This is a genomic window from Brevibacillus sp. NRS-1366 (genome assembly GCF_050467985.1).
Genome location: NZ_JBITPN010000023.1, coordinates 57,672 through 115,342, shown reverse-complemented (window position 1 = coordinate 115,342; position 57,671 = coordinate 57,672). Strand labels below are relative to the sequence as shown.

The 57,671-nt window shown below is 49.7% G+C and carries 56 protein-coding genes, 1 pseudogene and 1 other annotated feature (2 of these 58 cut by a window edge); of the genes and pseudogenes, 45 read left to right on the top strand and 12 right to left on the bottom strand.

The window, feature by feature from the left end; genetic code table 11:
• The 18 genes from ACIFQN_RS21280 to ACIFQN_RS21195 all read left to right on the top strand — a co-directional run.
• Positions 1-421, top strand: the 3' portion of a protein-coding gene (locus ACIFQN_RS21280; protein ID WP_429835039.1) for an IclR family transcriptional regulator. 344 nt of this gene lie to the left of the window's left edge; the window shows 421 of its 765 coding nt (coding positions 345-765); the start codon falls outside the window, past its left edge; its stop codon occupies positions 419-421.
• Positions 422-667: 246 nt separating this feature from the next.
• Positions 668-856 (top strand): hypothetical protein, encoded by a 189-nt coding sequence (locus tag ACIFQN_RS21275; protein WP_429835038.1) that lies wholly within the window; start codon positions 668-670, stop codon positions 854-856.
• Positions 856-1,395, top strand: coding sequence for a 3-hydroxyanthranilate 3,4-dioxygenase (locus ACIFQN_RS21270; RefSeq protein WP_429835037.1), 540 nt, complete (start codon positions 856-858; stop codon positions 1,393-1,395). Before ACIFQN_RS21275 ends, ACIFQN_RS21270 begins: the two co-directional genes overlap by 1 nt.
• A complete protein-coding gene (locus tag ACIFQN_RS21265; RefSeq protein ID WP_429835036.1) occupies positions 1,380-2,378 on the top strand; it encodes an amidohydrolase family protein in 999 nt (332 codons plus the stop codon). The genes ACIFQN_RS21270 and ACIFQN_RS21265 overlap by 16 nt, the downstream gene beginning before the upstream one ends.
• Positions 2,375-2,854, top strand: a complete 480-nt coding sequence (locus ACIFQN_RS21260) for a RidA family protein (protein ID WP_429835035.1) — start codon at positions 2,375-2,377, stop codon at positions 2,852-2,854. The genes ACIFQN_RS21265 and ACIFQN_RS21260 overlap by 4 nt, the downstream gene beginning before the upstream one ends.
• Before the next feature lie 14 nt (positions 2,855-2,868).
• Positions 2,869-4,320, top strand: coding sequence for an aldehyde dehydrogenase (locus ACIFQN_RS21255; protein ID WP_429835034.1), 1,452 nt, complete (start codon positions 2,869-2,871; stop codon positions 4,318-4,320).
• A gap of 31 nt (positions 4,321-4,351) precedes the next feature.
• The gene (locus ACIFQN_RS21250; protein ID WP_429835033.1) at positions 4,352-5,131 is read left to right on the top strand and encodes a 2-keto-4-pentenoate hydratase; all 780 of its coding nucleotides are present in this window, start codon (positions 4,352-4,354) and stop codon (positions 5,129-5,131) included.
• 14 nt (positions 5,132-5,145) lie between these two features.
• Positions 5,146-6,048 (top strand): acetaldehyde dehydrogenase (acetylating), encoded by a 903-nt coding sequence (locus ACIFQN_RS21245; protein ID WP_429835032.1) that lies wholly within the window; start codon positions 5,146-5,148, stop codon positions 6,046-6,048.
• A complete protein-coding gene (gene dmpG / locus ACIFQN_RS21240) occupies positions 6,032-7,060 on the top strand; it encodes a 4-hydroxy-2-oxovalerate aldolase (RefSeq protein WP_429835031.1) in 1,029 nt (342 codons plus the stop codon). Before ACIFQN_RS21245 ends, dmpG begins: the two co-directional genes overlap by 17 nt.
• A gap of 3 nt (positions 7,061-7,063) precedes the next feature.
• On the top strand, positions 7,064-7,855 hold the full coding sequence (locus ACIFQN_RS21235) for a 2-keto-4-pentenoate hydratase (RefSeq protein ID WP_429835030.1): 792 nt from the start codon (positions 7,064-7,066) through the stop codon (positions 7,853-7,855).
• Entirely contained in the window at positions 7,843-8,091 is a 249-nt protein-coding gene (locus tag ACIFQN_RS21230) for a 4-oxalocrotonate tautomerase (RefSeq protein ID WP_429835102.1), read from the top strand. Before ACIFQN_RS21235 ends, ACIFQN_RS21230 begins: the two co-directional genes overlap by 13 nt.
• Positions 8,092-8,117: 26 nt before the next feature.
• Complete coding sequence (kynU, locus tag ACIFQN_RS21225) at positions 8,118-9,401, top strand: kynureninase (protein WP_429835029.1); 1,284 nt, start codon at positions 8,118-8,120, stop codon at positions 9,399-9,401.
• 56 nt (positions 9,402-9,457) lie between these two features.
• Entirely contained in the window at positions 9,458-10,861 is a 1,404-nt protein-coding gene (locus tag ACIFQN_RS21220) for an amino acid permease (protein ID WP_429835101.1), read from the top strand.
• 55 nt (positions 10,862-10,916) lie between these two features.
• Positions 10,917-11,234 (top strand): hypothetical protein, encoded by a 318-nt coding sequence (locus ACIFQN_RS21215; RefSeq protein WP_429835028.1) that lies wholly within the window; start codon positions 10,917-10,919, stop codon positions 11,232-11,234.
• A gap of 243 nt (positions 11,235-11,477) precedes the next feature.
• Complete coding sequence (locus ACIFQN_RS21210; protein WP_429835027.1) at positions 11,478-13,013, top strand: spore germination protein; 1,536 nt, start codon at positions 11,478-11,480, stop codon at positions 13,011-13,013.
• A complete protein-coding gene (locus ACIFQN_RS21205; protein WP_429835026.1) occupies positions 13,010-14,170 on the top strand; it encodes a GerAB/ArcD/ProY family transporter in 1,161 nt (386 codons plus the stop codon). The genes ACIFQN_RS21210 and ACIFQN_RS21205 overlap by 4 nt, the downstream gene beginning before the upstream one ends.
• Complete coding sequence (locus tag ACIFQN_RS21200; protein ID WP_429835025.1) at positions 14,163-15,323, top strand: Ger(x)C family spore germination protein; 1,161 nt, start codon at positions 14,163-14,165, stop codon at positions 15,321-15,323. Before ACIFQN_RS21205 ends, ACIFQN_RS21200 begins: the two co-directional genes overlap by 8 nt.
• Before the next feature lie 12 nt (positions 15,324-15,335).
• Entirely contained in the window at positions 15,336-16,487 is a 1,152-nt protein-coding gene (locus ACIFQN_RS21195; RefSeq protein ID WP_429835024.1) for a GerAB/ArcD/ProY family transporter, read from the top strand.
• A 37-nt stretch (positions 16,488-16,524) separates the two neighbouring features.
• Here the strand turns inward: ACIFQN_RS21195 and sspI are convergent, their stop codons facing one another.
• Complete coding sequence (gene sspI, locus ACIFQN_RS21190) at positions 16,525-16,761, bottom strand: small acid-soluble spore protein SspI (RefSeq protein WP_429835023.1); 237 nt, start codon at positions 16,759-16,761, stop codon at positions 16,525-16,527.
• Positions 16,762-16,966: 205 nt separating this feature from the next.
• Here sspI and ACIFQN_RS21185 point away from each other — a divergent pair, with 205 nt between their 5' ends.
• Together ACIFQN_RS21185 and ACIFQN_RS21180 are read left to right on the top strand one after the other, a co-directional pair.
• Positions 16,967-17,620: a potassium channel family protein gene (locus ACIFQN_RS21185; protein WP_429835022.1), complete on the top strand. Its 654-nt coding sequence runs from the start codon at positions 16,967-16,969 to the stop codon at positions 17,618-17,620.
• 2 nt (positions 17,621-17,622) lie between these two features.
• Positions 17,623-18,450, top strand: a complete 828-nt coding sequence (locus ACIFQN_RS21180; RefSeq protein WP_429835021.1) for a TrmH family RNA methyltransferase — start codon at positions 17,623-17,625, stop codon at positions 18,448-18,450.
• On the opposite strand, the gene ACIFQN_RS21175 is transcribed toward ACIFQN_RS21180, so the two are convergent.
• Positions 18,447-19,163: a DUF2225 domain-containing protein gene (locus tag ACIFQN_RS21175; RefSeq protein ID WP_429835020.1), complete on the bottom strand. Its 717-nt coding sequence runs from the start codon at positions 19,161-19,163 to the stop codon at positions 18,447-18,449. The two genes, ACIFQN_RS21180 and ACIFQN_RS21175, sit on opposite strands and share 4 nt — an antisense overlap.
• A 120-nt stretch (positions 19,164-19,283) precedes the next feature.
• Positions 19,284-19,568, top strand: a binding site (T-box leader).
• A 57-nt stretch (positions 19,569-19,625) separates the two neighbouring features.
• On the opposite strand from ACIFQN_RS21175, the gene pheS reads away from it, so the two are divergent.
• From pheS to larB, 5 genes are all read left to right on the top strand, one after another.
• Positions 19,626-20,660 (top strand): phenylalanine--tRNA ligase subunit alpha, encoded by a 1,035-nt coding sequence (pheS, locus tag ACIFQN_RS21170; RefSeq protein ID WP_429835019.1) that lies wholly within the window; start codon positions 19,626-19,628, stop codon positions 20,658-20,660.
• A 15-nt stretch (positions 20,661-20,675) separates the two neighbouring features.
• A complete protein-coding gene (pheT, locus tag ACIFQN_RS21165; protein ID WP_429835018.1) occupies positions 20,676-23,099 on the top strand; it encodes a phenylalanine--tRNA ligase subunit beta in 2,424 nt (807 codons plus the stop codon).
• An 81-nt stretch (positions 23,100-23,180) separates the two neighbouring features.
• Positions 23,181-23,459, top strand: coding sequence for a cell division protein ZapA (gene zapA / locus ACIFQN_RS21160; RefSeq protein WP_429835017.1), 279 nt, complete (start codon positions 23,181-23,183; stop codon positions 23,457-23,459).
• 68 nt (positions 23,460-23,527) lie between these two features.
• Positions 23,528-24,394, top strand: a complete 867-nt coding sequence (gene larE, locus ACIFQN_RS21155; RefSeq protein WP_429835016.1) for an ATP-dependent sacrificial sulfur transferase LarE — start codon at positions 23,528-23,530, stop codon at positions 24,392-24,394.
• The gene (gene larB / locus ACIFQN_RS21150; RefSeq protein ID WP_429835014.1) at positions 24,387-25,133 is read left to right on the top strand and encodes a nickel pincer cofactor biosynthesis protein LarB; all 747 of its coding nucleotides are present in this window, start codon (positions 24,387-24,389) and stop codon (positions 25,131-25,133) included. The genes larE and larB overlap by 8 nt, the downstream gene beginning before the upstream one ends.
• Before the next feature lie 54 nt (positions 25,134-25,187).
• On the opposite strand, the gene ACIFQN_RS21145 is transcribed toward larB, so the two are convergent.
• Entirely contained in the window at positions 25,188-25,562 is a 375-nt protein-coding gene (locus tag ACIFQN_RS21145; RefSeq protein WP_429835013.1) for a phage holin family protein, read from the bottom strand.
• A gap of 199 nt (positions 25,563-25,761) precedes the next feature.
• Here ACIFQN_RS21145 and ACIFQN_RS21140 point away from each other — a divergent pair, with 199 nt between their 5' ends.
• The 7 genes from ACIFQN_RS21140 to ACIFQN_RS21110 all read left to right on the top strand — a co-directional run bounded on the left by ACIFQN_RS21140 (position 25,762) and on the right by ACIFQN_RS21110 (position 32,449).
• Entirely contained in the window at positions 25,762-28,119 is a 2,358-nt protein-coding gene (locus ACIFQN_RS21140; RefSeq protein WP_429835012.1) for an endonuclease MutS2, read from the top strand.
• Between the two features lie 23 nt (positions 28,120-28,142).
• The gene (locus ACIFQN_RS21135) at positions 28,143-28,553 is read left to right on the top strand and encodes a DUF350 domain-containing protein (protein WP_429835011.1); all 411 of its coding nucleotides are present in this window, start codon (positions 28,143-28,145) and stop codon (positions 28,551-28,553) included.
• Positions 28,554-28,596: 43 nt separating this feature from the next.
• The gene (locus tag ACIFQN_RS21130; protein ID WP_429835010.1) at positions 28,597-28,929 is read left to right on the top strand and encodes a 2Fe-2S iron-sulfur cluster-binding protein; all 333 of its coding nucleotides are present in this window, start codon (positions 28,597-28,599) and stop codon (positions 28,927-28,929) included.
• A gap of 312 nt (positions 28,930-29,241) precedes the next feature.
• On the top strand, positions 29,242-30,540 hold the full coding sequence (locus tag ACIFQN_RS21125) for a nucleotide sugar dehydrogenase (RefSeq protein ID WP_429835009.1): 1,299 nt from the start codon (positions 29,242-29,244) through the stop codon (positions 30,538-30,540).
• Positions 30,541-30,800: 260 nt separating this feature from the next.
• Entirely contained in the window at positions 30,801-31,388 is a 588-nt protein-coding gene (locus ACIFQN_RS21120; RefSeq protein ID WP_429835008.1) for a sigma-70 family RNA polymerase sigma factor, read from the top strand.
• Positions 31,367-32,146 (top strand): DUF4179 domain-containing protein, encoded by a 780-nt coding sequence (locus ACIFQN_RS21115; protein WP_429835007.1) that lies wholly within the window; start codon positions 31,367-31,369, stop codon positions 32,144-32,146. The genes ACIFQN_RS21120 and ACIFQN_RS21115 overlap by 22 nt, the downstream gene beginning before the upstream one ends.
• Positions 32,147-32,248: 102 nt before the next feature.
• Positions 32,249-32,449, top strand: coding sequence for a cold-shock protein (locus tag ACIFQN_RS21110; protein ID WP_429835006.1), 201 nt, complete (start codon positions 32,249-32,251; stop codon positions 32,447-32,449).
• A gap of 157 nt (positions 32,450-32,606) precedes the next feature.
• Here ACIFQN_RS21110 and ACIFQN_RS21105 read toward each other — a convergent pair whose 3' ends face one another.
• Positions 32,607-33,077, bottom strand: coding sequence for a DinB family protein (locus tag ACIFQN_RS21105; RefSeq protein WP_429835005.1), 471 nt, complete (start codon positions 33,075-33,077; stop codon positions 32,607-32,609).
• 204 nt (positions 33,078-33,281) lie between these two features.
• On the opposite strand from ACIFQN_RS21105, the pseudogene ACIFQN_RS21100 reads away from it, so the two are divergent.
• A pseudogene (locus ACIFQN_RS21100) lies at positions 33,282-33,470 on the top strand (hypothetical protein); the annotation flags it as partial.
• An 86-nt stretch (positions 33,471-33,556) separates the two neighbouring features.
• On the opposite strand, the gene ACIFQN_RS21095 reads toward ACIFQN_RS21100, so the two are convergent.
• On the bottom strand, positions 33,557-34,384 hold the full coding sequence (locus tag ACIFQN_RS21095) for a M55 family metallopeptidase (protein ID WP_429835004.1): 828 nt from the start codon (positions 34,382-34,384) through the stop codon (positions 33,557-33,559).
• Between the two features lie 154 nt (positions 34,385-34,538).
• Positions 34,539-35,672, bottom strand: coding sequence for a glycosyltransferase (locus ACIFQN_RS21090; RefSeq protein ID WP_429835003.1), 1,134 nt, complete (start codon positions 35,670-35,672; stop codon positions 34,539-34,541).
• Positions 35,673-35,799: 127 nt separating this feature from the next.
• Here ACIFQN_RS21090 and ACIFQN_RS21085 point away from each other — a divergent pair, with 127 nt between their 5' ends.
• A complete protein-coding gene (locus tag ACIFQN_RS21085; RefSeq protein WP_429835002.1) occupies positions 35,800-37,155 on the top strand; it encodes a glycosyltransferase family 4 protein in 1,356 nt (451 codons plus the stop codon).
• Positions 37,156-37,222: 67 nt separating this feature from the next.
• Positions 37,223-38,380, top strand: a complete 1,158-nt coding sequence (locus tag ACIFQN_RS21080; RefSeq protein ID WP_429835001.1) for an MFS transporter — start codon at positions 37,223-37,225, stop codon at positions 38,378-38,380.
• Between the two features lie 66 nt (positions 38,381-38,446).
• Here ACIFQN_RS21080 and ACIFQN_RS21075 read toward each other — a convergent pair whose 3' ends face one another.
• The 3 genes from ACIFQN_RS21075 to ACIFQN_RS21065 are packed head-to-tail and all read right to left on the bottom strand — an operon-like array spanning position 38,447 to position 42,153.
• On the bottom strand, positions 38,447-39,265 hold the full coding sequence (locus tag ACIFQN_RS21075) for a hypothetical protein (RefSeq protein ID WP_429835000.1): 819 nt from the start codon (positions 39,263-39,265) through the stop codon (positions 38,447-38,449).
• Positions 39,258-40,886, bottom strand: coding sequence for a hypothetical protein (locus tag ACIFQN_RS21070; RefSeq protein ID WP_429834999.1), 1,629 nt, complete (start codon positions 40,884-40,886; stop codon positions 39,258-39,260). Before ACIFQN_RS21070 ends, ACIFQN_RS21075 begins: the two co-directional genes overlap by 8 nt.
• 4 nt (positions 40,887-40,890) lie before the next feature.
• Positions 40,891-42,153, bottom strand: a complete 1,263-nt coding sequence (locus ACIFQN_RS21065; RefSeq protein WP_429834998.1) for an O-antigen ligase family protein — start codon at positions 42,151-42,153, stop codon at positions 40,891-40,893.
• A gap of 229 nt (positions 42,154-42,382) precedes the next feature.
• Between ACIFQN_RS21065 and murJ the strand changes: the two genes are divergently transcribed.
• Entirely contained in the window at positions 42,383-43,909 is a 1,527-nt protein-coding gene (gene murJ, locus ACIFQN_RS21060; RefSeq protein WP_429834997.1) for a murein biosynthesis integral membrane protein MurJ, read from the top strand.
• On the opposite strand, the gene ACIFQN_RS21055 is transcribed toward murJ, so the two are convergent.
• Complete coding sequence (locus ACIFQN_RS21055; RefSeq protein ID WP_429834996.1) at positions 43,884-45,260, bottom strand: phenylacetate--CoA ligase family protein; 1,377 nt, start codon at positions 45,258-45,260, stop codon at positions 43,884-43,886. The two genes, murJ and ACIFQN_RS21055, sit on opposite strands and share 26 nt — an antisense overlap.
• Positions 45,261-45,447: 187 nt before the next feature.
• Here ACIFQN_RS21055 and ACIFQN_RS21050 point away from each other — a divergent pair, with 187 nt between their 5' ends.
• Complete coding sequence (locus ACIFQN_RS21050; RefSeq protein ID WP_429834995.1) at positions 45,448-47,085, top strand: putative polysaccharide biosynthesis protein; 1,638 nt, start codon at positions 45,448-45,450, stop codon at positions 47,083-47,085.
• Between the two features lie 72 nt (positions 47,086-47,157).
• Here ACIFQN_RS21050 and ACIFQN_RS21045 read toward each other — a convergent pair whose 3' ends face one another.
• Positions 47,158-48,006 (bottom strand): class I SAM-dependent methyltransferase, encoded by an 849-nt coding sequence (locus tag ACIFQN_RS21045; RefSeq protein ID WP_429834994.1) that lies wholly within the window; start codon positions 48,004-48,006, stop codon positions 47,158-47,160.
• A 21-nt stretch (positions 48,007-48,027) separates the two neighbouring features.
• On the bottom strand, positions 48,028-49,131 hold the full coding sequence (csaB, locus tag ACIFQN_RS21040; protein ID WP_429834993.1) for a polysaccharide pyruvyl transferase CsaB: 1,104 nt from the start codon (positions 49,129-49,131) through the stop codon (positions 48,028-48,030).
• 378 nt (positions 49,132-49,509) lie between these two features.
• Between csaB and ACIFQN_RS21035 the strand changes: the two genes are divergently transcribed.
• The 8 genes from ACIFQN_RS21035 to ACIFQN_RS21000 all read left to right on the top strand — a co-directional run.
• Positions 49,510-50,433, top strand: coding sequence for a 50S ribosomal protein L11 methyltransferase (locus ACIFQN_RS21035; RefSeq protein ID WP_429834992.1), 924 nt, complete (start codon positions 49,510-49,512; stop codon positions 50,431-50,433).
• Positions 50,434-50,559: 126 nt separating this feature from the next.
• Positions 50,560-51,735: a thiolase family protein gene (locus ACIFQN_RS21030; protein WP_429834991.1), complete on the top strand. Its 1,176-nt coding sequence runs from the start codon at positions 50,560-50,562 to the stop codon at positions 51,733-51,735.
• A gap of 108 nt (positions 51,736-51,843) precedes the next feature.
• On the top strand, positions 51,844-52,836 hold the full coding sequence (locus tag ACIFQN_RS21025) for an LCP family protein (RefSeq protein WP_429834990.1): 993 nt from the start codon (positions 51,844-51,846) through the stop codon (positions 52,834-52,836).
• Positions 52,837-53,023: 187 nt separating this feature from the next.
• Positions 53,024-54,724 (top strand): long-chain-fatty-acid--CoA ligase, encoded by a 1,701-nt coding sequence (locus ACIFQN_RS21020; RefSeq protein WP_429834989.1) that lies wholly within the window; start codon positions 53,024-53,026, stop codon positions 54,722-54,724.
• A 155-nt stretch (positions 54,725-54,879) separates the two neighbouring features.
• Positions 54,880-55,470, top strand: coding sequence for a TetR/AcrR family transcriptional regulator (locus tag ACIFQN_RS21015; protein WP_429834988.1), 591 nt, complete (start codon positions 54,880-54,882; stop codon positions 55,468-55,470).
• 109 nt (positions 55,471-55,579) lie between these two features.
• Positions 55,580-56,353, top strand: a complete 774-nt coding sequence (locus ACIFQN_RS21010) for an enoyl-CoA hydratase (protein WP_429834987.1) — start codon at positions 55,580-55,582, stop codon at positions 56,351-56,353.
• A 51-nt stretch (positions 56,354-56,404) separates the two neighbouring features.
• On the top strand, positions 56,405-57,172 hold the full coding sequence (locus ACIFQN_RS21005) for an electron transfer flavoprotein subunit beta/FixA family protein (protein ID WP_429834986.1): 768 nt from the start codon (positions 56,405-56,407) through the stop codon (positions 57,170-57,172).
• Between the two features lie 20 nt (positions 57,173-57,192).
• A protein-coding gene (locus ACIFQN_RS21000; RefSeq protein ID WP_429834985.1) for an electron transfer flavoprotein subunit alpha/FixB family protein crosses the window boundary here: on the top strand, positions 57,193-57,671 show its beginning. Its footprint extends 481 nt past the window's final position; 479 of the gene's 960 nt are visible here — the first part of the coding sequence; its start codon is at positions 57,193-57,195; its stop codon lies beyond the right edge, outside the window.

Genomic DNA, 57,671 nt, shown 5'->3' with positions numbered 1-57,671 from the left:
GGAAAAAGTAGAAGGACCCGGATCGCTTCGCATGTACTCGATGCTGGGAAAACGTGCACCGCTGTACTGCACCGGAGTTGGGAAGGCGATATTTGCCTTTTTGGACGAGGAAACGGTGGAGCGTGTATTGAACGAAGTCGAATTGAAAGCGTTTACTCCCTTAACTTTGATTGACCCGGAAGCCATCAAAGAGGAGCTTAAAAAAATTCGGGAGCAAGGGTACGCGATCGACGATGAAGAGATCGAAATCGGATTGAAATGTGTGGCAGCACCTATTTTTAACCATGAGGGCAAAGTAATCGCTTCTATTAGTTGCGCTGGTCCCAAGCATCGATTCTCCGATGAAAAAATGACAACGTTCATCAGCGAAGTGAAACTTGCGGCACAAGCGGTTTCCAAACGGTTTGGTTATCGAGGCTGATGGACGCAAAAAAAAGACTTCACCCCCTGTAGGGAACGGTTTTCAAGCGGCCAACCCGAAAACACCACGGAGGGAAGTCAGGATACTACCATTCGCCGACCATGCCCAAACTACCTGCAACAGATTAAAAAGAAATTTTATATTTCGCTGACCTGAACCTCGCCAATCCTTACATCACCGAATTTTACCCGGAGGAAATGCGTTCTACCGGCATCGGCTGGTCACTTTAGAATCGGTCGGATCGGTGTGATTCTCGGTACCACTTTGGGCGGATTTTTGTTATCGCTAAGTCTGCCCCTGCAAAGTAACTTCCTCGTTTTCGCCGTTCCGTGCTTGCTGGGAGCAGTAGCGCTCACCTTCATTCAAGAGAAATACGGAAGCTTTGATTCGAAAAAAATGGAAACCGACGAACGGTTAAAGGAGAGTGTCGTCTAATGAGCACCATCGTGAGCCCAATTAATATCTGGAAATTTATTGATGAGAACAAGGACAGTCTGAAACCGCCTGTCAACAATAAAGTCGTATGGAAAGATGCAGAGCTGATGATGATGGTACTGGGCGGTCCGAACAAGCGTCGGGATTTCCACGTAGACCCTTCGGAAGAGATTTTTTATCAGCTAAAAGGCGATTGCTATGTGGAAATCATTAATGCAGAAGGCAAGCGGGAAGTCATCACGGTTCGCGAAGGCGAGATGTTCCTTTTACCTGCAAACGTACCACACTCCCCTCACCGTGTAGCAGATACGATTGGACTTGTCATTGAGCGCAATCGGGATCACGGCGAGCTGGAGGATTTCGTCTGGTTCTGCGATCAATGCGATCACGAAATGCACCGCACACGAGTTCAATTGACAGACATCGAATTACAAGTGAAAGAAGCGATCCACACGTTTAACAGCAGTAGCGATTTGCGCACCTGCAAAAATTGCGGACATGTAATGGCAGAGGAAGTGAAAGAATGGCAACCAGAGTAGATTTTCATACACACATCATTCCGGCTGATTTGCCTGATTTTTCTAAAAAGTATGGAGGCGATCGTTGGCCTGTTCTTCAACCAACCTGCTCCTGCGGTGCCAATATCATGGTAGGCGGAAAGCTGTTCCGTGAAATTACGGATCAGTGCTGGGACCCGAAAAAGCGGATCGAGGACATGATAGCGGAAGGTGTAGATATCCAGGTCCTCTCACCGATTCCTGTGACTTTTTCGTACTGGGCGCCTGCTGCAGCGGCTGAAGCGATGGCTCGTCTGCAAAATGACTTTATCGCAGATACTGTGCGCATGTATCCTGATCGCTTTATTGGACTTGGAACCGTTCCGCTCCAGGACGTGGAGAGCTCTATTCGGGAAATGGATCGCTGCATGCACGGGCTTGGGTTGAAAGGAATCGAGATCGGTTCGAACATCAATGGTTTAAATTTGGACGATCCAGCTTTCCTTCCGTTTTTCGAAATGTGCGAGAAGTGGGACGTGCCATTGTTCGTCCATCCGTGGGAGACGCTTGGCCGGGAGCGAATGCCCCGTCACAACTTCATGTATACCGTCGGGATGCCGAGCGAAACAGCACTTGCGGCAGCGAGTCTGGTCGGCGGTGGCGTGATGGAGAAGTTTCCGGGGTTGAAAGTGTGCTTTGCACATGGCGGAGGTTCATTCCCTTACATTTTGCCTCGTCTCGATCAAGGCTGGAAAGTTTGGCCCCACCTGCGTGTGACGGAACATCCGCCTAGCCACTATGCGAAAAACTTTTACTTCGATTCGCTGAATTACGAGCCGCATAACATCAAGCTTTTGATTGAGCGATTCGGTCATGAAAAGATCGTGATGGGTACGGATTACCCGTTTTTGCTCCGCGAGCTTCCACCAGGAAAAGTCATCTATGATACTCCTGGACTAACAGAAGAGCAGAAGAGCGCGATGCTTGGAGGCAATGCCCTGGAATTCCTGAAAGTTCCGCGATGAAAGGAGACTTTGGTGTGGCAGAACAATTACAAACACCTGAACAAAATTTGGAAGCACTTGGGCTAGCGCTCCCAGAGCTTCGCACCCCTGTTGGCAACTATGTAGCCAGTGTACGTACTGGCAATCTCCTGTTTACAGCAGGACAGGGTGTCGATCAGTACAAAGGGAAGCTGGGGCGTGATCTCACGCTTGAGGAGGGGTATTTGGCTTCCCGTCAATCGATGCTCAATCTGCTTGCAGCAGTAAAAGCAGAAATTGGTGATCTCGGCAAAGTGAAGAAAATTGTCAAAATTTTGGGATTTGTCAATTCGACAGAAGATTTTACGGATCAACCAAAAGTCATGAACGGAGCTTCCGATTTATTGGTTGCTGTTTTCAAAGAGAAGGGTAAGCATGGTCGTTCTGCGGTTGGGATGGCACAGCTCCCGAATAATACAGCAGTAGAAATAGAGATGGTTCTGGAGATCGAGGAGTAGGCAGGAGGGGAAACATGAACAGCATTCAACTAAAAGATGCCAAACTGTTTATCAATGGAGAATATGTAGACGCGATGTCTGGCGATACGTTTGACACGATCAATCCGGCTACGAACGAAAAGCTCGCATCGGTAGCCTGCGCTGATGAGCGTGATACCAACAAAACGATTGAGATCGCGCAGGCCACTTTTGAAAGCGGAGTTTGGAGTAAGAAGTCAGTGGAAGAGCGCTCTGAAATCTTGTGCCGCATGTCTGATCTGGTTCTTGCGCGTGTAGACGAGCTGGCGACTCTGGAGACGATGGATGTGGGCAAGCCGATCAAGGAAAGCCTCGGCTTTGACATTCCGCGTGCGGCCCAAAACCTGCGCTTCTTTGCCGAGATGGCCAAATATGTGAATCATGAAAACTACGACAAAGGAAACTACATGTCGTACGCCAAATACGCACCAGCAGGCGTTACCAGCCTGATCATTCCGTGGAACCTGCCATTTATGCAGATGACCTGGAAAGCATCAGCTGCATTGGCTGCAGGGAATACGGTCGTCGTGAAGCCGGCTTCCTACACACCGCTTTCTGCTCTCATGCTGGGGGAAATCGCCAATGAAGCCGGTATGCCTCCAGGTGTTCTGAATATTTTGACTGGTCCTGGAGGGACTGTTGGGACCGCGATGACCACCCATCCGCACGTACGACGCATTTCGTTTGTAGGAGAGACGACCACAGGCAAAACGATTATGCGGAATGCGGCTTCGGAATTAATACCAGTATCGCTTGAGCTGGGCGGAAAGTCCGCGAATATCGTCTTTGAGGATGCCGATCTGGATGAAGCAGTAAAAGGCTCGGTGGAAGCCATTTTCCGCAATCAGGGAGAAATTTGCCTGGCGGGTTCGCGGCTGTTGGTGCAGGAGTCGGTGTATGAGAAATTCCTCGAAAAGTTTGTGGCCGCTGTACAAAAGATCAAGGTTGGAGATCCGCTGGATGAGGCGACAGACATGGGCGCACTCGTGTCAAAAAGCCATCTGGAGACGGTCGAGCAGTATGTGGAAATCGGGTTGTCCGAGGGAGCGAAGCTGGCGTATGGCGGATCGCGTGTAGCAGGGCTGGATAGGGGCAATTACTACGAGCCGACCGTTCTGTATGACGTCGATAACAAAATGAGGGTGGCCCAGGAGGAGATTTTTGGTCCGGTGCTGGTGGTCATCCCGTTCAAAACAGAAGAGGATGCCATCCGAATCGCCAATGACTCTATTTACGGTCTTGCTGGCGTGGTATGGACAAACGATTTGCGACGTGCCCATCGCGTAGCGGCAGGCATCCATTCCGGCTTGCTCTGGGTTAACTGCTGGTATGTGCGTGATCTGCGTACCCCATTTGGCGGCTCAAAAGCAAGCGGAATTGGTCGCGAAGGCGGTCGTCACAGCTTTGAGTTTTATACAGAAGCCAAAACAGTGACGATGAAGCTGTAATTGCAGCACGGAAGCGAAAGGTGGACATGACATGGAACACATAATCGAAACCATTGCACAAGAGCTGTTGGCGGCAGAAATGAGCCGCCAGCCAGTGGCGCCTATTACGGAGCGCTACGAAGGATTGGAAGCGGCGGATGCTTATCGCATTCAGCTCAAAGTTTTAGAGAAAAAGCTGGACAGCGGCAGAGCGATCATCGGTAAAAAAGTAGGCTTGACCAGTTTGGCCATGCAGCGGATGCTGGGTGTCGACGAGCCTGACTACGGGCATTTGCTGGATGACATGGTAGTGAAAAACAACGGCATTGTACATGTCGACAGACTATTGCTGCCCAAGGTGGAAGCGGAGATCGGTTTCGTACTCGGGGCCGATCTGGTTGGCCCAAATATCAACTACCTGGATGTGTTGATGGCAACCGAATACGTGGTGCCGACGCTCGAGATCATTGACAGTCGCATCGCTGACTGGAAAATAAAGCTGGTCGATACAGTAGCAGACAACGGTTCTTCAGCACTTGTTGTCGTTGGCGATCAGCGGACCCGCTTGGAGGGTCTCGATCTGAGAAGCGTAGGGATGGCATTGTACAAAAATGAAGAAGAAGTTGGTACAGGGGCCGGAGCAGCGGCATTGGGTCATCCAGCGCATGCGGTAGCCTGGCTGGCGAACAAGCTGCATGAATTTGGGATCGGTCTGAAAGCAGGCGAATTGATTTTGCCAGGTGCTCTAAGCGCTGCCGTAGCAGTCGGAGAGGGAGATTCTGTCACAGCCAGTTTCGGGTCATTGGGGTCCGTTTCCGTGACGTTTCGGTAGAGAGGAGACTTACTGTGAAGAAAATCAAGGCTGCCATCTTAGGATCAGGGAACATCGGAACCGATCTGATGTACAAGTTAGAGAGAAGCAGCGTAATCGAGATCGCAGCCGTTATCGGGATTGATCCGGATTCTGATGGCTTGCAGCGGGCAAAAGACAAGGGATATCCTGTGTTTGCAAACGGGATCGATGCGATTGTCAACCAGCCGGATCTGGCAGAAATCGTATTTGATGCTACCTCTGCGAAAGCCCACGTTCGCCATGCAAAAGTGTTAAAAGAACTGGGCATAAGAGCCATCGATCTGACCCTGGCGGCACGTGGTCCATTTGTCTGTCCGGTCGTTAACCTCAAGGAGCAGTTGGAGAAGGAAACGACCAATGTGAACATGATTACATGCGGTGGGCAGGCTACCATCCCAATTGTGTATGCGATTAATCGAGTAGCGAATGTCAGCTACGCAGAAATTGTTGCAACGATTGCAAGTAAAAGTGCTGGACCTGGCACGCGTGCGAACATTGATGAGTTTACGATGACGACTCGCCAGGCGCTGGAACAGGTGGGTGGAGCAGATCAAGGCAAAGCAATCATCATCCTGAACCCTGCCGAGCCGCCAATCCTGATGCGGGACACCATTTATTGTGAAGTGACACAGATGGATGAAGCCGCTATCCGCAGGTCCATTTTGGACATCGCCCAGCAGGTTCGCGAGTATGTACCCGGCTATCACCTCAAGCAGGAGCCGCTGTTCGAAGAGAACCGGGTGACAGTGTTCCTCGAAATAGAGGGAGCGGGAGATTACTTCCCTCCATATGCAGGCAATTTAGACATCATGACGGCTGCGGCTATGCGAGTGGGAGAAGAAGTCGCTCGTCATCTATTGGATGGGAGAGGAGTAAGCCTTGGAACGGAAAAGTGATCAACCAATCAAAATTACAGAGGTTTGCTTACGCGACGGCAGTCACGTCGTAGCTCACCAATTCACTACGCAGCAAGTGCAGTCTATTGCAAAAGGCCTCGATGATGCAGGTGTGCACTACATTGAAGTCAGTCACGGAGACGGATTAGGCGGCTCGACCATTCAATATGGACGCTCCCGTGTTAATGAAATGGAATTGATTGAAGCGGCAGTCGCAGCTTGCACGCAGGCAAAGGTAGCTGTGCTCCTGATTCCGGGAGTCGGAACCGTTCACGAATTGAAACAAGCGAGGAGGCTGGGAGCAGGACTCGTCAGGGTAGCGACGCACGTGACAGAGGCTGATGTTTCAGCCCAGCACATCCATATGGCGCGCGAGCTCGGTATGGAAGTCTGTGGCTTCCTGATGATGGCACACTCAGCGCCAGTCGAAAAGCTGGTGGAGCAGGCCAAACTGATGCAAAGCTATGGAGCAGAAGCTGTTTACGTAACGGATTCGGCTGGAGCCTTGCTGCCGGATCAAGTGCGCGAGCGTATCCGTGCGCTGCGTCAGGGTCTCGATATCGAAATCGGGTTTCATGCCCATAACAATTTATCCGTAGCCGTTGCCAATACGCTCGTAGCGATTGATGAGGGTGCAACCCGAATTGATGGCAGCATGCGTTGTCTGGGGGCGGGAGCCGGCAATGCGCAGACAGAGGTATTGATTGCTGTCCTGGATCGAATGGACATACAGCTCGGTATCGACCTCTACAAAATGATGGATGTCGCTGAAGACATCGTAGGTCCGATCCTGCCACAGGCGCAGGAAATCAACAAAGGCAGTCTTGTCATGGGCTATGCCGGAGTATATTCCAGCTTCCTTCTCCATGCAGAGCGTGCAGGCAAACGTTTCGGGATTGATTCCAGAGACATTTTGCTAGAAGTAGGCAGACGGAAAGCGGTCGGTGGACAAGAAGACATGATTATCGACGTGGCAGCCGAGCTGGCCCAGGTCCAAAGAGCGGGGGTATGACAGATGGCGATAACACAGGAAGTACAAAAGGAACTGGTCGACTTTTTGCTTTCAGCTGAGAGGGATCGTCGCGAGGTGGAGAAGATCACCTCTCGTTATCCTGATCTCCCGATTGAGGCAGCGTATGAGATTCAACGTCAGTTGATTGAGCGCAAGGAGCAGGATGGAGAGCGCTGCATCGGCTTGAAGCTGGGGCTGACCAGCAGAGCCAAGCAACAAATGATGGGCGTGCACGAGGCTATTTACGGGTACTTGACTGACGGGATGCTCGCTCTCGAATGGGAGCCGCTGGCTTACAGCCGTTTTATTCATCCAAAGGCTGAGCCGGAGATCGCATTTATGATGGGAGACGATTTGCTAGGGACAAATGTTACTGCTGAGGATGTACTGCGAGCAACCAAATATGTTGCACCAGCAATTGAGATCATCGACAGCCGTTACGAGAACTTCCGCTTTACGCTGCCTGATGTCGTTGCAGACAACTGCTCCTCCTCTGCCTTTGTCGTGGGGAGCAAATGGGTAGCGCCAGATGAGTTCGACCTCGCATTAACCGGCGTTGTCATGACCAAAAACGGGATCATTCAGACGACGGGCTCAGGAGCTGCCGTACTCGGTCATCCAGCGGCTTCCATGGCGTGGGCGGTAAATAAACTGGGGGAAAAAGGTCTGGGGCTGAAAAAAGGCCAGATCGTTCTGAGCGGGGCCATTACAGAAGCGATCGCTTTTGAGCCAGGGGATGTTGTTCAAGTAACCGTCGATGGAATGGGCAGTGTTTCCTTTGGCTGCCAAGGGTAAAAAGGCAACGCATCGGTAAATGTTGTTATGGAAGAGGTGCTAGTATGCCAATTGTTCAAGTTTCCATCTTGGAAGGCAGAGAAAAAGAGCAGATCAAACAATTGATTGAGGGCGTTACCAGTGCAATCACGGCCAGCTTGGAGGTCAAGCCTGAGCAAGTGCGCGTACTGGTAACAGAGATTCCCCTCTCCCACTGGGGTGTGGGGGGAATCACCAAAGAAGAGCAAACCCGTTAAGTCACGGAATCTCCAAGGAGATAACTATGTCTCAATCATTCATTCCACTTACCAAAAGCTACGCCGAGCAGCTGGATGCGCAGGACGAACTGGCAAAATACCGTGAAGAGTTTTACTTGTTGCCGAGCATGTATCTGGATGGAAACTCGCTAGGTCTGATGTCCAAGCGAGCCGAAAAAAGCTTGTTTGAAATGATGCAGTCTTGGAAAGAGCTCGGTATCGAAGGATGGACAACAGGGAAGCATCCATGGTTTTTCCTTTCTGAGAAACTAGGAGAGATGAGTGCATCTCTCGTCGGGGCCACTCCAGAGGAGGTGATTGTAACAGGCTCTACTACGATCAATTTGCATCAAATGGCAGCCACTTTTTATCAGCCAGAAGGGAAACGAACGAAAATCATCGCGACGGATCTTGACTTTCCGACCGATATTTACGCGCTGCAAAGTCAAATCAAGCTCCATGGGCTGGATCCTGAAGAGCATTTGATTCGCGTCGCCAGCCGAGATGGCCGCCTGATAGAAGAGGAAGACATCATTGCTGCGATGTCGGATGAAGTGGCACTCGTCGTGCTTCCAACCGTACTCTACCGTAGCGGTCAACTGCTGGATATCGAGCGTTTGACCATGGCTGCACATGAAAGAGGGATTTTAATCGGTTTTGACGGTTGCCATTCAGTAGGGGCGATCCCGCATTATTTCAGTAAATGGGAAGTGGATTTTGCTTACTGGTGCAACTACAAATACGTAAATGCTGGTCCAGGAGGAGTAGGCAGCATTTATGTGAATCGCAAACATTTCGGAAGAACTCCGGGGTTGGCGGGGTGGTACAGCTCCAAGAAAGATAAGCAATTTGACATGGAACACACACTGGATGTTTGCGAGACGGCAGGTGCTTACCAGACAGGGACTCCGCATATGTTCAGTCTTGCGCCTTTGGTCGGCTCGCTGGAAATGTTCCAAGAGGTGTCCGTGGAAAAGCTCCGTGAGAAGTCGCTGAACCTGACTCGCTACATGATGGATTTGATCGAGGCCGAGCTGGCAGGGATGGGATTTGTGATTGCGAATCCGCAGGAGGATGAGCGTCGTGGTGGTCATGTGAGTCTGGAACACGAAGAAGCAGTACGTATTTGCAAGGCATTAAAAGAAGCTGGAATCATTCCTGACTTCCGCGCTCCTAACATCATTCGGTTGGCTCCGGTTGCGTTCTACACGACATACACCGAGGTATGGGAAAGTGTGCAAATATTAAAAACCATTATGCAAGAAAAGCGCTACGAAAAATTTGAAAACAAGCGTGGGGTTGTAGCCTAATCGCTTGACCAAAGGAGCGAGTGCATGTGTCCAATAATAACAATTTTCAAGACATTATGGAGAGGGAGAAGGGACTGCAGCGCGGGTTAACTACCCGCCAGCTCGCCATGATCGCAATCGGCGGTGCCATTGGTACTGGATTGTTTCTCGGTAGCGGGATGGCGATCGGCTTTGCAGGACCCAGTGTAATCGTCAGCTACCTCATCGGTGCGGTTATCGCGCTTTTGTTGATGGGTTGTCTAGCGGAAATGACGGTTGCCCATCCGACGACAGGCTCGTTTGGAGCTCACGCGGAGAGGTACATTAACCCGTGGGCAGGTTTTTCCGTCCGTTATGCTTATTGGTTCAGTCTGGTGTGTGCAGTAGGTACAGAAGTATCCGCGATGTCCGTCTATATGAAATATTGGTTCCCGGATGTACCCGGTTTAGTCTGGATCGTCATTTTCTCGGCAGTACTTCTTTTTGTAAACGCTACTAGTGTGAATTTGTTCGGAATTGTTGAGTACTGGTTCTCCATGATAAAAGTAGCAGCTATCATTTTGTTTATTGTATTTGGAGCTTATGTCGTATTTGGTACTTCAAACGCTGAGGTTGGTCCCCAGAACTTTACAAATAATGGAGGCTTCTTCCCGAATGGCGTGTGGGGCATGTGGATCGCCATCTTCATCTCCTTGTTCAGCTACCTCAGTATTGAAATGATTGCGGTCAGTGCTGGAGAGGCGAAAGAACCGGAAAAGGCTGTTCCGATGGCTTTGAAAACCGCAGTTGTTCGTCTGGTGCTGTTCTACATTCTGACGCTCGCTTTGATGCTGATGATTGTCCCTTGGCAAAATGCCGGCGGCGACGCAAGTCCATTTGTCAAAGTTTTCGGAATTATCAATATTCCTGGCGCGGCCGGGATCATGAACTTCGTCGTATTGACCGCGGCCTTATCTGCAATGAACAGTCAGTTGTACATTTCTACACGGATGGTGTTTTCTCTGTCACGCGCAGGATTCGCGCCAGCCAAGCTCGGTGACTTGAGCAAAAAAGGCGTTCCTGTCAAAGCATTGGCGCTGTCCACCATCGGAATCGCTATTGCGACCGTCATTAATATCGTAGCCCCTGATCAATCCTTTGTCGTAATGATTTCTCTCTCCAGCTTTGGTGCGATGTTTGCATGGTTCATGGTTTTCGTTACCCATCTGTTCTTCCGACGCAAATGGGAGCAAATGGGCGGACGCAAACTGCCAGTGAGAATGATTGGCTTTCCGTATTTGACGATTTTGGGAGCAGTTCTTTTGGCTTGCGTGGTTCTCTCGACCTGGTTCCAACCAGAGTTTAAAGATACTCTGACCATGGGCTTCCCGCTTTTGATTGTCATTACAATTGCGTACTTTATTTGGAAAAAGGCAAATCCGGGAGCCTATGAAGCATCTGCTAATTTGGCAAATCAGGACAAAAAAGACATTCAATCGTAACATTCAGACTTTCACATAGGCTTTTTCCAATTAGAAATCAAGGGGGATTGAGCTGATGAAAAAACGGAAACAGCGAGTATTCAGTACGTTTCTCATAACCACTCTCGCACTTGGTGCACTTGTGCCAATCACATCAGTCGATGCATCGACGGGTGCGAAGACAGATACCTATGTGGCTCCACGCACAGGTCTCAATGTCACAGCACCGGATGCGCCAACGCCGTATCCAAAAGAGGAGCACAAGCTATTGCCGGGTGAGCCTGCTCCCGGTACGTGGGGATATGATGTAAAGACGGGTATTTTTACTCATCCGATGGCGACTCCTGATAACGAGGGGCCGCAACCTTTCAACGTTCGGAGAGTGGGACCGTAATCTGGTATGGGCATTCTCCAACCATGGTATTTATGTCCTGTCCACCCCTCTTCTTGGCGAACCGGGTAGCGGGGTACCCAAAAACAAGCTTTAGGCAATAAAAAAATACAGGTCCGGCTTTTTGCTGGATCTGTTTTTTTTGCTTTTATGCGGCACGTGATAAAAAGGGATTTCATTTCCTTTCTTGGGTACACTATCCGTACCTGTAAGCTGCGCAGACTAAGGAACCAAGGGGGGAGAGCGTTGAGCCGATTTTGGAGGGCGTGGCAAAAACGAAAGGAAACCCTTCAGGAGAACGGATTGAATAACCATGCCAATAAAAGCATGGAAAGTGTATCAGATATAGATCTTTCGACAAATATTGATGAGAACATTATGTTAATCGAGCATCAGTTGGGAAAATGCGATGACTTGGTCGTCCGGCGTTTTCCGGACAAGGCAAACGTGGATTGCGCCATCGTGTTTCTAGATGGAATGGTCGATCGGAATGTCATCAGCGAGTTCATCATCACCTATATGACCAATCCCCAAATTTCTTATGACCGTCCTGCCACAAATGAGCTAGAGTCGACTGACGGTTTACGCCAGGTCATTCGCAATATCCTGTCAGGAACAGCTGTTCTCATACGCGATGGAGAAAAAAAGGCATACCTGAACAATACGCGAGGATGGGATCGCCGAAGTGTGGAGGAACCGCAAACAGAGTCAGTCGTTCGCGGCCCACGAGACGGTTTTTGTGAGACCCTTTGTGTCAACTCTGCCCTCATCCGATTTCGTCTGAAGGACCCCAATCTCAGGGTACGCCACCTCGTTGTGGGGCAGCGGACACAGACCGACATCTACGTGATGTACATCGAGGGATTGGCCCACCCGCCCATGGTAAAAGAAGTGTTGTCACGAATTGAGAACATCAATGTAGACTCCATTTTGGAAAGTGGTTACATTGAGCAAATGATCCAAGACCGCAAATGGTCACCTTTTCCCCAGATTCAGAATACAGAAAGACCGGATAAGGTCGTTGCTAATCTGCTGGAGGGAAAGGTCGGCATACTGGTCGATGGGACGCCGTTTGGATTGATAGCCCCGGCTGTTTTTTCCCAGTTTTACCAAAGTCCAGAGGATTATTACGAACGGTTTTACATTGCGACACTTATCCGCCTTATCCGGATTATCAGTATCTCAATTGCGCTATTGCTGCCATCACTGTACATCGCATTTAGCGCTTTTCATCCGGAGATGATCCCCTCTCGTCTCGTGATCGCCATGGCTGCAGGAAGATCAACAGTGCCGTTCCCCTCGCTGGTGGAGGCTTTATTCATGGAACTCGCCATCGAGATTTTGCGGGAAGCGAGTGTTCGGCTGCCTGGCCCGATCGGACCCACTATCGGAATCGTAGGGGCATTGGTAGTGGGGGAAGCGGCCGTATCAGCAGGTCTGGTCAGTCCAGTCATGGTCATCATCGTGGCAGTGACTACGATCGGTTCATTTGCCTCCCCGAGCTACAGCGCAGCCATTGCAATTCGAATGCTGCGTTTTCCGGTGATGCTTCTAGCGGGAATGTTTGGGTTATATGGGATCATGCTTTTTTTAATCGTTATCTTGATTCATTTATCGTCGATCAAGTCATTCGGTGTACCGTATATGTCGCCACTAAGTCCGCTCAACATGAAGGGGATGAGGGATTTGGTTATTCGCGCCCCCCATCATTTAATGAAATCACGTCCTACCATGTTCCATATACATGATGAGATACGTATGAGAGAGGATGAGAAATCGTGAGAAAGCAGGACGTTAGTAGCCAACAACAAACGTTTTCCTTGTGGCAACTGACGTCTTTGATTACGAGTACGCTAATTGGCGTAGGTGTTTTGACCCTACCACGGACAACGACTTCCGTCTTGCTTGAAGCAGGCTGGATGTCTCCTGTTTTCGGTTCCGTTTTCGCGTTTTTGTCCATTTGGATGATCGCTACGCTGAGTAAACGTTTTCCCGGAATGACGTTCATTGAATATAGCCCGATTGTGTGGGGAACAAAAAAAAATCCCAAAATGGGCAAATGGCTGAGTCTGCCCTGGATCATCGGCTACCTTAGCTTCTTGTATTCCACAACCGCCATCGTCGCCCGCGTTTTTGGAGAAGTCGTGGTCACATCCGTCCTGCTCGAAACCCCGCTGGAGGTCATTATCATTTCGATGTTTCTTCTGGCGTTCATCTTATGCTTGCACGAGGTGGAAGTGGTAGCCCGTGTCAATGAGCTTCTTTTCCCGTTGATCCTGTTTCCAATCCTGTTTATCGCCCTCGCTTCCTTCCAGAAGGCGGAATGGAACAATATTTTACCGCTTTTTCGAGTATCGGGAAGTTCTCTTCTCGAAGGTACCTATGAAGCGATCTATTCTTTTTCCGGTTACGAAATCATGCTGATCTACTTCGCTTACGCACACGAAAATAATAGCAAAGCAAGGTCAGGGTTTTACGGGATTGGTATTGCGATGGTTGTGTATACCTTGATCGTGGTAGCAGGCATTGTGGTGTTCGGATACGAAGAGTTGCAGCGGGTTACCTGGCCAACGCTGGAGCTGGTAAAGACTACGCAGGTTCCGGGACTCATCCTGGAGCGACTGGAATCCGCTTTCCTGGCAGTATGGGTTACCGCCGTGTTCACTACGGTGGCTAATGCCTATTACGCGGTCATGTATGGTTTGCGCCAGTTGTTCAATAAAGGAATTGTGTTTCAAAGGGTTATTTCCGCTATCATGTTTATCCCTCTTTACTTTATTGCCCTATGGCCGCAAAACATTGTGGATATTTTTCGCGTGAGCTCTTATTTGGGAATGATCAGCATCATCCTCAATCTGGGAGTCCCTACCCTCTATTTGATAGTAATCTTCATGAGGGGCTTTGGACAAAAAGAAAAGGAGAGGAATGCAGATGGCTAGAGTATGGTTTCGATCGACAGTTCTGCTCGTTTGTCTTTCCCTCCTGACGGGGTGCTGGGACAGAAGGGAGCTGGAGGAACGCACCTCCATACTTGCCATCGCCATCGACATGGTGGAGGGTAGAAGTGATTTGTACAAGCTGACCGTGCAAATTCCCATCCCCATCAAGATTGCGGGGAGCAGCGGAAAAGGGGGAGGGGGAAATGCCGATGCGGTGAAAATCATGAGCGTGACAGGCAGGACTATTCTCGATGCCAACAATAATTTACAGCTGCGCTTGAACCAGAAGCTGTTTTTAGGTCATACCCGAGTCCTGGCTATCAGTGAAAAGGTAGCGAGAAAAGGAATTGGCGACATCATGGACAGCTTTCGGAGGGAGCCGCAAATTCGGCGTCTGATGTGGCCGATTGTCGTCGAAGGAGAGGCTGCAACCTTACTGAAGTTCAAGCCTCAACTGGCACAAATTCCCGTCGTATTCCTGATGGACTTGATCGAGAACGGGGCCAAAATGGGAACCATCCCCGATCAAACCTTGGGAGATTATTTCAACCAGACTTCTAACAAAACGATGCAGCCATACCTCAATTACGTACAAGCGAGTGCAACGGAGGTCCGCTGGAAAGGAGTGGCTGTATTTCGCGGACATAAAATGGTGGGGGCACTCAATGATATCCAGACATGGTCGCTTCTGCAGCTGCGAAATAAGGAACGCGGAGGAGATGTCATTATCCCTTTGCCCAATACGGATAACGGATTCGTCACTTTCCGCCCCCATTTCGTAAAAAAGAAGCTAGAGCTTAAAGGAAGCCATATAGCAGGGCAGAAAAATCATGGCGGACATGCTGCCACCTTTGTCTGTGAGCTTCAGGGGGATATCGTGGAAGTCACAACCAATCTCCATCTGCCCCCTGAAAAATTCATCACACAAATGCAGGGATTGATCAAAAAGGAAATGGAGGGTAGGGCCAGAAAGCTGTTCCGGCAGTTGCAAAAGGATTACAACAGCGACCTTCTGAAGCTCGGACTTGCTCTTAGAGCTCACCACTACCGAGATTACTGGGAAAAGCACGACTGGGAAAAGGATTTCAAAAATTTCCCAAGTGATGTTGTCTATACGATCAAAATTCGTCGCTTAGGTATGGAAATGCAATAGGAGCGCGATGAAATGGGAAAACAAACGGGATACATCAGCACATGGCAATTAATCTCTATTATGATCAGCTCGATGATCGGGGTGGGGATCCTGACTATGCCCCGTACAGCTACCATGACTTTGCATGAGATGGGATGGCTGGGACCGTTTGTAGGTGGAGTGATTGCTATGTTTCCGCTGCTGGCGATCGTCTACTTAAGCAAGCAATACCCGGGGCTCACCTTTGTCGAATACAGTCCTCTCGTTCTTGGCGGGCGTCGTAATCCCGGGTTAGGAAGAATGCTCAGCTACCCCTTGATGCTTTTGTTCCTCTCGTTTCAATTTATGAATACGGGAACAGTTGCGCGTGGATTCGGGGAGGTAATCGTCACGGCAGTGCTGTTGGAAACACCGCTTGAGGTGATTCTGATTACTTTGTTCCTGATTGTTTTGTACCTTTGTATGTTCGATCCGGAAGTGTTGGCCCGGGTCAACGAGCTCTTGTTTCCGATCATGTTCATTCCCGCCTTCCTCATCCCGTATGCGACATTCAACTCCGATAGCTGGCACAATTTGTTGCCGCTGCACATTGACTCGTGGAAGGAGGTAATTGGGACGGGGGTGAGTACTTTTACGCAGTATACGGGGTATGAGCTGATGATGATTTATTTCGGATTGGCGATGCCGGGCGCCAGGATCGCTTTGGCAAGCTGGATTGGCTTGGGTTTTACGACCCTGGCTTATGTCCTTACCGTAGCAGCGGGCATTGTCGTATTTGGCTACGAGGAGCTGCAGCATCTCATCTGGCCGACACTCGAGATGGTCAAGACCGCGCAAAGAACCGGGTGGTTTTTGGAAAGGCTGGAGTCCGCCTTTCTCACGATCTGGATGGCATCGGTGTTTACTACCATCGGAAATATGTATTATTCAATGATCTACGTCATTCGCTTGTGGTTTGGAAAGGGGATCAGGTTTCAGCGAGTCACTGCCGTAATCCTCATGATCCCGCTCTTTTATTTTTCGCTGTGGCCGCAAAACATCGTTGCGTTTTTTTCTTTCGTCAAAAAGCTGACTTACTATGGTTATTTGACGACGGTTGTCATTCCGATTTTCTTGGCCATCCTGCAGTGGTGCAGGCACTCTTCAGACCGAACCGTGGCAGAGCACAAAGAGGGAGAGACATAGTGTCCCTCCCCTTGCTTTTTGCCACTTTTACTTTCAGTTAGATAGGTTTTTCCGCTTGCTCAGGCAGGTGGGAGGCAATGGTCTGCACTATTTCCTGGCGGGAGGAAGTATCACTGTTCTGCCACAATACTTCAAACAGAACGCCCAGACCAGGCAAGGTCTTTTCCTGCCCACTGCTGATCGCATCGCTAATGGTCTCTTCTACAGCACTGGAGTCTGATCCTTGCATTTTGTACATAATCGCTTGGCGCAAATTGAGCGAGGCAATATTCATGACCGTTCTGACACCTCTCTTTAGAAATTAATTCGAACTTAGTATTTGTCCGAGTTTGTTTGCTCATACCCTTTTGTAGCGCAGGTTTGCGTTATGCTATAATGCTTGATATTGGAGCAAGCCTCTAGGGGATACGGATGTGGCTTTGTCTTCGCACTGAGCAACCAGCGAAGGGATACTGCCACGAAGAAGGAGAAGATAAGTGATGTCTAAGCAATTTGCCATTATTGGAATGGGGCGTTTTGGTGCGAGCGTAGCCCGTACTTTGTACGAAATGGATTATGAAGTCATGGGCATAGACGAGAACGAAGAGCGCATCAATGAAAATATTCAATTTGTTACCCATGCGGTAGCAGCCGACTCTACGGACGAACGTGCACTCAAGGAGATTGGCATCCGAAATTTTGATGTGGTAGTCGTTGCCATCGGTGTAGACATCCAGGCGAGTATCCTGACTGTCCTTACCTTGAAGGAACTGGGTGTCAAAAAGATTGTAGCCAAGGCTCAGAATGAGCGGCACGGACAGGTGTTGTACAAAGTCGGAGCAGATCGCGTCGTCTTCCCGGAGCGAGATATGGGGGTGCGTGTTGCCCATAATCTGATTTCTGCCAATGTCCTAGACTTTATTGAGCTGGCTGAGGATTACAGTGTGGCAGAGGTAGTTGTGTCTTCCAAAATGGTAGGGAAAAACATGCGCCAGCTAGACATCCGGAACAAATATGGAGTAAACGTGATCGCGATTAAAAGCGGGGACAAATTCAACATTGCCCCAAGTCCGGATGATCTCATCCAGTACGGAGATGTCCTTGTCGTGATTGGAAATAACAAAGACCTTAAAGCATTTGAGGAGCGCGCATAAGCATGGCACACGAAGTGATTACCTCCATACAAAATCCGCTGGTCAAGCGGCTTAATCAATTACTGGACCGAAAAGGCAGAGAAGAACAAGGACGTTTTCTCGTTGAAGGAGCGCACCTCGTGGAGGAAGCGCTAAAAAGCGGAGCAGAGGTTATGACGATCCTGTATGACAATGATCGAGATATGGATCCGGCTTGTCGGCGAGCCATGGCTAACCATCCCGGGGATGTTCATGTGGTTGCTGCGTCTGCTGCGGTGCTTGGCAAGCTTTCGGAAACCAAATCACCCCAGGGAATTGTGGCAGAAGTGACAAAAATAGCGACTGATTGGGCAGACTGGGTAGACAAGAAAATGAGTGCGGATGAAGATCTGCTGCTGTTGTTTCTTGACGAAATCCAGGATCCTGGCAATCTGGGCACGATCTTGCGGACGGCTGAGGCTGCATCTGTAGATGGAGTTGTACTGGGTAAGGGAAGCGTCGATGTATACAACGGAAAAGTGGTACGGGCTACCATGGGAGCATTGTTCCGACTGCCTGTATTCACAGGGGCACTACCCGAAACGGCTGCGCAGTGGCGGCGAAATGGAGGGCGCCTGCTCGTCTCTTCCCTGCAAAAAGACAGCATCGCTTATGACGAGGCCGATTACACAAAGAGGACGGCGATTGTCATTGGCAACGAGGGCAGAGGTGTTTGTGAGGATCTGATGCGACAGGCTGACCAGTACGTGCACATTCCGATCTACGGGCAAGCCGAATCATTGAACGCAGCGGTTGCAGCAGGCATTTTTGTTTATGAAGCGCAAAGAAAAAGAAAAGACCAGCTGCGCTAGCCGATCTTCTGCTCCTTTTTCTCTTTGTATTCCTCGCGTGCCAGTTGCCATTGATCCTGTGCCATCCGAATAATACCGCTTTCGATTGTATGGTTGCGAAAGGCGAGTGCTTTGCCGAAATATTTGATGGCGAGGTCAAACTTTTCCAATCGACGGTATAGTTCGCCGATTAAGTACAGGAGGCGTACTTCGGACATTTCCTTGTCGCCGAGCTTGTAGTCTGTATGTATGTAAGATTGCTCATACTCATTGACAGCCATGTCGATGAAACGAATTTCCTCGGCAACATTTTCTTGGGAGCGATATAGCCACGCCAGGCGCAAGTAGAGGCCAGCTTTTACTGCATGCGGCTGATCTGTCAACTCGGCGGCGTAGATCGCCAATTTGTAACTCACGATAGCTTCTGTGATTTGTCTTATTGATCCGAAGTTCTTTGGTGTCCATTTTGCCGCGATGTGTTCATCTACGACTTGCTTTTGCCATGGAGCCAGCCGGTCTCTGAACTGATCAGTAAAGGCAAAACCGCATTGCGGACAAACACTTACCGTATAGTAAATCGGATTGAGCGATTGCTCCTTGAACGTCGTGTAAAAAACACTGTCTCTTTGGACCATCGTCAATGTGCCGCTTCTGATTCGCTTGGTGCTGAAGGTGGTTTGGCAGTGACGGCAGGTGCATGATTTATCATAGAGGGCGGAAACATTAACAATCATGTCAAAAGTCCCCTTTCTGCATCGAGAAGATCGAACGAGAGCATCCACGCGATATGTAACATTTGTAGAATTGAAAGTTCTCTCTTGTTGCGCTATAATTTTCCTACGTCTTGATTATAACGCAAAGCGATGACGGAGACTAGTACGCAGGACCTATATGTTTTCAGGGAGAAGATGCCGCAGACTGAGAGCATCTTTAACATAATAGCTGCGAAATTCACTCCTGAGCCGCACTCTGAACCGCTTTTTGGCGCAGTAGGAGCAGCCGGGTCATTCCCGTTACCAATGATCTTAAGTGAGACAGAAGTCGCGCCTTCACTAGTGATATTGTCACAGGGATGTCACAGGCAGAAGCTTTTGTCTAACAAGGGTGGTACCGCGAGAAAAAAGTAACTCGTCCCTTTTTGGGGGCGGGTTTTTCTTTTTTTTTAACAAAAAAGCACAATAAAGGAGCGATACGAAGTGCAAACTCGGTTGCAAGAAATGAAAGAGTCCGCACTGGGCCAAATCAGCCAAGTGACGGAAAGCACACAACTTCAGGATTTGCGCGTCAAGTACCTGGGTAAAAAAGGAGAGCTGACGGAACTCTTGCGCGGAATGGGCAGTCTTTCTCCAGAAGAGCGTCCGGTAGTAGGCCAACTGGTGAATGAAGTGAGGGAAGCACTGGAGTCAGCATTCGCCGGCAAGCAGCAGGCGTTTGAAGAAGCGGCACTGAATGCCAAGCTGTCGTCCCAAACGGTTGACGTAACATTGCCAGGCAGACCGGTACCAGCGGGAACCATGCATCCGCTCTCCCGCATCATCGAAGAAATAGAAGACATTTTCATCGGATTGGGCTTTGAGGTTGCAGAAGGTCCAGAACTAGAAACGGATCATTTCAACTTCGAAATGCTCAACCTGCCAAAAGGCCATCCGGCCCGTGACATGCAGGATACGTTTTATGTAACAGACGAACTGTTGATGCGCACCCAGACTTCTCCGGTACAGGCGCGTACCATGCTGAAAAAAGAAGGCAAGACACCGCTCAAAATGATCTGCCCGGGTAAAGTGTATCGACGTGACGATGACGATGCTACACACTCCCACCAGTTCACCCAGATCGAAGGACTTGTGATCGATAAAAAAATTGGGATGAGCGATTTGAAAGGTACCTTGCTGACTTTTGCACGCCAAATGTTTGGGGAAAACCAACAGGTCCGTTTGCGCCCGAGCTTCTTCCCATTCACGGAGCCTAGTGCCGAAGTAGACTTGCAATGCTTCAACTGCGGTGGACACGGCTGCCGTGTATGTAAACAAACAGGCTGGATCGAAATTTTGGGCTCTGGTATGGTGCACCCTCGCGTTTTGGAGATGGCCGGTTACAATCCAGAGGAAGTCAGCGGGTTTGCTTTCGGGATGGGTGTTGAACGGATTGCCATGCTGAAATACGGGGTAGAGGATATCCGCCATTTTTATACCAACGACGTTCGTTTCTTGCGTCAGTTCAACAGAGGCTAGAGAGGAGAGGTAAAGATGAAGGTATCATACCAATGGTTAGCGGAATACGTCGATTTAAGTGAAACGAACCCTCATGAGCTGGCTGAAAAACTAACTCGCTCAGGGGTTGAAGTAGATGCAGTAGAATCGCGCAATGCAGGCGTATCTGGCGTGGTAATCGGTTATGTAAAAGAACGAAGCAAGCACCCGGATGCAGATCGTCTGAATGTGTGTGTCGTCGATGCAGGACAGGGTGAAGACCTGCAAATTGTCTGTGGAGCACCAAACGTAGACAAAGGACAAAAGGTACTAGTCGCATTGATCGGCGCTAAATTGCCAGGTGGCCTCAATATTAAGCGCTCCAAGCTGCGCGGTGTGGAATCCCAAGGGATGATTTGCTCCGCGAAGGAACTGGGCTTAAATGATAAATTACTGGCAAAAGATCAACAAGAAGGCATTATGGTCCTTCCCGAAGAAGCAGAAATTGGGATGGATGCTGTCTCTTACCTCGGATTGGATGACTATGTTTTGGAGCTCGGTCTGACACCAAACCGTTCCGACTGCCTGAGCATGCTGGGTGTGGCCTACGAGGTAGCTGCGATTTTGGGCAAAGAAGTTTTGCTGCCACAAATCGAGCTGAACGAAAACGGCGCAGATAACCCGTTGCAAGTGAAAATCGAAGCAACAAACGATAGCTACCAGTACAACGGACGTCACTTTACCAATGCCAACATTGCGACTTCTCCGCAATGGATGAAGAATCGCTTGATGGCAGCCGGCATCCGTCCGATCAATAACGTAGTAGATGTAACAAACTACGTATTGCTTGAATACGGCCAGCCGTTGCACGCTTTTGATGCAGGACAAGTAGCCGATCGCTCGATTATCGTTCGTCTGGCAAGCGAGGGTGAGAAATTGGTGACCTTGGACGATCAGGAGCGTACACTCGACGCAGAGACGTTATTGATCGCCGACTCGACAAAAGGATTGGCCATCGCTGGTGTCATGGGGGGGGCCAACTCCGAAATCACAGGAGAAACGAACGAAATCATCCTTGAAGCAGCCTGGTTCACACCACAAACGGTACGTCGCACGGCACGTTCCTTGGGAATGCGCACAGAAGGCTGCGTCCGCTGGGAAAAAGGAGTTGACCAGGCGCGGGTACAAGAAGCTGGAGAGCGCGCAGCGTCCTTGATTCAGCAATTGTCTGGAGCTACTGTTTCCAAAGGAATCGCGAAAGCAGTCGTAAAGGAAGCAACACCTGCTGTAGTAACGGTCTCCCTGCAAAAAATCAATCAGCATTTGGGTACGTCTATGGTCGCTTCCGACGTATCTGTGATTTTCGACCGTTTGCAGTTCCCGTACGAAGTAGGAAATGACAGCTGGACAGTTACGGTTCCGACGAGACGCGGAGACATTACTCTGCCTGAGGACTTGGTCGAAGAAGTGGCTCGCCTGTACGGCTATGACAACATCCCGACAAGCTTGCCTAGAGGTATGACAACACAAGGTCAACTAACGCAAGAGCAACAACTGCGCCGGACTATTCGTCATCATCTGATCGGTGCAGGTCTGAACGAAGCAATTTCCTATGCATTGGTTCACCCTGACCGTGTAGAAGATGTATCTGGTCTGCATCAGGAAAAAGTAACCCCTGTCAACCTGCTCATGCCCATGAGTGAAGAGCACAGTGTATTGCGTACAAGTCTCATACCGAGCTTGCTCCAGACAATCGCATATAATAAAAACCGTCAAAACCATGACGTAGGTATTTTCGAGCTGGGACGGGTATTCTTGACTTCAGAAGAAACGCTGACACAGCTTCCAGACGAACGCCTCTATGTAGCGGGTGCCTTGACAGGTCAATGGCTGCCGCCAAACTGGATGGGCGCCAAGCTGCCCGTAGACTTCTATCAGGCAAAAGGTGTTGTCGAATCCCTCTTGGCGCGCCTTGGCATTACAGCCGCTCAGTATAAGGCTGTAGCTGATCTGGCAGGCATGCATCCAGGCCGTACGGCAGAGATTTGTGTAGGAGATCAGCGTCTCGGTTACCTGGGCCAGATTCACCCTGGTACAGAGAAAGCGTATGATCTGTCCGAAACGTACGTATTCCAGCTTGACGTAGGGAAGCTCATCGCAGTGGCGACTGAGGTTGGCCATTATAACCAACTGCCTAAATTCCCGGCAGTGACACGCGACCTCGCTCTCGTTGTCGACCGCAGCGTGCCGGCTGGCCAGCTGGAAGCCACCATTCGCGAAGCGGCAGGCGAGCTGCTTGAATCCCTTACGCTGTTCGATGTATACACGGGCGAACGGATTGCCACAGACAAAAAGAGCATGGCCTTTGCGCTCGTATTCCGTCATGTAGAGCGTACCTTGCAAGATGAAGAAATCCAACAAGTGACCGCTTCCGTCATCGAAGCATTGAAAAACAATACAGGTGCAGAACTGAGAATGTAAGATGGCTTGACGAAATCTGACATTTTCAGTAACCTAAAAAGGATACAGTAGTGCGAGTGTCGCAGTAGGGAGGAACCCCTCGTGCAAGTTGATGGGAAAAATCGTTTGACGGTGGATATCTTCGGCCAACAATACCGGCTCAGTGGCAAGGCAAGTGTCAATCACATACGCATGGTGGCCGGTTTCGTTGATGACAAGATGAACGAAATCGCAAACGGCAACCATCGTCTGGACACTGCCAAAATTGCAGTACTCTCTGCGGTGAATATTGCGGACGAATACTTCCGCTTACGTCAAGAGTACGAAGAACTGCTGAAGATCCTTCAGGAAGATGCAAATGGAAAAAAGATAGATGAATGAAAAGAGGGGCTGCTGCCTCTCTTTTCACATTGTAAGGATAAAGCTTGGACCGAAGGGGGAGAAAACACATGGATGCCAACAACCAACAAAATCACGACACAAAGGGGTTAACTCTGGGTGAGAAGAATGAGCGGCTGGGGAGCATTTTGCGGGAAATGGGCACGGTATTGGTAGCCTTTTCCGGCGGTGTGGATAGCACGTTTCTCTTGGCTCGGGCAGTAGAAGAATTAGGAGATCGGGCAATTGCGGTGACGGCGGCGTCCGAAACGTTTCCGACCCGTGAGTTTGAAGCGGCGAAACATTTGGCAAATCAGATCGGTGCCCGTTTCGTTACTACGGAAATAAGGGAAATGGAGAATCCCAATTTTGTCTCCAATCCAGTAAACCGGTGCTTTTACTGCAAGGATGGCTTGTATGAGCATCTAGGGCATATGGCCGAAGAAAACGAATGGCAGGCTGTCATTTGTGATGGGGCAAATGTGGATGATCAGGGAGATTATCGTCCGGGCCGAGTAGCTGCCACGCAGCGTGGTGTACGCAGTCCACTGCAGGAAGCAAGTTTTTACAAGGAAGACATCCGTGCGTTATCCAGGGAAATGGGATTGTCGACGTGGAACAAGCCGTCATTTGCCTGCCTTTCCTCCCGAATTCCATATGGATCACAAATCACGCTGGAAAAGATTGATCAAGTGGATCGAGCAGAGGGGTACTTGCTCAGTCTCGGCTTTCATCAGGTAAGAGTCAGGCATCATGATACGATTGCCAGAATTGAAGTGGGTCCGGAAGATTTTAGCCGTGTGCTTCACTATCATGGTCAAATTAATCAGACGCTGCAGAAAATTGGTTTTTCGTATGTCACCTTGGATTTGTTTGGCTATCAGACTGGCAGTATGAACGCAGTACTTCGAACAGAGGTGAAACAAAGTCATGGCTGATGTGAAAAGCATCCTGCATGAAGTGAAGGCTGGACGCTTGAGTATCGAACAGGCGGAGGAACTGCTGATGGGGGCAAGCCGTCTGGATTACGCCACTTTGGACCTCGATCGGGCTGGAAGAACTGGATTTCCTGAGGTTGTGTACGGGGCGGGAAAAAGTGTAGACCAACTTATTGGAATCATTGACAGGCTGCAAGCACATCAGGAGTTGGTTCTGGTTACAAGGGTCAGTGAGAAGCAGGCAAAACAAGTGCAAGAACAGCGGCCAAACATTCAATACATAGCGGAAGCGGGTCTGCTCATCTTCAGTAAAAAGCCGTTGATGCCAAAGCGTGAAGGTTATATCGCCGTAGTCGCTGCGGGAACCTCGGATTGGCAGGTGGCGCAGGAAGCTGCCTGGACAGTGCGCTGCTTTGGCAGTGAAACCAGAGTGATTGCGGATGTAGGAGTGGCAGGCATTCACCGCCTGTTTCATAGGCTGGAGGAGATTAGAGGGGCAGCGGTCATTATTTGTATCGCTGGCATGGAAGGGGCACTCACCAGTGTTGTGGCCGGCCTCGTAGACAAACCGGTGATCGCAGTCCCCACCAGTGTGGGCTACGGTGCCAACTTTGGCGGAGTAGCAGCGCTTTTGGCTATGCTGAACTCCTGTGCCAATGGAGTAGCGGTTGTCAATATCGACAACGGATTTGGTGCTGGCTATATGGCAGGTATGATTCACAGGCAAATGGTCCGTTAAACGCAAAAAAAGAGCCAACCCGTATACAAAAGGGTGGCTCTTTTTCGCATACATTTAGGTCTCTTGCTTGTTCCCAGCGTCGCCATTGCGCATATCCATATGGGTCTTAATCGGGATAAACAGGTCAATGATCCCGATGACCAAAGAAGCAAGGAGCGCTCCCAGAATCGTTACGCGGAAGCCGGAGACGATAAATTGGGTCAAATAAATGACCACGGCACTGACGAGAAAGCCGATGATGCCACGATTATAGGGTGAAATGCGATCCCCGAACATGGCTTCTACGGCCCAGCCCAAGAGGGCAATTACAACCGCAGCTAGAAATGCAGTCCAGAAGCTGCTTACAGAAAAGCCGGGGACTAAAAACCCGACAAACATCAGGACTACGGCAGCGACGATAAAGCGGACTATATGGCGCATGATCGTCAAGTGTACTCCTCCTTTGGGATTGTTTCATCTTCATTGTGGCTCATTGGGTGTCGAACTATGCCAAAAGGGGGCGTGTAAAATTATCCTTGAAACGGCTCTCATGATATAATGATAAGATCGTAAGGATTGCCTGGTTGAACTGTAGCTCCCGTCGCCTGATACGTTTGGGCGCTGCTTGCTTAAAATAAGGAGGATCAAAGTGGAACAACGGGTATTAAAAACATTAGAGTATGATAAAATGGTCGCCCTGTTAATTGACAAGGCATCTTGCACATATGGAAAAGAAAAAGCGTCCGAATTGGTTCCCTTTCTGCGGCTGGATGAGGTAGTGACAGCTCAGCTGGGGACAGCTCAAGCGGCTACAGTATTGCGCCTGAAAGGGAGTGTTCCGCTCGGGGGGATTCGGGACATCCGTGGCCCGGTGCAGCGTGCCAGACTGAATGCGATGCTCGCCCCGATGGAGCTATTGGATATTGCCAGCACCGTTATGGCTGGACGACGACTCAAGTCCTTTTTGCTGGATATGTGCGATGATCACGAGCTGCCTCTGCTTCAGCAGGAAGCAGAGCGAATTGAGGGCCTTCGCGAGTTGGAAACAGAAATTCGCCGCTGTATTGATGAAGGTGGCGAGATTTTGGATAGTGCCAGCATCGAGCTGCGTCAGGTTCGTCAAGAGATCAGACAACTAGAGTCGAGAATCAGGGAAAAGCTGGATCAGATGACTCGCTCGTCCTCCTATCAGAAGATGTTGATGGAAAATATTGTCACGATTCGTGGAGATCGTTTTGTGATACCGGTAAAACAAGAGTATCGGCATGTATTCGGCGGTATTGTGCATGATCAGTCCGCATCGGGTGCTACGCTCTTTATTGAGCCGGAAATCATTGTCGCGATGAACAACAAGCTGAGGGAGCTGCGCCTTCGCGAGGAACGCGAGGTCGAGCGAATTCTCTACGTGCTGACCGAACAGGTTTCTTTTGCAGTTGAGGCGTTGACCGAGAATGTAGACGCATTGACTGAGCTTGACTTTATGTTTGCCAAGGCCCAACTGGCCTGGAGCATGAAGGCCATCTGTCCGCGTCTCAACGATCGAGGTTACCTCCATCTGAAAAAAGCGCGTCATCCCCTCATCCCGCGAGAAGTCGTCGTACCTGTAGACGTAGAGCTCGGTGGGGAATACCAGGCGATTGTCGTGACAGGTCCTAACACAGGGGGGAAAACAGTTTCCTTAAAGACGATCGGGTTATTGTCCTTGATGGCGATGTCTGGACTGCATATTCCAGCGGAGGAAGAAAGCGAAATGACAGTCTTCTCCTCGGTATTTGCCGACATCGGCGATGAGCAATCTATCGAACAGAGCTTATCCACCTTTTCCAGCCATATGACCAATATCATTCATATTTTGGCAAACATGGATGAGAAAAGCCTGGTCCTGTTTGATGAGCTCGGAGCAGGAACAGATCCGACGGAGGGTGCAGCCCTGGCGATGTCGATCATTGATCATGTGATTGAATCGAAAGCGCGTCTTGTCGCCACGACTCACTACAGCGAGCTAAAGGCGTATGCCTATGACAGGCCCGAGGTAATCAACGCGAGCGTCGAGTTTGACGTAGAGACGCTGCGGCCTACGTACCGCCTCCTGATTGGGGTGCCAGGCCGTTCCAATGCGTTTGCCATTGCGAGACGTCTGGGACTCCCCGAGCACATTATTGAAGTAGCACGTGGCTCCATCAGTGAAGAAGACAATCAGGTAGAGAGCATGATTGCCTCCCTGGAGCGCAACCGCAAGACAGCAGAGGCAGAACGGCAAAAGGCAGAGACACTCAGACGAGAAGCAGAAGCACTGCGGCGTGAGCTGGAGGAAGAGCGGGCACAGTTCGCTGAAGAGAAGAACAAGCGAATGGAACGAGCCGAAGACGAGGCGCGAATCGCTGTGCAACTGGCAAAAGAAGAAGCGGATACGATCATCCGTGAACTGCGCCAGATGATGGCAGAGGGCATGGAGATCAAGGAGCACCGCTTGATTGATGCCAAGAAACGCCTGGGGAATGCTGTGCTGGAGCTGGAAAAGGAAAAGGTCAAAAAGCCAGCCAAGGCTGTGCGCCAGGCGCAGATCAAAGTAGGTGATGAAGTCATGGTCACAAGCTTTGGTCAAAAAGGTACCGTTCTGGAAAAAGTAACCAATGACGAATTTTTGGTGCAGATCGGTATCATGAAGATGAAAGTAAAACGCGAAGATATGAACGTCCAAAATTCGATGCAGCAAAAGCCGCAAGCTGCACCATACACATCAGTCAAGCGCAGAAGCGACAACATCAAGATGGATCTCGATTTACGTGGCTACAATGTAGAAGACGGGATCAGGGAGATTGATCAGTTTCTGGATGACGCCCTTTTGGCCGGGTTGCATTCGGTGTCCATTATTCACGGCCATGGTACGGGTGTCCTTCGCAAAGGTGTGCATGAATACCTGAGGCATCATCGCAACGTCAAATCCTTCCGCCTGGGTGGACAGGGTGAAGGTGGCGTGGGTGCTACAATTGCCGAATTAAAATAAGCAGATAAGTGGGAGGGGGAACCATGGCAAGCCTTCTGCACAATCCATACTTTGCTACTGCCGCTTATTTTACCGTCACCGGACTGGCGATGATCTTGTTTCTGTCCGTGTTTGAGCTGGTAACGCGTTATCGGGTCTGGCAGGAGCTAAAGCAGGGAAATCTTGCAGTAGCAATGGCAACCGGAGGGAAAATTTTTGGCATCGCCAATATTTTCCGCTATTCAATCCAAGCGCACCTGTCGCTTGGTCAAGCACTGATTTGGGGAACATTCGGCTTTTTGTTACTTATGGTCAGTTACTTCGTATTCGAGTTCATGACCCCCACCTTCAAGATCGACGAGGAAATTGCCAAGGACAACAGGGCGATCGGTTTTATCGCGATGGTCCTGTCCATTGGCTTTTCCTATATTATAGGTGCCAGTCTGTCGCGATAAATAACGAAAGCTTTTTCACCAGCAGCCTGTGGGAGGGAACACCGTGGAAAAGAAAGATTCTATTGCGGTTACTGTCTGGGAAGGAACCAGGCAGCAGGTGATCTATCTGACTCCAGGGGATAACCTGCTCATGGGCCTGGTGCGTGCCAAGCTGCCGATTGATTTTTTTTGTACGACGGGAAAGTGCAGAACGTGCGCACTGCGCATGCAAATACCTGAAGGTTCTGCATCTGGCGCCTCTGCGACGGAGCAGTATCGTCTAGGCCAAGATGCACTCGGAAAAGGTTTTCGTCTAGCTTGTCAGGTGTACGTGAGTGGTCCGCTATCTGTTTATTTGGATGCATCTGGCTCAGCTTGTACAGATAGGAATTTATAAAATTCCTATCCAGTATAAGTGCAACCGCGGCTCCGCCAAAAAGGCATGGCGTAGCCAGGTTTTCTAAAAAAAGAAACCTGTATTGAACGATATTTCATTCGAGAGTATAATTAGGATTTGGCAGGGAGCCAAGCCTTGACTATGAGCATGGGGAGGAACCGCCTTGGAAACGTTGTACAAGGTCCTCATAGGATTGTGCGTGATTTTTATTGCCGCAGGTATTTACTACATGTCGTAACTGATTTGCCGTTGGCCGAGTGACTGAATAGTTGCCTGGACCTTACCTAGAGAACGTGAAAGAGGAGATACGCAATGACTCAGCCTGTAAGCGTAGCTGTTGTAGGATTGGGGTTTGTAGGCTTGCCGTTGGCGCTTACCTACGCCATGAAAGGAGCAAACGTCGTCGGCGTTGATGCCCTACCTCACGTGGTCGATGATATCAATGCGGCTCATTCCCACCATTTGGAGTCCTATCAGGGGAAAACCCTCTCGGAAATTCTTCGAGAGCAGATTGAAGCGAAGCGTTTCCGTGCAACGACTTCTTATGAGGAAGCAGCAGCGGAAGTGAATCATTATATTGTGGCAGTTGGTTTGCCGGTTCATAACGGTGATCCTGATCTGGGACCTTTGAAAAGCTGTGCGCAAACATTGGGCGGCGTGCTGAAAAAAGGCGATACGGTCATGATCCGCAGTACGGTTGTACCCGGTACAACACAAGAGGTTATATTGCCGATTTTAGAGGAAGCGAGCGGACTTACAGCAGGCGTCGATTTCTATCTGACCTACTGCTCGGAGCGGATTGCAGAAGGACGAGCTTTTGAAGAGTTCATCCACATGCCGCTCGTGCTTGGCGGAATTAATGAGCAAAGCGCTGCAAAAGGAAAAGAGCTGCTTTCCTTTATTAACGAAACGGAAATCACCATCTCTGACATCCGAGTCGTGGAAACAGCGAAGGTTATTGAAAATATTCAACGTGATGTGAATATCGCGATGGTGCAGGAATTCGCGCGTTTTTCCGAAGCTTTTGGCATTGATACGTTCGAGCTGATCAAAGTGGCAAATACACATACACGTGTCAACCTGTTGACGCCTGGACCAGGTGTAGGGGGCTTTTGCTTGCCAAATGCACTTCACTACCTGCAGCCAAAGGCGCGTGAGCTGGAAGTGGCCCTGCCGTTGTTGCAGCAGGCCCGCAGTATCAATGACGCGGTTCCAGGAGTATTGATCGGCATGCTGGAAACAGCACTGAAGGAAAAAGGAAAAACGCTCTCAGGCAGCCGCGTAGCCGTTTTGGGAATGGCCATGAAAGACTTTTCCAATGACGACCGTGTCAGCCCTGTACACGATTTGATCAAGCTGCTCTTGGCAAAAGGCGTAGAGGTACGATCCTACGATCCTGCTGTTCCGACCGTTTACGAGCACAAAACAAGTACGTTGGAGCAAGCGATCAAAGGGGCAGATGCCCTGCTTCTGACCGCTGTGCAAAAAGAATTCGCAGATGTCGATTGGGCGGCCCTGACAGGTCAAATGGCAGATTCTCCTATCTTGTTTGATACGAAGAATCGAATCCCGCTTGATGTGGCTGATCATGCTACCTTGATTCGTATTTAAAAAGGCGATGTTCGTCCAAATAGACTTTTATAAGAAACTTCTATAAACGCGCTTCTATGCGTTTTTATAGAAGTTTTTTTTATAAAATAGTTCAAAAGAAGGCAGGTAGAAGAGTAAGCGCTGTTTCCTCTTTTCCACTACCGCCGGAACATAACAAAAGGACATAACGTACTTCTCACGTAAAAAAATGATGAAACCTAGTGAACCAATTCAAAGTAGAGAGCCAATACATGATGTATACAATTTCAGGGGGCCCTCCAATGAATGAGCAAATGTTAGATCTATGGCTGGATAAATTAATCGCTGGGGACCAGGAAGCGTTTGAAGTGGTTTACAGCATGACAAGCAAAAAAATATACGGTACGGTTGCAGCCATGGTCAGTAATAAAGAAGATGTTCACGATATCGTAAGCGAGATTTACTGCCAGTTGTGGAGAGCGCTGCCGAGCTATGATCGAAAGCGTCCTTTCCTTTTATGGGTGAATGGTATTGTCATTAGGCAAGTCAAAAGCTGGCGTAGACAGATTTGGAGAAGATTCCGTTTACTCGAGCGAAAAAATCGCTTAGGTGAAAAACCGCACGTTGAGATGCCTGATGAGCCTTTGCTGGAAACAGAGTCTTCTCAGGAGATGCAGCGAGCGATTATGACGTTACCGTTTAAGCTGAGGAGCGTCATTATCTATCGGTTTTACTTCGATTATTCTTATGACGAGATTGCCGAGTTACTGCAGATTCCCATAGGTACTGCCAAATCGAGAAATCATCTGGCATTGAAGCGCATCCGAGCATGGTTTGACACCGAACTGAACGGGGAGGAACTCCAAGAATGTCTATTTCAAAAAAAGTGAAGCAGTCCTTAACCGAACATATCGAAAAGATAGAGGTGCCCGAAGAGCTGGACGAAAGCGTCAGGCAGTCCTTTATTCGCTACCACAAAAAAAAGGAGACTTTTTCCATGAAAAAAAGAGTATTGACCATATGCTTGGCCGCAGCCATCTTACTGCCAACAGGGGTGTACGCTACTTTGAACGGAGCATCCTATTTTACTGGCAATCATGATCTGAACGGGCTGGTAAACGACGGCGTGAAGCGTGCTGTGTCCGAGGGTCTGTCTGTACCCATGGATCAAAAAATGACGGATCAAGGGATTTCCATCCACTTCAAGGAAGTTTATGTGGAGGATACAAAAGTGCTTATTCACTACAGCATTGAGCAGCTGGACGGGACGCTGGTTCCATTTGAATTCGATACAACAGGCCTTGAGGTGCTCAATGAGGGGACAAAGGACGGCAAGCAGGTAGAGAATCCTACCTACCAGGAACAAGGGCTGGAAGGGCATAGTGTATTGCCATTTATCGGGACGAGTAAAGAAGACAGACTGCCCTTCTACCTGACTGACGCTGCTGGAAAGGAAATCAATACCGGAATTGCTGATCATGATCAGCCCGAGGGCATTCTGGCATTTGTTACGGATGGTAGAAAATTACCGCAGTCTATTACGTTGAATGTGGATGTCAACCGAATTGGAAAAACAAAAGGAAGCTGGAAGGGGCAGGTTGTCATTGATCAAAGCAAAGCCAGACAAGCCACAGAGGCTGCTAACTAAAGAAAGAATCAACAAAACGTATAGATGATAGCATTTCTGCCAATACTAACTGGGTAAGAAAAATTTCAACTTCATGTTATGGTTACATGCTAGGAGGCTAAAATGGAACGTGGCAAAGTAAAGTGGTTTAACAGTGAAAAAGGTTTTGGGTTTATCGAGAGAGATGGTGGAGATGACGTGTTCGTTCATTTCTCCGCGATCCAGGGCGAAGGTTTTAAAACATTGGACGAAGGACAAGAGGTTACCTTTGACGTTGAAAATGGTCAACGCGGTCCTCAGGCGACGAACGTTCGAAAAGCATAAAAGCGATAAACGACAAACAGACTCATTCATGGGTCTGTTTTTTTTCACCAATTAATGAACCAGCGGCTACCTAAGACCTGAAATTAAAGTCTTAGACTGGCCGCTGTTTTTATTGAACTAACGAACTCGTTAGTTTAATCACAACTAGCATATAGTGTTATACCCTATCCTCCCGATATGCCTGCCTTACCCGCTCGATCTGGGCGAGGTGGTCACGGACATGCTCGATGCGCAATTCCAGCAGCTCTTTGAACGTGTACCGCACTCCATCGGGATATTGCCCGACCCGATCAAGCTGTTTGGGAGTCAGATTTTCCAGAAGCGTCAGCATGCTGGCCCGAAGCATTTGGAACAGGAGCAGATGCTGCTCGCGGTCCAATCGTTCATATCCCAGGTTATCCGTCCAGGCTTCCTGATCAAATGATAGCAGAAGCGGTTCTTCCTCCGCTAAGACTTTTCTCAGCCGATGTGTCGACAGGATTTCGTCATCCGTCACATGGATCACAATCTGATGGATGCTCCATTTGTCCGGTGCAGGTTGGAAACGCAGCTCTTCCTCAGACAATCCTTCGACGGCTTCTCGCAACAGGGCATAGTCTTGGCTGTACTCCCCTATCAACTTTTCCATCCGATCCTCTCCTTCATCATTATTCTTGCGGATATTATTCTTCGTTATAGAACAAATGCCTTCTTGCTTTTAACCAATTATAAGTCACCCTAATGTGATTTCTTCGGAAAGTCCCTAAATGTTTATTCTACTATTGGGACATTAGAAGTTAAGCAAAACTGCTCGTTTGCTTAATGCCGGATCGTCAGTCTACCCTAAAGACGTATGGCTGTAAAAACTCCTTTAAACGGGAGTAAACATATTGTGGTTGTAATCAATAGCCAGTTCACCAATGCCCCAAATACGACCCAAATCGCAATTGGCGCAGGACGAAGCAGTGCTGCAGGGAATGATGCTGCCATTGATTCGGCGAATACGTTGCAACAACAAAGCGTGGGAGTGGGAGGAAACAGCAGCACGTAGTTGGGGGAGGATCCGAAAAGAGGGCACAGCGTCAGCGAAAATGACCAGGCTGTGCTCTCCTTCCTTTTTAATGGAGATTAGAAAAACTCTGCGCCAGATGCGAGGTTGAGCATAGCACGCATCGTTTTGTACAGATCGTGCTGATTGGCTGCATTGTAGTAGAGTGTGTTCGTCTCCGTTTCATAACGGGTACCCGGAACAATAGCCGCGAGCTCTGCTTGACCCGCATGCGAAAATTCTACGGCAAGCTCCACAGGGAGTGCAGTGCGGTATGGAGCGATTTGCTTCAGGTTTGTGAGGGCAAGCGTAGTCTGACGTTTCAATTCGGCGGTTGCGTCCTCACGGGATAGACAGATTGCAGCAGTACGGGATACAGCTTCCTTGACGATTGCAGTATGGAGTCCTGGAATCAGGTCAAGAGCTTCCTTAGCGATGAGATTGTCACCGGAGACCATTACCACCGGAACGTTGTACATGCCAGCATACGCGGCGTTAAACCCAAATTCACCCACGATCTGTCCATTAATATACATATTGCGGATGACACCGGACATGGTATGGCTCAGGACACCAGGAACTCCTTGGCGGGTATGGTAACCGATGAACATAGCAGCATCAAAGCTCTCGTCCAAGCCTTGTACCATAGAAGAGTCGCGGGGTGTACCTGCCAAAAGTTTGGCTTTCGGATGGAGGGATTCCCAGAGGATGTTGTTCATGGTGTTATGACTGTCCGCTACGACGATCTCGGTTGCTCCGCATTCGATCGCAGCTTCAATAACAGCGTTGGCGTCACCGGTCATGAATTGACGGCCGCGCTGGTAGTTGATTCCTGAGTCAGGATTGATATAACTTGTGTCAACGATTCCGGAGATCCCTTCCATATCTACAGATAGAAATAGTTTCATCTTTCTTCATCCTTTCACCTGCGAATCTAAATCGTTCCCATTCTATGTAACCAGATTGTGAGAAAGTAGGCAACTACGAAAACTGATTCTTCTAACAAAGGTTCCATTGAAAAAAGCACGACAGACGCTTGTTAGAAAGCGAGTCGTGCTTTTCTCAGGTCAGCAGCTTGCGATAGAGGGCAAGAATTTTCTCTGTCATCTGCTGAATCGTAAAGGAATCCTCTACCTTTTCCAAGGCGTTGTTTACCAGGCTCTCCCGCAGCTCGGCCGAGGTGTACAGCTGCTCCATTGCTTGTGCCAGAGCAGCTGGGTCGCCCGGTTCCACAACCAAGCCTGTCTCCCTATGAAAGACGAATTCCTTCACACCGCCCACATTGCTGGCGACTACAGGTACCTCGGAAGCCATAGCTTCGATAATGGTGTAGCCAAGACCCTCGTACAGAGAAGAATGAACAAAGCCGTCTATGGCATGTAGACAAGCTGGGATGTCCTGCCGAAACCCGGTAAAGCGGACACGGTTTTCCAGATGAAGCTCCCGGACCTTTGCTTCCAGAATCCCGCGTTCCGAACCATCTCCAATCAGGACAAGAAAAGGAGCGTTTTCTGTGTCACGCACAAATTGAGCAAAGCCATCGAGAAGAATCGGCAATCCTTTTACTGGAACAAAACGAGCAACTGTCCCGAATAAAAAAGCGTCTTCAGGAATGTCCCATTCGGCGCGTAACCGACTACGGTCAGAAGCGCGCAGCTGATTTTGCCGATAGGGGGAGAGATCCATACCATTGTAAATCACGCTGATATCGGCAGCAGAAACACCCTGTCCCCGCAAGATCTCGGAGATCGCACCACTGATCGCGATATAATGCCGGTTCCAGAGTCGCGTACTTCGCTCCATCAGACTCACGATCATATAGCCAAGGGCGCTGGCATAATCGTAACGCAGCGCGCTGTGGACAGTAGTTAGCAAGGGCAGATTCATTCCGCGTGAGGCCAATCGGGAAAAGAAGTTGGCTTTTACCCCATGCGTATGTATGATGGCAGGCTGAAACGAGAGAAAGGCACGTCTCAGTGCACGGAGCAGCCGCAAATCAAATCGTCCGAATTGATTCAGTGTGACGACAGAAATTCCTGCTTCTCGCAGCTTGCTGGCAAAAAGCGAGTCGTAGAAACAAATTACCGCTACCTCTACTTCCTCTTCAGGGAAAGTAGAGACTAAATTTAAAATATGTTGTTCCGCACCGCCATATTCCCCCCCGCCAATCACGTGGAGGACTCGTAATTTGCTCATGTCATTTCACCCGAATCTTATTAAGGAAACCATTCTCACTATAGCAGATGCCTGATAGATTCGCAATAAGACAGCACTTGTGGTATCGTTTATGGAGGAAAATGAAAAGGATAAGGACGGTTACGAAATGAATACGCACGCTGTGTTGATTATATGCTACGGCTTTCCCCCCATCGGTGGAGGCGGAGTACCAAGACCTCTAAAAATGGCTAAATATTTGGGGGAGTTTGGCTGGAAGGTTCATGTATTGACAGTGGACCCTGTTTACCATGCAACCTTAGATCCTTCTCTCTTGGCGCAATTGCCTAGCGATGTTGTGATTCACCGCGCAAAGGAATTGCCTCTGTTCCCTAAGCGGGGACAAGCTGCTGCGTCTGCCCCTGTAGTCTCTGCAGCCGGTGCAAATGCATCGCGGTCTTCTGTGAAATCGGCGCTGAAAAAGCAGCTTGTGAATGTACTCAAAAAGGTAAAGCCGTACCTCATGATCCCGGACGATCAAATTTTGTGGATGCCGGGAGCAATGAAGCTGGGGCGCGAAATTATGCGCCGTGAAAAAATTGACATGATCTTCTCGACATCAGGACCAGTGACCAATCATCTTGTCGCTCGTAAGCTCGCTAGTGAATTTCAGTGCAAATGGGTAGCTGACTTCCGCGATCCGTGGACACAGAACATGCACACATCAGGAATTGCATGGCGCGAAAGAATGGAAGAGCGTATGGAAGAGGGCGTCATGGCCGAGGCGGACGCGGTAACGACGGTAACGGCTACGTTTGCCGCGAATTTTCAGGGGAAGCATCAGCAGCGCATCAAGCGTATGGAGCTGATCTACAATGGGTTTGACCAGGGGGATTTTGACGGATTGGCACCGAGCCATGAGGCACCTGGTACATTTCATTGCGTATACGCAGGAATCTTGTACCAAAAAAGAAACCCGCGCCTTCTCCTGCAGGCCATTCGCGAACTGATTGATGCGGGCGAAGTCGATCAGAAGGACGTACTCCTCAGCTTTGCTGGCGTGTTTGATTATCCCGGTTATTCCGAAAACCGGGATTGTGTAGAAGCGCTCGGACTAGAAGACAACGTACGGCTACTCGGAAACCTGCCGCACAAAGAGGCATTGGGATTGATGAAAGGAGCAGATGCGCTTTTGCTGATCGGAGATGTATCTGCTGATGCGGGTGCTTATATTCCCGGGAAGCTCTATGAATACATGGGTATCGGCAAGCCGATCCTCGCCCTGAACAAACCCGGCGAAGCAACAGAGATCATCGAGAATTTCCGCCTGGGACAAGTGGCTGACCCCGAACAAAAGGATGCGATCAAACACGCATACCTGGAACTGTACAAAGAGTGGAAGGCTGACGGCCAAACGAGCGGTGAAGAGCGAGGTTCAGACTTTGCGGAAAGGGTAAGGCCGTACGAGCGACGCGAGCAAGCCAGACAGCTTGCACAGCTCATGGAAGAACTGATTACCACATAAAAACTGACAAGCCCCGCCAGCCGCACATGGTTGCGGGGTATTTTGTCTAGGTCGGGTGAGATGATAGATGAAAACGGCAATACATAGTTTGCGTGCTTATAACTTCTTTTATTTTTCTTTGTTGTCTATTTTCATTTCGTTTTTGCCGGTTTACCTATCCTTTCGGGAAATAACACCAGCGCAAATCGGGATTTTGATTGGAGCAGGCTCATTCATCGGCATTTTGTCCCAGCCATTTTGGGGAATGGTCAGCGACCGCTACAAAACGATCAAGCGGGTTATTTTATTAACACTGGGCCTCTCCATTGTTGCAGGTGTCCTCTTGTTTATTTCTGCCCCTTTTTCCGCTTTGTTTCTTCTCGTAGGGGCCATGTATTTTTTTCTGCTCCCGACCGATCCGCTGACAGAGAGTCTTAATTTTCGGATTGCCGAGATGAGGGGCATCAGCTTTGGATCGATTCGTACCTTTGGGGCGATTGGCTATGCAACGGCTTCCCTGTTCATCGGGTGGACGATCGATCGAGTAGGAATGGAGCAATTGGTGTGGCTTTTTCTGGGCTACGGGGTACTGGCTTTTCTATTCATTCTGATCGTCTCTGATGCTCCCGCGAGTAATAAAAAGCTTTCCTGGCAAGAGCTGAAGCAGTTTTTCCTCTATCCAAAGACACTGCGTTTTTTTCTGCTCGTGCTGATTGCGGCTACCCCGCATCGGACGAATGACAGCTTTCTTGGAGTGTATGTACAAAGTCTTGGAGGAACGACAGGAGATGTTGGGCAAGCCTGGTTTTTGGCGGCGATGAGCGAGGTGGCGTTCTTTGCCATAAGTGCCCGTATTTTAAACCGCTGGAGTGAAATCAAATTGATTATGATTGCCTCAGCTCTTTATACGATTCGTTACTTTCTCTGTGCGATTGTCCCCTCAGCCGGGTGGGTTGTTTACTTGCAACTGATGCAAGGCATTACCTTCGTCATCTTTTACACTGCCACCATTCAGTATTTGTACAAAATTATCCCGGAGGAGTGGAAGGCGACGGGGCAGACCGTACTGGCGGTACTATTCTTCGGCATTTCCGGGATCATCGGGTCGATTGCAGGTGGCTGGATGTTTCAGCAATTTGGGGGCGCTGCACTCTATTTGGCGATGGGGACGTGTTCTTTTGTCGCCCTTGGATACAGTATCGTGCTCTGGAAGTCGAAAGGGAGCATGGGTGGTGTGGGAAGTTAGATAAAAGAGGAAAGTGGCCTGCCGCAAGAACATTGCAGTAGGCCACTTTTTTTTGCAGAATGGAGCTTAATACAACAAATACTTTTCCACTTCTTCAGGAGCTTTGATGTTGATGCCTCCTGTATCGCCATACTTGTATAGGTTGAACTTGACTTGCTGGTCCATCGTGCCTGCTTCTGGCAGGGGCAGGATGATCCAGGTCTCGTATTGGTGGATCAAGCGATCTTCCTTGCCGAACCAGAATGTCGTCTTGATCGTGGATTCCTTCAAAATGTAGTCGAGGTCAGGCCGATCGCCCAGTTGTTTTTTCAATGGCTCAAACAGGGGGCTTTGACTGTTTTTCAGCCAGTCCGCACCTGTCATTTTCAACTGGAACGGAACGCAGACGACACCGATCGCTTTTTCGTCCGGCAATTGAACGGCCTTATCCATGAAGGGTAACCAATCCTCAAAGCCCTTCAGCACGTCAAATTCGAGCGGCTCGTCCGGGGCGGTTACCCAGTACTCGTTGGCGCGGATGTAACGCTTGTCGTCGATGCGGTAATACGTATACGGCTGTGCTGCGATGCGTGTGCCGACATTGTACCCTTTGCCGTTTAGGACCGCCCCGTCAAACATGCTTGTCGTCGAGCGAGAGAGGATTCTGTTGATCACATAGCCTTTGTACCAGAAGGCCTGCGCGTCTTTTTCCGTTTTCCCTTTTTCTAGGGCTGTTTTCAGCCATTTTTCAGCAGACTCGGTCTGAGCCGTTGTCGTCTGCTCCGGCTTCGTATCGAAATTGGTGGTAGCGAATGCTTTTGTGCCTGATTCATACGTGCAGCCGCTGAGCAGGGAGGCTGCGCAGATCGCGGCGAGCAGTGCCCATGCCTTTGCCTTTTTACGCATGGCGAAACCTCCTTACGACTCCGTATCCGAGCAGTCCCACGAACAGGATGATGGTCAGCACGAATACCGGAATGTTGTGCTGCTTGAACACGAGAATGCGATGCGTATTCTCCATGCTGGCGATAATTTCATTTTGCTTGTCGCCGTCGATGTCACCGATTTGGACGTTGATCAGCGGCATGTAAATGCGCCAGTTTTGCTTCAAGCCTTCAGGAGTGTAGTCATAGCCAGAAAGATAACGCGCGTCTGTGGTGCTCACCCAGCTTCTCGCCTTGGCAACGATCTCAGGAGTTTGGTCGCTGCCGATCGCGGCGAAGTTGGAGAAGCGGAAGGTCTTGTCTCTTTCTGCGCTTGCCCATAAAATGTCCCACGTGCCGTCCAATTTTGGCTTCAGGATGTACGAAGGTCTGCCTGCAACGAGTAGCTCGTCCACTTTGTCGTGGTCGATATCGGCAGGAATGAATTCCCCTGTGGCGAGCTCCGCTTCCTTGCGGGTCAGCTTGTACGCTTCTGTCAGCGTGCCATCCGGTTCGACAGTCAGCACACTGAGATGCTCGCCGAGGACAATCAGCCCTTCGCGTCCATCGGGCAACATCATGGTCGTCAGCAGCTTGGTGGCCTTTGTCGAGCCGCCGAATGGTTTGCCATCGTATGTTCCGGTCAGCATGCCGTTTGTGATGTGCAGATCTTTGTACTTCGTCCCCAGCTCATGGCGGACATCCATGCTGCCTTTGTTTTGCTCAAGCATGCTTGCGATATGGTTCATATCGAGCGCGAAAGCGCGGTATGGCGTTGTCCCGGCTTGCATCATGCCTTCCGAATACGGTTGTCTTTGCACGTTTGGAACGAGCTGGTCGTCCTTCATCGTGTAGTACGGGAAGCCCGGGTAATCCGTTGGCAGCTTCTCCTTGATCAGCGTCATGGTTTCTGCCGGGATCTGATCGTTCGGCATGCGCACCATTTTGCCGTCCTTCCAGGTCATGACATAGAGGGAAACAGGTTCAGGCTGCAAATGGCGAAGTTTTTCTGCCAGCGCTTTTTTCTCCTCGTCTGTCTCTGGCTTTTCCGCCTTTTCGGGCAATGGAAGCTCCTCGGCGTTGCCGTATGTGATGATTTCCATTTTGCCATCGCCGTCGACGTCGTACAGCGTCATCGGGAAGTAATCGACCCAAGCGCCATTGTAGAGCCGATCCGATTCGTATTGAACGGTAAAATGGCTCAAGGCAGTCAGTGTATCCCGGTTAAACGTGACGTTCGCCAAAACAGCGATGAGCACGAGGGACCCGACGGCTTTCCAGTTCAGGCGTCCATACCATTTGACCAAAAGGGCAATGACAATGACCGCAACTGCTCCGCCAATCAAAAGAGCGGCAGTCGTTTTTACATCTACTCGGGTCAAAGCTCGATCCAAAAGCAGAAAGCCGATGGTAAATACGATCACCTGGCGCCGTTCGGACGGGTGAATGACATAGTAGCAAAAAGCGAGCAATGGCAAGAACACAAGCAAAGCGATCCAGGTCAGATCAAGGAACGCAGGCTTGATGATCAAGTGGTAAATCATAAGCAGGGCAATGGCGTACAGAGCCCAGCTCAGCGTAGATAGAATAGGATTGCGGCGCATGGGTTCACCACCTTTTTGATTGTGTCTGGTCGGCGAATAATGCGCACAAAAAGCCGCCAAACAGCCAGAAATAGAGGGACATAAATGGCACCTCAAAAATGTTTTCCACGAGGTTGTGTGTCGCTACCGCAATCAACCCGCCAAATAGCCCCAGTACGGAGAAGAAGTGCGGCGAATCTTGCAGCTTGCGTACGGCTCGCGCAGAATAGCGCAGCATGGATATGACCAGGCCGATCAGCAGAATGATCCCAATTAAGCCGTATTCCGCCAGACTCTTGAAGAAGTAGCTGTCAGAATAAATCGTGCCAAATTGTCTTGCGGCGACTGCTCCACCGTGATGGCCAAGCCCGACGCCAAACAGGGGCTCAATTCGCATCTTGTCATAAGCTTCTCCCCAACGGCCGATTCGTCCGCCTTCACTGCTAGCTTCGAAATACTCCGGCGTAAACAAGGTAAAGATACGGTTCTTGACAGTACCTACCATCGGCACCGATTCTGGCACAAAGAACAATGCCACAACCCCGATGATCCCAGCCAATACGAGATAACCGGCAATGCGTTTGTTCCATAAGTAGAAGCAAACAAACATTGCAAGCGCCAGCGCGAACCAGGCTCCACGAGAGCCGGTCAAAAGCAAAGCAAGCAAGGTTGTCAGTGTGACGACAGCCCAAATCAACTTCTCTTTTCGATTCGCGGCTTTCACAAACAGACCAGCAGCAACAGGTGCGATTAACGCCATATAGCTACCTAAGACGTTCGGGCTGGTGACAAAGGAGAAAGCGCGAGTGGTAATGGCCTCTCCTTCTTGTACCCACGATTCTGGTGTTTTCACACCGAGTACGACCTGCATGACTCCGTAAGCAGCAGCGACGAAGCCGATGATAGCAAGTCCTTTCATGAACTTGTCGAGATCTTCAACAGACTTCAATAAATAAAAGCCCATCAAAAAGGCGATGATGTACTGGTAGACAGAGCGGAATCCCTCTACACTTGCGCTCCAGTTCGCCATGTCTGTCACCATCAAGGCAATACCAAGGACAAAAAAAGCCCCGAGCAAATGCTTCATGCTAGGCATTGTTCGATTGGTCTGTAAAAAAGCACCAAACGTAAACACCAGCAGGACGATCAGCAAAGCCTCGTCCCAAAAAGACGAAACGACTGGAATCGGTAGAATTTTCCGCATGACGAAATCAATTACCGGATAGGCCAATAATAGATACAACCAGGTGGTTGATTGGCTTCCCCACTTCAACACGGTTTCTCTCATTTTGTTTGTAGTCCTCCTACACGCAGGGATTAACCCATCCATTATAATGAATCCATCATACAAGTAGCAAGCCGGGCGGAAAGAGGTTGGTAGGAATAGTAGAAATAAGATATGATTACAAGGTGTTTGAACTGTTTTTCAAGGGCACGAAATGGGACGAGGCCGCTTCTAGGCGCACAGGCTTTTAGGCTTCGATAGAGTTTTTTACTAGGGATAGGAGATTGGGTACATGAGTTTGCTAAAAATTGCATCCATGATTGTCATGCTGACGCTGGTTGGAAGACTTCTGGGCTTTTTCCGTACGGTGTATGTTACCAGCTTGTACGGTACTGGAATGGAGGCGGATGCTTTTAATATCGCCGTCACAATCCCGATGACCTTGTTTTTGGTTATACCCGGAGCCGTAAACGCGGTACTGATTCCGACCATGCGCGGTCTAATGGAAAAAGAACAACGCACCACAGGACTTTATCACAAGCTGCTGACGATCATATTAGTCCTATTCACGGTAATTGCCGCATTAGGCGTCGTTTTCTCTCATGAACTTGCTGCCATGTTTGGATTGACCGGACAAAAGCTGGAGCTGACAGCTAGTATGCTCCAATGGATGTGGCCATCTGCTATCTTCATTGGATTAACCGGGCTGTGGTCGAGTATATGCAATGCCCACCAGCATTTTTTCACACCGACTCTCGGGACTGTGGCGAATGGGGCCTTGGTCATAATCAGCATGTATGTGTTGGTTCCGATTTACGGCCCCAATGGGCTGGCGATGGCTACTTCAATCGGTTACTTGGCAGCGATGCTGACGATGCTTCCGACTCTCCGTGGGTTTGGTTACCAGCACCGGTTATCGTTTGCCTGGAGAGAGGATGCTTCTTTAAAAGGAATGGGAGAGCGCGTCATCCCGATTTTGATTGGCGCTGTCGTGGCGCAGGCGACTACCTTTTTGGAGCGGGGGTTTGCCGAGGGAGTCGGGACGGGAGTTATATCTGCTCTCGCCAATGCAAACCAGATCGTTCAATTGCCGATGGCTATTTTTGTCGGGGCATTTACGCTGCCGTTGTTCCCGCTATTGGCCAGCCACGTAAAGAGAGGCGAGATGGCAGAGATGAAGCAAATCCTGCAAAAAGGACTTGCCTATCTCTTTATTCTATTGGTACCTGTTACTGTTGGACTTGCCTTGTACGCGGAGCCGATCATACGACTTGCCTTTGAACGAGGAGCATTCGACGAGCATTCTGTTCTACTTACCGCTTGGGCATTGCCTTTTTACGGTCTCGGTCTGTACTTCCTGGCTGCCCGTGATTTGTTGACTCGCGCTTTTTACGCGTTGGAAAACACGCGGACGCCGGTGATCATTGGAGCGATCGGCATCGGGGTATACATCGCCTCCAACTGGCTCTTGATTCCCATCATGGGACATGGCGGTATCGCGCTGGCCAATGCGGTATCGGCAGTGAGCCAAGCTCTTCTATTGTTTTTGATGCTTTGGCGAACTGTAGGAAATCCCGTACAAGGAAGCTTTCTTAAGACGATGGCAAAAACGATTGCAGCTTGCGCAATCATGGGTGGAGCGATTATGCTGGTAGACCCATGGTTATCCCAACTGTCGGTCTGGCTGTATTTGCCGATCGGAATCGCAGGAGGGGCCCTTCTTTATGTACTGGCACTCACAATTTTACGAGAGCCCTTGGTAGCGGAATTGCTCCAAAAAGTGCGAAAACGAGCTACTCCAGCGGGAGGGCGTTCATAAGCGGACATTCCCTGATCGCATAGCGCATTTTTCCAGAAGGGGAGAGCGGGATGTGGTCGACATAGGCGACTTGTATGTGTACATCACCCAGGGCGGAACGGATCCCGGCCAAGAGCCGCGCTTCATCCGCTGGTAAATAGCGATCCGGTTCTTTAACCAGCTTGAGACTCAAGCGACGGGGCTCATGCTGTACGAGTTGAAAGGTCCGAAAGCTGTCCAAATTACGTACGATGTGATTGAAATAATGGCCGTGTACATACTGGCCATTTTGGGCAATGAACATGTCGTCCTCTCTGCCGTCAATGCTTGAGAGAAGAGGGAAGTTGATCCCGCAAGAACACTCTTCCTGTGAGAAGGCGATGACATCACCCACCTGATAGCGTAAACGGGGCATGACGGTGTTATGCAGGTCAGTAACGAGCAAAGCGCCAGTCTTCCCTGGAAAGACAGGAATATGCGTAATCGGGTCAACGACTTCGAGAAAGCAGTTGTCACTAAATGCGTGCATATGCCCGGCGTGACATTGGTAGGCGATGATTCCTCCGTCTCGGGCGCCGTACTCATTGATCACAGGAGCTTGAAAGGCTTTCATGATTGTTTTTCGCTGATGCTCATGTAGGGTTTCGGCAGTGGATACGACGGCTTTGAGCCGAATGCCTAATGTCCACCCACGGTCCAGCATCATCTGCGCCAGCGTGTGCAGTGCAGAGGTGTAACCGTATAAATAAGTTGGACGAAATCGTTGAATGAAGCGCAGATGGGTTTCGAGGCGCCGCTCATCTAGCGCATAGGCAGAGAGCAGGAGTCTGTTTTTTAACCAGCGTTCCTTCCAGCGATAACGGCGAGCCTGCTGCTGGTTTAATTCAAGAGGGGAACCCCAAATCATGACGCACGGGTCCCCCATTTGGATGCCGTGCCAGGATAAGCCCAACCAGCGAGCGGCTTCATATCGTTCCACGGCTGCGCGTTCGAGGAAAAAACGAGTAGGTTCGCCAGTAGATCCGCCGGTTCGATTGCTGATCAGCTTATGAGGTGGGACGCCTTCAGTAAGATACTGATCACCATGTAACCGAAAGTGATTCTTGGTCAAAACGGGCAGACGTTGCAAAAAGCGTTCGGGCGAGTCACTTCGCTCTTTCCATTCCGCTGCGAATTCCTTGTAGGCGGGTACGTTTTGCACAGCATGTTGGAGAAGCTTGCCGAGCTTTAGACGCTGTCTGTCCAACAGTACGTCCTTGTCCAAGTTTTGGGCTAATCGCAAATCTTGTAAATAATGGCGCGTACGATTTTCCTTCAGCATCTCCATCAACGGCCACTGCAGGTGACGAATGAAAAATCCGGTTATCGGCATGAATACCCTCCTCGTTTACAGGCAGACGATTCAAAGAAGTCGTTGGAATCTGTTTTTCACCAGTATTCCTGCCAAATTCCATCGTTATACCTGTTTGCTGGAATGGGCATTTGATAGTAGGATAGAGAATGAGTTCATATAGGTTGGGGTAAGACTCAAGTCGGGGATATAAGTAAAGGAGTTACCCATGTTGAAAAAAAGTCACTTTCTCGCTGGCGCATTGATCTTAGCCATTGCGGGGATTTTGTCAAAAGTTATCGGGATGTTCTATCGAATTCCGCTTCAGGAGATTGTGGGAGATAACGGCCTGGGACTTTATCAGGAGGTTTATCCGCTCTACCTGACTTTTCTGATTCTCGCCACAGCGGGTGTACCCGTAGCGCTGTCCAGAGTGATTGCGGAAGCACTGGCAGAAGGGAAGCAGAGCTCTGTTGGCCAAATTCTCGCCCGCAGCATGGTCATGATGGGGGGGATCGGGATTGTCTTGTTTGCAATCCTGTATGTGAGTTCTCCTTTGATGGCCAAGCTGATGGGGAATCCGCACTTGGTTGAGCCGATTCGTGCAATCTCGCTCTCCTTGTTGTTTGTGCCTCTGATCGCGGTTATTCGCGGATTCTTTTACGGCCACCAAAAAATGCTGTATGTCGGTCTTTCCCAAATCGTTGAGCAAACGTTACGTGTGGCATTCATCCTGATTGCTTCCTTGTATCTGGTTTCGCTAGGGGAAGATACAGATACGGTCATCACGGGCGTCAATTTTGGGACGATGATCAGTACGTTTTTAAGTCTTGGTTTTCTCGCTTCTCTCATGTGGCTTCATAATCGCAAAAGCTCGGTATTTGTGGGGGCGCAGTGGAGGCGGCTGGACTGGTGGTATGACCTGTCCTTTTTCCAATCTATGTGGCGTATTGCCTGGCCGATCTGTGTCAGTGCACTGGTTATTCCGATTTTCAGCCTGACTGATTCGTTTCTTGCGATCAATATTTTCCGTTATATATGGAATGTAGATGGCTTGACAGCAGATACGTGGTTCGGGATTTACAGCCGGGGCGGTCCGCTTCTCCAGATGGCGAGTCTGTTCGGTTCGTCGATTGCCCTCTCGATTGTCCCTGCTATTGCTGAGGCAAAGAGACAAGGCGATGGAGAACGGGTCACAACCTTGACCAAGCTGTCGCTTCGCTTCGCCTGGCTCATCGGTTTGCCAGCAGGGCTCGGTCTCACAGCGGTAGCAGAGGGAGCCAATCTCGCACTCTATGGAGATATGGAAGGAACGCGTGCAATGGCCATTCTGGGCGTTACGGCGATTCCTCTGTCTCTTCTGCTCGCTACCAACGGGATATTGCAAGGTGTTGGTAAGGAAAAAATTCCGGCCCTTCATTTGCTTTATGGTGTATTGGTCAAGGTGGCGGCGACGCTGTTATTCACATCTTTCTTGGGGATGGACGGACTCTCCTTGTCCTGGTTGTGTGCGACCGCATTTGTCTGTGTACTCAACATGCGGGCGATCAAGAAGCTCGTTGTCGTACCGATCAACTGGCGTTTCGACACGTTGTATCCGCTATTGGTTGCCAACCTGATGCTGCTTTTGGCATGGGGGGCAACAGAGGCCACTGGATTCCTGCTCGCAGGCAAGGAGAAGGTGCGTCTTCTGGGCGCGATGGAAACGATGGCAGGGGTGGGTGTAGGGCTAATCGTCTATCTGGGACTATTACTGCTCATTCCATTGATTGAAGACAAGGAGCTGGATTGGCTTCCTGGGGGCAACAAATTGCGTAGTTTCATAAATGCCATTCGAAAGAAGCAGCCATCGTCCAAGGCGCAGTAAAGCATGAACCATAGTCGTATAAATGAACGAAGGCCCCTTTCTCCAAGATCAGGAGGAAGGGGCCTTCACGTTTTATTGCTTTTGATAGACACATACGACCATTTTGACAAAGAACTCGCGGAATGCCGGTAGTTGTGCCAATCCTTTCAATTGATTGCGAAGTGGTATCTCGCGCTCATAAACGGCTGGCTGGACTACACCTTGCTGGATCCGGCGAAAACGCTTGATCGTCATTTGATTGATATAAGAGATCGTTTCACTACCGTCTGGACGTTTGTCAAAGCGAAATGAGATCCGGTCAGCGCCATCCGGTAAATCACGTACAAGCTTTTTGTAAGCGTCGATGAGGGCTTGCTCGGAAAAGAGGGAATGGACCCAAGGAATGCCAATAGCATCGGACAAGTGAGCACCGTATGGATGGTAATAAGGCGGAAAATTGATATAGAGATGTCCGCCCGGCTTCAGGACACGGAAGCACTCTTCCAAAGTCTTTTCCGGTTCGCCTACGTGCTCCATTGCGTCATTCATAATGATCGTATCAAAGGTGTTGTCCGCAAATGTCATGTTTGCAGCATCACCTGTCATAAAAGAGACGACATCAGCCAATCCTTTTTTGGCGGCAAAAGCATTTCCTTCATCAGCATAATGGGGAACAATGTCAATGCCGATCATTTTTTTGGGGCCGAAGGTAGCGTAATAGCATGTTTTGCCGCCGCCACCGCAGCCGATATCAAGGACTGTTTTATCTGTGAACATCTGCTCTTGGGAGTGAAAGGGGAGGAAGAACTGAATCGTTTGATCCCCTTTTTGAAATTGCCATTCGGTATAGCTCATCTCCCCGTTGTTCGCGAGATTGAATGGATGAACAGGGAGCGGAAACAGTCGATTTAAACCAAGTAATACTTGAGAGGAAACGGACATTTGGTAGTCCTCCTTTCCAGGTCAGCCTTTTTTGCGAAGCGCCTGAAGCACGAGCTCACTGCTTTTGGCAGCTTCAATTTCTAGAAGACGCGAATGCTCTGTTACCACGTCAACTTCCTGTTGGAGTCTGTCCAGTCGTTCGGCAAGCATGCCCAACAAGGATGCTTCATTCAGCTCAGTAATATGTCCGGCATTAGGCATACCGGCACGTTCAACGAAACGATCAATTTTTGGATCGTACGAAATACCGACAAATGGCGTACGTAGCATACAGGCGAGAATCAGCGAGTGAAGCCGCATGCCGACGACGTAGTCACACTGTTTCAGTACGGACATGATATCATGAAAGGTAACGGGAACATCGAGCAGACGGGCTCCAGGTTGTTCCATTTGTTCCATAATCTGCTTCGATGGAGCCAGATCGCTCGGAACGTGCATGGGTAAGAACAGGACATTCCAGCCACGCGAAATAAACCAGTCTGCCGCTTTGGCGATCGTCCGTTTAAACTGCTGCTCCTGTTTCCAGTCGCGCACGGAGATGGCGACCAGCGGTTTGGAAGGATCGGCAAACATGCCATGCAAAAGTTCACGGCCGCGCTCGTCCGAGATGTCATCAGGCGAAATCGTAAGAGCAGGGTCAGCTGTTATATGAATGGGCGCTTTTTTGACGCCACACGCTTTGAAGTCTTCCCCTGACTCGTAGTCGCGAACGGTGATGACGTCTACCCGATTCACCACTCGTTTGATCATGGAGCGACTGAGCGATTTGAGGATGGGTCCAAACCCCTGTGCGTAAAAGACCACGGGTTTGCCCAAAAGCTTGGCAATGGTGACGATGCCCAGGTAGTAGAGGACACTGCGCGGACTGGTTACGTCCTGCATCAGTGTACCGCCGCCCATCACTAGCATGTCACTTCGCGAAAGCTCGCGGACGATGGTTCCGAAGCTCCAGCGGTTATATGCCTCAATCCCAAACAATTCCGCTGTCCGATCAGGCTGGTTGGACAAGACGGCCATGGAAATATTCGGTCGTTCCCGCTTGAGAGAGCTGATGATGCCGTACAGGACCACATCGTCTCCGGCATTGTTAAAGCCGTAGTACCCGGAGATGAGAATTCGCGACATGGAGTGAACCTTCTTTCTATATCAAACGTACAGGAAAAATACATTCTCAAGTATAATCGAGTAAACAAGGGGAAGTAAAGCAACCCTAGAACAAATAGAGGAAGCCCATTGCGAACATGCCGATGCCGAGAACAATCAGGGCAATCATGACAATGTAGAGTCCCTTGTTTTTCCGACGGCGGTAAAAGAATTCGTCAAACATGGTTAACCTCCCTGCGGTAAAATAGTCCATTCCATTATCATAACATGTATCCTATCATCCTTGCCAACAGCAGATGAAAGTGAGAGTTTCTCTTCTCTTACGAAAGGTTCTCCTCCCGCTGCGAAGAGGACAAGCGTTGGATTTAGCCGGGATTACATGGAAAGGAGCAATGAAGCATGGAAAGCATGTGGCTAAAATACACCTTAGTAGTGGAACCGGATCTTGAGGATCTGTTTGTTGCGGAAGTTCTGACCAGTCCGTACACATTAGGCTGGATGGAGCCGCAAATTGAGGTGCTCACAACGGAAAACGGCTACGATTATGTAGAAAATACAGAAGGTCCTGTCGTCGGTTATTTGTTTGAGCCTGAGCAGGATAGCGAGGAAGAACATGTAGCGAGGCTAAAAGCTTATATTCTTCGATGGAATGGCCGTGTGACATTAAAAGAAGTGGAGATCGTAGCAGAAGAAAACGACTCATGGAAAGAAGAATTCCGTGAGGTGAGAATTGGAGACTGGTGGGTAGCCCCGACATGGACAGATCCTGCATCTCTTGAAGATGCTGAACATATATTGTGGATTGATCCAGGGGCCGCTTTTGGCACTGGCTATCACGGAACAACCCAGGACATGCTGCTGTTTTTGCAGGAGCTGGATCTCGCAGGCAAAAAGGTACTGGATATCGGTGCCGGTTCAGGTATCCTCACAGTGTACAGCGCCCTGAATGGAGCGAAACAGCCAGTCTGGGCTGTAGATGTCAATCCGCAAAGCGAGTACCAGGTACGGGTCAATACGTTAAACAATCAGTTGCCGCAAGAAGCCGTTCGCGTTGTGATCGGAGATGCGAGGGAGGATGCTACCCGGGAGCAGCTCCCTTTGCAGGCTGATTTGATCTTGGTCAATATCGGGGGCGATGAGATCATTGCCATGCTCGAATTGATTTCAGAGCGAATCGCGCCAGATGGGCAGGTTGTTCTCTCAGGTATCGTAGACTGGAATCGTGAGGCCGTGCTTGCGGCGTATGAAGAAGCTGGCTTTTGCGCAGAAAAAGAACGGTATTCAGACGAATGGGTAACCATCCTGTTGAAAAGAAAAACGTAAGTCAAGTCAGCGTTGTAACTCGAATATGAGACAATAGAGAAAACATTCCGAGGACCAGTTCAAAAGGGAGGGTGTTTTCCCGACTTTTTGGACTTCCTTTTGGAAACATGATGGAGGGGAAACGACATGGAGCACGTAGTCATTGCTGCTGCCGGACGGACGCCAATTGGCACGTTTGGTGGTGTACTGAAGGATGTAAGCGCTCGCAAGCTGGCAGAGACGGTGATTCGCGGAGTATTGACGAAATCGGGAGTAGAGGCTGCTCAGATTGATGAAGTCGTTTTGGGGAATTGCATCCAGCGCTCGGATGAAGCGAATATCGCCCGAGTAGTCGCATTGGACGCAGGTCTCGGCAAGGAAGTGACCGGTTACACGATACAGCGTCAATGCGCGTCAGGCATGCAGGCTATGGTGAGTGCTGCGTCGCAAATCCTCTTGGGTGACAGCGAAATCGTCATCGCAGGGGGAGTGGAAAGTATGAGCAACGCACCCTATGTGCTGAAAAATGCGCGCTGGGGCAAGCGACTCATGCATGGCGAGATGACGGATGCCATGTGGGATTTGCTGACGGACCCCCATCATCAAATTTTGATGGGCGAGACAGCCGAACGATTGGTGGATCGCTATGGCATCACGCGCGAGCAGCAGGATGAAATCGCCATGCGCAGTCAGCATAATGCGATCCGCGCCATCGATAACGGACTGTTCACGGAAGAAATCATCGGGGTGCCGCTTAAAAAACGAGGCGACGAGACGCTCGTCACGCAGGACGAGTTTCCGCGCAGAGGAGTAACCATGGAAAGCCTCGCCAAGCTAAGGCCAGGCTTTCGCGACGACGGCACAGTGACAGCGGGGAATGCCTCAGGGTTGAACGACGGGGCTTCGGCTGCCATCTTGATGAAGGAAGGAAAGGCAAGAGAGCTCGGGATTACTCCGCTTGGCAGAATCGTATCCTGGGCGGTAGCGGGAGTCGAGCCTGACCTGATGGGATACGGTCCTGTTCCTGCTGTCAAAAAGGCGCTGGCGAAAGCGGGATTATCGTTGGCGGATATCGAGCTGATTGAAGTCAACGAAGCCTTCGCTGCGCAGTATTTAGCAGTGGAAAAGCTGCTTGAACTCCCTCGGGAGATCACCAATGTAAACGGTAGCGGCATTTCGTTGGGGCATCCTGTAGGTTCCACGGGCTGCCGGATTGTCATTACCCTGCTCCATGAAATGAAACGCCGTCAGCTAAAGCGTGGGCTTGCTACCTTGTGCGTTGGTGGTGGTTTGGGCATGGCGATGGTCGTCGAACGATTCTAAAAGCAACGTTTAAACAAGCCTTCCCCGGTTAAAAATGGAATCAAACCCCTGTCGAAGGAAGCGAGTCGAGCTGGGGGCTTTGGTTCAACAAAAGGGGGAGGCTTTTTGATGATGTTTCTATCATTTTTGAAACGATACAAAAAACAGATTATCTTTCACACTTTTTCCTGTCTCGTTATCGGGGCATTGCTCGCCGTAGGTTACGGTGCGTACCAGTACAAGCAGATGACTCAGAAATGGTACATGCCGATAGATGGACAGGCCAAGGAAACAGCGAAACAAGCGGGTATCTCCCTGCCCACGCGGGATCTTTTGACGGGCACAGAGCCTCTGAAGCCATTTGTCGTGCTGATACTTGGAGTGGACAGCAGAGACGGGGAGAGGGCCAGATCCGATACGATGATGGTAGCGGCAGTGCACCCTGCCAAGCAATCTGCCTATCTCCTTTCCATTCCGCGGGACAGCTATATGGAACTGCCCGGGAAAGGTTTTGACAAGGTCAATCACGCGATGGCGTTTGGCGGCACGAAGCTGGTGAAAGAGTCTCTGGAACAGTTTCTCGATATAAAAATTGATCGCTACATCTCGGTTGATTTTGATGGATTCCGGCAGATCGTCGATGAGCTTGGCGGTGTTCAAATCGATGTGAAGAAACGGATGAAGTACAGTGATCCAAGTGATGGAACCTACATAGACATCCAGCCAGGTCTGCAAGCTCTATCCGGAGAGCAGGCACTCGATTATGCCAGGTACCGCAAAAGCGATCTAGGCAAGGAGGACAGCGATTACCAACGTATCGCCAGGCAGCAGGAAATTCTCAAGGCACTCGCTGAAAAGGGGGCCTCTGCACAGGTGTATTCCAAAGTATTTTCACTCATGGAGATCTTGGGTCAACATGTAAAAACCGATTTGACTGACCTCGAGATTACCTCGCTCTTGCTGTCGTATGGCGATCCAACACCAAATGCCATCAAGACCGATACGTTGGTAGGGCAGGATGAACGAATCTGGCACAACGGAATTCTCGGTTGGTACCACTTAGTCCCAAGTGCAGAACGCGCGAGAGTCCATCAACAAATTTTACAAACACTTACACCGTAATGTATATGTACGAAGACGCGAGTCGGAGGTGGAGACAGCGTCTTTTTTGTTCTGCAAGGTGAATGCTCCTTTTTGCTGAATTAGTTGGAAAATTGGTTATTTTTCGAATAGAATAAGAAGAGGGAGAGCTTATAAATGTTGATCATAGGGGAGAGGCAAGGCCTTTTAAGGGATGGAGGGAATGACGATGTCAATTGCCAAGCCTTGGATAGCCAATTACCCACCCGAAACTGCACCGTCACTGGAATACCCCCGTGTTCCTCTGACCTATTTTCTAGAACAGTCTGCTGCAACCTATCCAGATAGCTCTGCGATCTATTTTATGGGAAAGCGCATTACGTATCGTGAGCTTTTGCTGTTGACGTACCGATTTGCCAACGCATTGATTGCGCGCGGTGTGAAAAAAGGCGACCGTGTTGCCATTATGCTGCCCAATACGCCGCAGGCTGTCATCAGCTATTACGGTGCTCTTTTTGCCGGTGCGACCGTCGTTATGACAAACCCCCTTTACACCGAGCGTGAATTGATTCACCAGCTTACCGATTCGGGAGCAGAAACCATCATTACGTTGGATTTATTGTACAGTCGCGTGTCTTCGGTCCGCTCATCCACTCCATTAAAACGGCTGATTGTCACAAGTATCGGTGATTTCCTTCCTTTTCTGAAAAAAATGATGTACCCACTCGTTCAAAAAAAACAGGGACAAAATCCACAAGTTGCTTTGGGCGGTGATGTTGAGTCTTTTCTTACCGTTCTAGATGACTGTGATCCCAATCCTGTGTACTTGTCAAATAATCCCGATGAGGATATCGCGCTGCTCCAGTATACCGGCGGCACAACTGGAGTAGCCAAGGGTGTGATGCTGACACATGCCAACCTCATCGCCAATGCCATCCAGTGCCAAGCTGTCCTTTACCGGCTCGAAAAGGGCAAGGAACGGATTCTTGGTGTACTGCCCTTATTTCATGTCTATGGCATGACAACGGTCATGAATAAAGGCATCGCGATTGCTGCTGAAATTATTCTTGTACCGAAATACGAGGTCGAACAGATCTTTACGATGATCGATAAAAAGAAGCCTACACTGTTTCCCGGGGCGCCGACGATGTATATCGGACTCATTCATCACCCCGATTTAAAAAATCATGATCTGTCTTCTATCAAAGCATGTGTTAGTGGCTCAGCTCCACTGCCAATTGAGGTGAAAAACAAGTTCGAGGAGCTGACGAAAGGCAAGCTTGTTGAAGGCTACGGGTTGACAGAAGCTTCCCCGGTGACGCACTCAAACCCGATTTGGGGCAAAAGCATCACGGGCAGTATCGGTTTGCCATGGCCGGACACGGATTGCCGGATTATCGACACAGCCACAGGAGAGGAGCTTCCCCAAGGCGAGGTCGGAGAGCTGGCAGTGAAAGGTCCCCAGGTGATGCGCGGTTATTGGAACAGGCCTGAGGAGACAGCTGCTGCGTTAAAGGACGGCTGGCTGCTGACCGGGGATATGGGGTACATGGACGAAAACGGCTATTTTTACATCGTAGACCGAAAAAAAGATATGATCATTGCAGGTGGCTTCAATATTTATCCGCGTGAAGTGGAAGAAGTATTGTTTGAGCATCCTGCGATTCAGGAGGCAGCGGTGATTGGTGTGCCGGACCCATACCGCGGGGAAACGGTTAAAGCCTTTATCGTTTTTAAAGATGGGCAAACCGCAAACGAGGAGGAGCTAGAGGAGCATTGTCGCAAAAGGTTAGCCGCTTATAAAATTCCGCGACAATACGAGGTTCGTTCCACTCTTCCCAAAACAATCGTCGGCAAGGTTTTGAGACGACAATTGCAAGACGAGGACAGATTGCGGCGAGAAGCCGAGGAAGAAGTCGAAACAAGCTGATGGGAATGAAGGGCAGCGCGGCTCGCTTTCCTTATGGGAAGGCGAGGTTTTCTTATCCGGAGCTATGTTTGACACTGATCGGTACGTATATTAAACTGTGTATGAATGAGCAATCATTCATTTTATTGTCAGTGCTAGTAAAGATGGAGGTATGTATGGCAAAGAAAACGGGGGAAAAGTATCAAGCCATTATTGATGCTGCTGTTCGTGTGATCGCGCGTCAGGGCTATTACAGCGCCCAAGTATCGAAGATTGCAAAAGAGGCGAAGGTAGCAGACGGCACCATATACCTCTATTTTGAAAACAAGGATGATATCTTGATCTCCCTGTTCAACGAAAAGATGGGACAATTTGTAGAAACCAATCGCAAACGAATCGCAGAAGCCTCAACCATCGAGCAAAAATTGTACGTGCTCGTTCATACCCATCTCAGCCAATTAGCAGAGGATCATGAGTTTGCCAAGGTGACACAGATAGAGCTGCGCCAATCTAATCAGGAAATTAACGAAGGAATTGGCACCGTAATGAAGCAGTATTTCAATCTGATTGAAGACGTGATCGTGGAGGGCATAGAACAAGGAATTTTCCGTCCTGATATCGAGGTCCGGGTCGCGCGGAAAATGATTTTTGGCACCTTGGATGAAGTGACGACATCATGGGTCATGAAGCAGTGCAAGTACGACCTTGTCTCCCACGTTGATTCCATTTATAACCTCTTCCTGTTAGGTATTAAGGGAAAAGAATGAAAGAAAAGCTTTTTTTGCTTGCAAACGTTTGTTACAATGAGAAATGTAATACTGAGCGATCGCTCAGCTAAGGCTGTTTCTTTATTTGATAGAGTCTGGGGGGAGAGGAATGGATTCGCGTTGGAATGTGGAAATAGTTGATCGCGTAGCTGTGGTAACGATCACCAACCCACCGGCAAATGCCATCAGCAAATCTGTGCTTGCGCAATTGAGCGAACTTTTGGATCAATGGGAAAACAATGAGCAAATCAAAGCGATTGTTATAACCGGAGAAGGACGCTTTTTCATTGCAGGAGCGGATATTAAAGAATTTACAGAGTTGCAAAGCACAGAAGCTGTAGCGATGTCAAAGTTTGGTCAAGCTGTGTTCGACCGGATAGAAAGTTTTCCGAAACCAATTATTGCTGCCATTAATGGTGCTTGCTTAGGCGGTGGACTAGAACTCGCAATGGCGTGCCATATCCGTCTTGCAGCGCATGAAGCCAAGCTGGGGCTGCCTGAGTTGAATCTGGGGCTGATTCCTGGTTATGGTGGAACACAGCGTTTGCCCCGATTGGTGGGCCGTGGAAAAGCAACGCAATTGATCCTCACCTCGGAAATGATCGGTGGCGAGGAAGCACACCGTATCGGACTTGTAGAAACGGTTTATCCGGCAGAGCAGTTGCTGGATGAGGCGAAAAAACTGGCAGGTACCATCGCGCAAAAGAGTGCAGTCACTCTCAAGCTGGCCCTTGACGGCATCCTCTCCTCAGAAGAGCGTTCCTTGTCTGACGGCTTGGACTACGAAGCAAAGCTGTTTGGCGATGCATTCGCTACAGAAGATGCAAAAGAAGGCGTAGCTGCCTTTCTGGAAAAGCGCAAGCCGCAATTTGCAGATCGGTAGAAAACATATAGCGTCACCAGTATGAAGGATCACATAGGAGGAGGCATCCTGATGAATATCGTGGTTGTGTTGAAACAAACCTTTGACACAGAAGAAAAAATTGTCATCCAAAACGGGCAAATTTCCGAGGATGGCGTTGAATTCATCATTAATCCATACGACGAGTATGCAGTAGAAGAAGCGATCAAGCTGAAGGAAGAGCATGGCGGAGAGGTAACCGTAGTCAGCGTTGGCCCTGACCGTGCTGAGAGTGCACTGCGTACGGCTTTGGCGATGGGTGCAGATAAAGCCGTACTGGTAGACGACGAAGAATTGTTCGGAGACGAATTTACTACGGCCAAAGTACTTGCTGCCGTAGTGAAAAAAATCGGCTTCGATATGATTATCGGCGGTCAAATGGCGGTTGACTCTGGAGCTGGACAAGGCGGACCGCGTCTCGCGGAAGAACTGGGTATCAACCATGTTTCTACCGCAGTGAAGCTGGAAGTGGACGGAACAACTGTACGTGTGGAGCGGGACATTGAAGGGGACCTGGAAGTAGTAGAAACCAGCCTTCCTGTTTTGATCACCGCACAGCAAGGTCTGAACGAACCTCGTTATCCTTCCCTCCCGGGGATTATGAAAGCGAAGAAAAAGCCTCTGGATCGTCTGTCAGCAGATGATTTGGGTCTGTCCGTACAGGAAGTAGCGGCGAAAACGGAGATTGTCGATCAATCCTTGCCTGCACAAAAGCAAGCTGGACGTATTCTCTCTGGCGAGCTGGCAGCTCAAGCGTCGGAACTGGTGCAACTATTGCGCAATGAAGCAAAAGTGATCTAAGCGAGAGGGAGAGGATATCCATGAAAAAAGTACTTGTATTGGCAGAAGTGCGCGACGGACAGCTTCGCAACGTGTCCCTTGAGGCATTGGCAGCAGCACAGGCGCTGGCTGAAGGCGGCGAAATCGTAGCAGGTGTTTTTGGTGCGAACCCTGGGGCGCACGCGGCTGTGCTTGGTCAGTATGGTGCGAGTACGGTTTATACAGCAGATCATCAGGCGCTGGCCCAATACACACCTGATGCCTATACGCATGCGTTGGTTCAATTGATTGAGCTTGCTGCTCCGGATGCTGTGGTCTTGGGACATACCGCAATTGGCCGCGATGTAGCTCCGCGTGTAGCTGCACGACTGGGCTTTGGTCTGGTGTCTGATGTAACGAGCATCGAAGCAGGACCCGTTTTCGTGCGTCCGATCTACGCAGGAAAAGCATTCCAAAAACGTAAATTTGTTGATGGGAAAACTTTTGTTACGATTCGTCCAAACAATATTGCGATCGGTGC

Coding starts and splice junctions, on each gene's coding strand:
- ACIFQN_RS21270 (WP_429835037.1), top strand. CDS start 856: ATGAGCACCATCGTGAGCCCAATTAATATCTGGAAATTTATTGATGAG.
- ACIFQN_RS21265 (WP_429835036.1), top strand. CDS start 1,380: ATGGCAACCAGAGTAGATTTTCATACACACATCATTCCGGCTGATTTG.
- ACIFQN_RS21260 (WP_429835035.1), top strand. CDS start 2,375: ATGAAAGGAGACTTTGGTGTGGCAGAACAATTACAAACACCTGAACAA.
- ACIFQN_RS21255 (WP_429835034.1), top strand. CDS start 2,869: ATGAACAGCATTCAACTAAAAGATGCCAAACTGTTTATCAATGGAGAA.
- ACIFQN_RS21250 (WP_429835033.1), top strand. CDS start 4,352: ATGGAACACATAATCGAAACCATTGCACAAGAGCTGTTGGCGGCAGAA.
- ACIFQN_RS21235 (WP_429835030.1), top strand. CDS start 7,064: ATGGCGATAACACAGGAAGTACAAAAGGAACTGGTCGACTTTTTGCTT.
- kynU (WP_429835029.1), top strand. CDS start 8,118: ATGTCTCAATCATTCATTCCACTTACCAAAAGCTACGCCGAGCAGCTG.
- ACIFQN_RS21220 (WP_429835101.1), top strand. CDS start 9,458: ATGGAGAGGGAGAAGGGACTGCAGCGCGGGTTAACTACCCGCCAGCTC.
- ACIFQN_RS21215 (WP_429835028.1), top strand. CDS start 10,917: ATGAAAAAACGGAAACAGCGAGTATTCAGTACGTTTCTCATAACCACT.
- ACIFQN_RS21200 (WP_429835025.1), top strand. CDS start 14,163: ATGGCTAGAGTATGGTTTCGATCGACAGTTCTGCTCGTTTGTCTTTCC.
- ACIFQN_RS21195 (WP_429835024.1), top strand. CDS start 15,336: ATGGGAAAACAAACGGGATACATCAGCACATGGCAATTAATCTCTATT.
- sspI (WP_429835023.1), bottom strand. CDS start 16,761: ATGAATATTGCCTCGCTCAATTTGCGCCAAGCGATTATGTACAAAATG.
- ACIFQN_RS21185 (WP_429835022.1), top strand. CDS start 16,967: ATGTCTAAGCAATTTGCCATTATTGGAATGGGGCGTTTTGGTGCGAGC.
- ACIFQN_RS21180 (WP_429835021.1), top strand. CDS start 17,623: ATGGCACACGAAGTGATTACCTCCATACAAAATCCGCTGGTCAAGCGG.
- ACIFQN_RS21175 (WP_429835020.1), bottom strand. CDS start 19,163: ATGATTGTTAATGTTTCCGCCCTCTATGATAAATCATGCACCTGCCGT.
- pheT (WP_429835018.1), top strand. CDS start 20,676: ATGAAGGTATCATACCAATGGTTAGCGGAATACGTCGATTTAAGTGAA.
- larE (WP_429835016.1), top strand. CDS start 23,528: ATGGATGCCAACAACCAACAAAATCACGACACAAAGGGGTTAACTCTG.
- larB (WP_429835014.1), top strand. CDS start 24,387: ATGGCTGATGTGAAAAGCATCCTGCATGAAGTGAAGGCTGGACGCTTG.
- ACIFQN_RS21135 (WP_429835011.1), top strand. CDS start 28,143: ATGGCAAGCCTTCTGCACAATCCATACTTTGCTACTGCCGCTTATTTT.
- ACIFQN_RS21125 (WP_429835009.1), top strand. CDS start 29,242: ATGACTCAGCCTGTAAGCGTAGCTGTTGTAGGATTGGGGTTTGTAGGC.
- ACIFQN_RS21120 (WP_429835008.1), top strand. CDS start 30,801: ATGAATGAGCAAATGTTAGATCTATGGCTGGATAAATTAATCGCTGGG.
- ACIFQN_RS21115 (WP_429835007.1), top strand. CDS start 31,367: ATGTCTATTTCAAAAAAAGTGAAGCAGTCCTTAACCGAACATATCGAA.
- ACIFQN_RS21110 (WP_429835006.1), top strand. CDS start 32,249: ATGGAACGTGGCAAAGTAAAGTGGTTTAACAGTGAAAAAGGTTTTGGG.
- ACIFQN_RS21105 (WP_429835005.1), bottom strand. CDS start 33,077: ATGGAAAAGTTGATAGGGGAGTACAGCCAAGACTATGCCCTGTTGCGA.
- ACIFQN_RS21095 (WP_429835004.1), bottom strand. CDS start 34,384: ATGAAACTATTTCTATCTGTAGATATGGAAGGGATCTCCGGAATCGTT.
- ACIFQN_RS21090 (WP_429835003.1), bottom strand. CDS start 35,672: ATGAGCAAATTACGAGTCCTCCACGTGATTGGCGGGGGGGAATATGGC.
- ACIFQN_RS21085 (WP_429835002.1), top strand. CDS start 35,800: ATGAATACGCACGCTGTGTTGATTATATGCTACGGCTTTCCCCCCATC.
- ACIFQN_RS21080 (WP_429835001.1), top strand. CDS start 37,223: ATGAAAACGGCAATACATAGTTTGCGTGCTTATAACTTCTTTTATTTT.
- ACIFQN_RS21075 (WP_429835000.1), bottom strand. CDS start 39,265: ATGCGTAAAAAGGCAAAGGCATGGGCACTGCTCGCCGCGATCTGCGCA.
- ACIFQN_RS21070 (WP_429834999.1), bottom strand. CDS start 40,886: ATGCGCCGCAATCCTATTCTATCTACGCTGAGCTGGGCTCTGTACGCC.
- ACIFQN_RS21065 (WP_429834998.1), bottom strand. CDS start 42,153: ATGAGAGAAACCGTGTTGAAGTGGGGAAGCCAATCAACCACCTGGTTG.
- murJ (WP_429834997.1), top strand. CDS start 42,383: ATGAGTTTGCTAAAAATTGCATCCATGATTGTCATGCTGACGCTGGTT.
- ACIFQN_RS21055 (WP_429834996.1), bottom strand. CDS start 45,260: ATGCCGATAACCGGATTTTTCATTCGTCACCTGCAGTGGCCGTTGATG.
- ACIFQN_RS21050 (WP_429834995.1), top strand. CDS start 45,448: ATGTTGAAAAAAAGTCACTTTCTCGCTGGCGCATTGATCTTAGCCATT.
- ACIFQN_RS21045 (WP_429834994.1), bottom strand. CDS start 48,006: ATGTCCGTTTCCTCTCAAGTATTACTTGGTTTAAATCGACTGTTTCCG.
- csaB (WP_429834993.1), bottom strand. CDS start 49,131: ATGTCGCGAATTCTCATCTCCGGGTACTACGGCTTTAACAATGCCGGA.
- ACIFQN_RS21035 (WP_429834992.1), top strand. CDS start 49,510: ATGGAAAGCATGTGGCTAAAATACACCTTAGTAGTGGAACCGGATCTT.
- ACIFQN_RS21030 (WP_429834991.1), top strand. CDS start 50,560: ATGGAGCACGTAGTCATTGCTGCTGCCGGACGGACGCCAATTGGCACG.
- ACIFQN_RS21025 (WP_429834990.1), top strand. CDS start 51,844: ATGATGTTTCTATCATTTTTGAAACGATACAAAAAACAGATTATCTTT.
- ACIFQN_RS21020 (WP_429834989.1), top strand. CDS start 53,024: ATGTCAATTGCCAAGCCTTGGATAGCCAATTACCCACCCGAAACTGCA.
- ACIFQN_RS21015 (WP_429834988.1), top strand. CDS start 54,880: ATGGCAAAGAAAACGGGGGAAAAGTATCAAGCCATTATTGATGCTGCT.
- ACIFQN_RS21010 (WP_429834987.1), top strand. CDS start 55,580: ATGGATTCGCGTTGGAATGTGGAAATAGTTGATCGCGTAGCTGTGGTA.
- ACIFQN_RS21005 (WP_429834986.1), top strand. CDS start 56,405: ATGAATATCGTGGTTGTGTTGAAACAAACCTTTGACACAGAAGAAAAA.